Annotated in this window: 50 protein-coding genes, 2 pseudogenes and 2 riboswitches (1 of these 54 running past the window's edge); of the genes and pseudogenes, 25 read left to right on the forward strand and 27 right to left on the reverse strand. The window is 73.2% G+C overall.

Going from position 1 to position 56,498, the window contains the following annotated elements:
- A protein-coding gene (locus C2142_RS27565; RefSeq protein WP_148645441.1) for an MFS transporter crosses the window boundary here: on the reverse strand, nt 1–169 show its beginning. It extends 1,211 nt beyond the left edge of the window; the window shows 169 of its 1,380 coding nt (coding positions 1–169); it begins with the start codon at nt 167–169; the stop codon falls past the left edge of the window.
- 40 nt (nt 170–209) lie between these two features.
- Nucleotides 210–971 carry a 3-hydroxybutyrate dehydrogenase gene (locus C2142_RS27570; protein WP_148645442.1) on the reverse strand — a complete coding sequence of 254 codons (762 nt, stop codon included), beginning with the start codon at nt 969–971 and terminating at the stop codon, nt 210–212.
- A 309-nt stretch (nt 972–1,280) separates the two neighbouring features.
- On the opposite strand from C2142_RS27570, the gene C2142_RS27575 reads away from it, so the two are divergent.
- Nucleotides 1,281–3,176: a regulator gene (locus tag C2142_RS27575; RefSeq protein ID WP_241002809.1), complete on the forward strand. Its 1,896-nt coding sequence runs from the start codon at nt 1,281–1,283 to the stop codon at nt 3,174–3,176.
- 26 nt (nt 3,177–3,202) lie between these two features.
- Here the strand turns inward: C2142_RS27575 and C2142_RS27580 are convergent, their stop codons facing one another.
- From C2142_RS27580 to C2142_RS27590, 3 genes are all read right to left on the reverse strand, one after another.
- Nucleotides 3,203–4,432 carry a cation:proton antiporter gene (locus tag C2142_RS27580; RefSeq protein WP_148645443.1) on the reverse strand — a complete coding sequence of 410 codons (1,230 nt, stop codon included), beginning with the start codon at nt 4,430–4,432 and terminating at the stop codon, nt 3,203–3,205.
- 231 nt (nt 4,433–4,663) lie between these two features.
- Nucleotides 4,664–5,995, reverse strand: coding sequence for an NAD(P)/FAD-dependent oxidoreductase (locus C2142_RS27585; protein WP_148645444.1), 1,332 nt, complete (start codon nt 5,993–5,995; stop codon nt 4,664–4,666).
- Between the two features lie 440 nt (nt 5,996–6,435).
- Nucleotides 6,436–7,341, reverse strand: a complete 906-nt coding sequence (locus C2142_RS27590) for a TIGR01777 family oxidoreductase (RefSeq protein WP_148645445.1) — start codon at nt 7,339–7,341, stop codon at nt 6,436–6,438.
- Nucleotides 7,342–7,414: 73 nt separating this feature from the next.
- On the opposite strand from C2142_RS27590, the gene C2142_RS27595 reads away from it, so the two are divergent.
- Nucleotides 7,415–7,912: a GNAT family N-acetyltransferase gene (locus C2142_RS27595; RefSeq protein WP_148645446.1), complete on the forward strand. Its 498-nt coding sequence runs from the start codon at nt 7,415–7,417 to the stop codon at nt 7,910–7,912.
- Nucleotides 7,913–8,125: 213 nt separating this feature from the next.
- A complete protein-coding gene (locus tag C2142_RS27600) occupies nt 8,126–9,160 on the forward strand; it encodes a DUF2510 domain-containing protein (protein ID WP_148645447.1) in 1,035 nt (344 codons plus the stop codon).
- A 26-nt stretch (nt 9,161–9,186) separates the two neighbouring features.
- Here C2142_RS27600 and C2142_RS27605 read toward each other — a convergent pair whose 3' ends face one another.
- The 7 genes from C2142_RS27605 to cobU form a co-directional block, all read right to left on the reverse strand.
- Nucleotides 9,187–9,702: a DUF4240 domain-containing protein gene (locus tag C2142_RS27605; protein ID WP_148645448.1), complete on the reverse strand. Its 516-nt coding sequence runs from the start codon at nt 9,700–9,702 to the stop codon at nt 9,187–9,189.
- Between the two features lie 213 nt (nt 9,703–9,915).
- A complete protein-coding gene (gene sucB, locus C2142_RS27610; RefSeq protein ID WP_148645449.1) occupies nt 9,916–11,730 on the reverse strand; it encodes a 2-oxoglutarate dehydrogenase, E2 component, dihydrolipoamide succinyltransferase in 1,815 nt (604 codons plus the stop codon).
- A 58-nt stretch (nt 11,731–11,788) separates the two neighbouring features.
- Complete coding sequence (gene lpdA, locus C2142_RS27615; protein WP_162002556.1) at nt 11,789–13,177, reverse strand: dihydrolipoyl dehydrogenase; 1,389 nt, start codon at nt 13,175–13,177, stop codon at nt 11,789–11,791.
- A 446-nt stretch (nt 13,178–13,623) separates the two neighbouring features.
- Entirely contained in the window at nt 13,624–15,129 is a 1,506-nt protein-coding gene (locus tag C2142_RS27620; protein ID WP_148645451.1) for a leucyl aminopeptidase, read from the reverse strand.
- A 297-nt stretch (nt 15,130–15,426) separates the two neighbouring features.
- On the reverse strand, nt 15,427–16,224 hold the full coding sequence (locus tag C2142_RS27625) for an adenosylcobinamide-GDP ribazoletransferase (RefSeq protein ID WP_148645452.1): 798 nt from the start codon (nt 16,222–16,224) through the stop codon (nt 15,427–15,429).
- A gap of 117 nt (nt 16,225–16,341) precedes the next feature.
- On the reverse strand, nt 16,342–17,457 hold the full coding sequence (gene cobT / locus C2142_RS27630; protein WP_148645453.1) for a nicotinate-nucleotide--dimethylbenzimidazole phosphoribosyltransferase: 1,116 nt from the start codon (nt 17,455–17,457) through the stop codon (nt 16,342–16,344).
- Nucleotides 17,458–17,607: 150 nt separating this feature from the next.
- Complete coding sequence (gene cobU, locus C2142_RS27635) at nt 17,608–18,180, reverse strand: bifunctional adenosylcobinamide kinase/adenosylcobinamide-phosphate guanylyltransferase (RefSeq protein WP_148645454.1); 573 nt, start codon at nt 18,178–18,180, stop codon at nt 17,608–17,610.
- A 107-nt stretch (nt 18,181–18,287) separates the two neighbouring features.
- On the opposite strand from cobU, the gene C2142_RS27640 reads away from it, so the two are divergent.
- Nucleotides 18,288–18,491 (forward strand): hypothetical protein, encoded by a 204-nt coding sequence (locus tag C2142_RS27640; RefSeq protein ID WP_148645455.1) that lies wholly within the window; start codon nt 18,288–18,290, stop codon nt 18,489–18,491.
- A gap of 40 nt (nt 18,492–18,531) precedes the next feature.
- Here the strand turns inward: C2142_RS27640 and C2142_RS27645 are convergent, their stop codons facing one another.
- Both C2142_RS27645 and C2142_RS27650 read right to left on the reverse strand, forming a co-directional pair.
- On the reverse strand, nt 18,532–19,230 hold the full coding sequence (locus tag C2142_RS27645; RefSeq protein ID WP_241003281.1) for a class I SAM-dependent methyltransferase: 699 nt from the start codon (nt 19,228–19,230) through the stop codon (nt 18,532–18,534).
- A gap of 200 nt (nt 19,231–19,430) precedes the next feature.
- Complete coding sequence (locus tag C2142_RS27650; protein WP_148645456.1) at nt 19,431–20,030, reverse strand: DUF3043 domain-containing protein; 600 nt, start codon at nt 20,028–20,030, stop codon at nt 19,431–19,433.
- Between the two features lie 300 nt (nt 20,031–20,330).
- On the opposite strand from C2142_RS27650, the gene C2142_RS27655 reads away from it, so the two are divergent.
- Entirely contained in the window at nt 20,331–21,137 is an 807-nt protein-coding gene (locus C2142_RS27655) for a PspA/IM30 family protein (RefSeq protein WP_148645457.1), read from the forward strand.
- A 37-nt stretch (nt 21,138–21,174) separates the two neighbouring features.
- Nucleotides 21,175–21,468 carry a hypothetical protein gene (locus C2142_RS27660; RefSeq protein WP_148645458.1) on the forward strand — a complete coding sequence of 98 codons (294 nt, stop codon included), beginning with the start codon at nt 21,175–21,177 and terminating at the stop codon, nt 21,466–21,468.
- 91 nt (nt 21,469–21,559) lie between these two features.
- Here C2142_RS27660 and nadA read toward each other — a convergent pair whose 3' ends face one another.
- The gene (nadA, locus tag C2142_RS27665; RefSeq protein WP_148645957.1) at nt 21,560–22,732 is read right to left on the reverse strand and encodes a quinolinate synthase NadA; all 1,173 of its coding nucleotides are present in this window, start codon (nt 22,730–22,732) and stop codon (nt 21,560–21,562) included.
- A 203-nt stretch (nt 22,733–22,935) separates the two neighbouring features.
- On the opposite strand from nadA, the gene C2142_RS27670 reads away from it, so the two are divergent.
- From C2142_RS27670 to C2142_RS27680, 3 genes are all read left to right on the forward strand, one after another.
- Entirely contained in the window at nt 22,936–23,859 is a 924-nt protein-coding gene (locus C2142_RS27670; protein WP_148645459.1) for an NADP-dependent oxidoreductase, read from the forward strand.
- Between the two features lie 182 nt (nt 23,860–24,041).
- The gene (locus C2142_RS27675; protein ID WP_148645460.1) at nt 24,042–24,506 is read left to right on the forward strand and encodes an Lrp/AsnC family transcriptional regulator; all 465 of its coding nucleotides are present in this window, start codon (nt 24,042–24,044) and stop codon (nt 24,504–24,506) included.
- A 239-nt stretch (nt 24,507–24,745) separates the two neighbouring features.
- Nucleotides 24,746–26,113, forward strand: coding sequence for a pyridoxal-dependent decarboxylase (locus tag C2142_RS27680; RefSeq protein WP_148645461.1), 1,368 nt, complete (start codon nt 24,746–24,748; stop codon nt 26,111–26,113).
- A gap of 55 nt (nt 26,114–26,168) precedes the next feature.
- Here the strand turns inward: C2142_RS27680 and C2142_RS27685 are convergent, their stop codons facing one another.
- Nucleotides 26,169–27,038: a GNAT family N-acetyltransferase gene (locus C2142_RS27685; protein WP_148645462.1), complete on the reverse strand. Its 870-nt coding sequence runs from the start codon at nt 27,036–27,038 to the stop codon at nt 26,169–26,171.
- 244 nt (nt 27,039–27,282) lie between these two features.
- Here C2142_RS27685 and erpA point away from each other — a divergent pair, with 244 nt between their 5' ends.
- Nucleotides 27,283–27,636, forward strand: a complete 354-nt coding sequence (erpA, locus tag C2142_RS27690) for an iron-sulfur cluster insertion protein ErpA (RefSeq protein WP_148645463.1) — start codon at nt 27,283–27,285, stop codon at nt 27,634–27,636.
- A gap of 75 nt (nt 27,637–27,711) precedes the next feature.
- On the opposite strand, the gene C2142_RS27695 is transcribed toward erpA, so the two are convergent.
- Nucleotides 27,712–28,434: a hypothetical protein gene (locus C2142_RS27695; RefSeq protein WP_148645464.1), complete on the reverse strand. Its 723-nt coding sequence runs from the start codon at nt 28,432–28,434 to the stop codon at nt 27,712–27,714.
- A gap of 151 nt (nt 28,435–28,585) precedes the next feature.
- Nucleotides 28,586–28,822, reverse strand: a complete 237-nt coding sequence (locus C2142_RS27700) for a hypothetical protein (protein ID WP_148645465.1) — start codon at nt 28,820–28,822, stop codon at nt 28,586–28,588.
- 248 nt (nt 28,823–29,070) lie between these two features.
- Between C2142_RS27700 and C2142_RS27705 the strand changes: the two genes are divergently transcribed.
- Nucleotides 29,071–30,048: a carbohydrate kinase family protein gene (locus C2142_RS27705; protein WP_148645466.1), complete on the forward strand. Its 978-nt coding sequence runs from the start codon at nt 29,071–29,073 to the stop codon at nt 30,046–30,048.
- Nucleotides 30,049–30,082: 34 nt separating this feature from the next.
- Here C2142_RS27705 and C2142_RS27710 read toward each other — a convergent pair whose 3' ends face one another.
- Nucleotides 30,083–31,501 (reverse strand): aminotransferase class V-fold PLP-dependent enzyme, encoded by a 1,419-nt coding sequence (locus C2142_RS27710; protein WP_241002810.1) that lies wholly within the window; start codon nt 31,499–31,501, stop codon nt 30,083–30,085.
- Nucleotides 31,502–31,869: 368 nt separating this feature from the next.
- Here C2142_RS27710 and coxB point away from each other — a divergent pair.
- From coxB to C2142_RS27730, 4 genes and pseudogenes are all read left to right on the forward strand, one after another.
- Nucleotides 31,870–32,719: pseudogene (gene coxB, locus C2142_RS27715) on the forward strand (cytochrome c oxidase subunit II).
- A gap of 86 nt (nt 32,720–32,805) precedes the next feature.
- Nucleotides 32,806–34,486 (forward strand): annotated as a pseudogene (gene ctaD / locus C2142_RS27720) (cytochrome c oxidase subunit I).
- On the forward strand, nt 34,486–34,902 hold the full coding sequence (locus C2142_RS27725; protein WP_148645468.1) for a cytochrome c oxidase subunit 4: 417 nt from the start codon (nt 34,486–34,488) through the stop codon (nt 34,900–34,902). The pseudogene ctaD and the gene C2142_RS27725 overlap by 1 nt, the downstream one beginning before the upstream one ends.
- A 170-nt stretch (nt 34,903–35,072) precedes the next feature.
- Nucleotides 35,073–36,332, forward strand: coding sequence for an Ig-like domain-containing protein (locus tag C2142_RS27730; RefSeq protein ID WP_148645469.1), 1,260 nt, complete (start codon nt 35,073–35,075; stop codon nt 36,330–36,332).
- 18 nt (nt 36,333–36,350) lie between these two features.
- Here the strand turns inward: C2142_RS27730 and C2142_RS27735 are convergent, their stop codons facing one another.
- The 5 genes from C2142_RS27735 to C2142_RS27755 form a co-directional block, all read right to left on the reverse strand.
- A complete protein-coding gene (locus C2142_RS27735) occupies nt 36,351–36,752 on the reverse strand; it encodes a GntR family transcriptional regulator (protein WP_148645470.1) in 402 nt (133 codons plus the stop codon).
- A 114-nt stretch (nt 36,753–36,866) separates the two neighbouring features.
- Nucleotides 36,867–38,528, reverse strand: a complete 1,662-nt coding sequence (locus C2142_RS27740; protein WP_148645471.1) for a ubiquinol-cytochrome c reductase cytochrome b subunit — start codon at nt 38,526–38,528, stop codon at nt 36,867–36,869.
- A complete protein-coding gene (locus tag C2142_RS27745) occupies nt 38,525–39,583 on the reverse strand; it encodes a Rieske 2Fe-2S domain-containing protein (RefSeq protein WP_241002811.1) in 1,059 nt (352 codons plus the stop codon). Before C2142_RS27745 ends, C2142_RS27740 begins: the two co-directional genes overlap by 4 nt.
- An 8-nt stretch (nt 39,584–39,591) precedes the next feature.
- Entirely contained in the window at nt 39,592–40,401 is an 810-nt protein-coding gene (locus C2142_RS27750) for a cytochrome c (protein ID WP_148645473.1), read from the reverse strand.
- A gap of 185 nt (nt 40,402–40,586) precedes the next feature.
- Complete coding sequence (locus tag C2142_RS27755) at nt 40,587–41,207, reverse strand: heme-copper oxidase subunit III (RefSeq protein WP_073923280.1); 621 nt, start codon at nt 41,205–41,207, stop codon at nt 40,587–40,589.
- Nucleotides 41,208–41,612: 405 nt separating this feature from the next.
- Between C2142_RS27755 and C2142_RS27760 the strand changes: the two genes are divergently transcribed.
- The 3 genes from C2142_RS27760 (at nt 41,613) to C2142_RS27770 (ending at nt 44,964) form a co-directional block, all read left to right on the forward strand.
- Nucleotides 41,613–42,038 (forward strand): hypothetical protein, encoded by a 426-nt coding sequence (locus C2142_RS27760; RefSeq protein WP_148645474.1) that lies wholly within the window; start codon nt 41,613–41,615, stop codon nt 42,036–42,038.
- Nucleotides 42,039–42,210: 172 nt separating this feature from the next.
- The gene (gene trpD / locus C2142_RS27765; RefSeq protein ID WP_148645475.1) at nt 42,211–43,287 is read left to right on the forward strand and encodes an anthranilate phosphoribosyltransferase; all 1,077 of its coding nucleotides are present in this window, start codon (nt 42,211–42,213) and stop codon (nt 43,285–43,287) included.
- Between the two features lie 132 nt (nt 43,288–43,419).
- Nucleotides 43,420–43,537, forward strand: a riboswitch (SAM riboswitch).
- A gap of 50 nt (nt 43,538–43,587) precedes the next feature.
- Entirely contained in the window at nt 43,588–44,964 is a 1,377-nt protein-coding gene (locus C2142_RS27770; RefSeq protein WP_148645476.1) for an aminotransferase class V-fold PLP-dependent enzyme, read from the forward strand.
- 41 nt (nt 44,965–45,005) lie between these two features.
- Here the strand turns inward: C2142_RS27770 and C2142_RS27775 are convergent, their stop codons facing one another.
- Together C2142_RS27775 and C2142_RS27780 are read right to left on the reverse strand one after the other, a co-directional pair.
- The gene (locus C2142_RS27775; RefSeq protein ID WP_030240061.1) at nt 45,006–45,287 is read right to left on the reverse strand and encodes an Lrp/AsnC ligand binding domain-containing protein; all 282 of its coding nucleotides are present in this window, start codon (nt 45,285–45,287) and stop codon (nt 45,006–45,008) included.
- Nucleotides 45,288–45,328: 41 nt separating this feature from the next.
- On the reverse strand, nt 45,329–46,111 hold the full coding sequence (locus C2142_RS27780; RefSeq protein WP_148645477.1) for a rhomboid family intramembrane serine protease: 783 nt from the start codon (nt 46,109–46,111) through the stop codon (nt 45,329–45,331).
- Between the two features lie 247 nt (nt 46,112–46,358).
- Here C2142_RS27780 and C2142_RS27785 point away from each other — a divergent pair, with 247 nt between their 5' ends.
- From C2142_RS27785 to C2142_RS27810, 6 genes are all read left to right on the forward strand, one after another.
- On the forward strand, nt 46,359–46,619 hold the full coding sequence (locus tag C2142_RS27785) for a hypothetical protein (protein ID WP_148645478.1): 261 nt from the start codon (nt 46,359–46,361) through the stop codon (nt 46,617–46,619).
- Nucleotides 46,620–46,757: 138 nt separating this feature from the next.
- The gene (locus tag C2142_RS27790; protein WP_241002812.1) at nt 46,758–48,257 is read left to right on the forward strand and encodes an NYN domain-containing protein; all 1,500 of its coding nucleotides are present in this window, start codon (nt 46,758–46,760) and stop codon (nt 48,255–48,257) included.
- Between the two features lie 210 nt (nt 48,258–48,467).
- A complete protein-coding gene (locus C2142_RS27795) occupies nt 48,468–49,511 on the forward strand; it encodes a C40 family peptidase (protein ID WP_148645479.1) in 1,044 nt (347 codons plus the stop codon).
- A 326-nt stretch (nt 49,512–49,837) separates the two neighbouring features.
- Nucleotides 49,838–49,992, forward strand: a riboswitch (cyclic di-AMP (ydaO/yuaA leader).
- 10 nt (nt 49,993–50,002) lie between these two features.
- Nucleotides 50,003–51,154, forward strand: a complete 1,152-nt coding sequence (locus C2142_RS27800; protein ID WP_148645480.1) for a C40 family peptidase — start codon at nt 50,003–50,005, stop codon at nt 51,152–51,154.
- Nucleotides 51,155–51,379: 225 nt separating this feature from the next.
- Nucleotides 51,380–52,444 carry an NlpC/P60 family protein gene (locus C2142_RS27805; RefSeq protein ID WP_148645481.1) on the forward strand — a complete coding sequence of 355 codons (1,065 nt, stop codon included), beginning with the start codon at nt 51,380–51,382 and terminating at the stop codon, nt 52,442–52,444.
- A 161-nt stretch (nt 52,445–52,605) separates the two neighbouring features.
- Nucleotides 52,606–53,637: a hypothetical protein gene (locus tag C2142_RS27810; RefSeq protein ID WP_241002813.1), complete on the forward strand. Its 1,032-nt coding sequence runs from the start codon at nt 52,606–52,608 to the stop codon at nt 53,635–53,637.
- A gap of 56 nt (nt 53,638–53,693) precedes the next feature.
- Here the strand turns inward: C2142_RS27810 and C2142_RS27815 are convergent, their stop codons facing one another.
- Nucleotides 53,694–55,106 (reverse strand): glycosyltransferase family 87 protein, encoded by a 1,413-nt coding sequence (locus tag C2142_RS27815; protein WP_241002814.1) that lies wholly within the window; start codon nt 55,104–55,106, stop codon nt 53,694–53,696.
- Between the two features lie 245 nt (nt 55,107–55,351).
- Between C2142_RS27815 and C2142_RS27820 the strand changes: the two genes are divergently transcribed.
- Nucleotides 55,352–56,488, forward strand: a complete 1,137-nt coding sequence (locus C2142_RS27820) for a glycosyltransferase family 4 protein (protein ID WP_148645482.1) — start codon at nt 55,352–55,354, stop codon at nt 56,486–56,488.
- Nucleotides 56,489–56,498: the final 10 nt, after the last annotated feature.

Raw genomic sequence — 56,498 nt, forward strand, 5'->3', positions numbered from 1 at the left:
TCCCGGTCAGCGGATCGCTCGCCGGGAAGAACACCTTGCCGAAGACCAGTGCGGCGGCCGTGCCGTACAGGAAGTAGTCGTACCACTCGATGGTGGTGCCGATCAGGCTGGCACCGACCACCTTCCACAGTGGTGAGCCCGGTCTGGCGGCGGTGGGAGAACTGGCCATGGGGGTCGAGCCTCTCGGACGGGGGACGGGAGGGGGAGGGTCAGTGCGCGGTCCAGCCGCCGTCGACGGGGAGGCTGGCGCCGGTGATGTAGGAGGCGTGCGGGGAGCAGAGCCAGACGGCGAGCTGGGCCACCTCGTCGGGCTCGATCAGCCGCTTGACGGCGGTGCGGTCGAGCATGATCTGCTCCACCACCTCGTCCTCGCGGATGCCGTGCGCCAGTGCCTGGCTGGCGATCTGCCGCTCGACGAGCGGGGTGCGGACGTAGCCGGGGTTGATGCAGTTGCTGGTGACGCCGTACGGCGCGCCCTCCAGGGCGACCGTCTTGCTCAGCCCCTCCAGCGCGTGCTTGGCGGTCACGTAGGCCGACTTGAACGCGCTGGCGCGCAGGCCGTGGACGGAGGAGATGTTGACCACCCGCCCCCAGTCCTGCTCGTACATGTGCGGCAGGGTGCGGCGCAGGATGCGGAACGGGGCCTCGACCATGACCCGCTGGATCAGGGTGAAGCGTTCGAGCGGGAACTCGTGCACGGGCGCGACGTGCTGGAGGCCGGCGTTGTTGACCACGATGTCGGCGTCGTCCGGCAGGCCCTCGACCGCCTCCGGGTCCGAGAGGTCGGCGACGTGGGCGACGCCGCCGATCCGCTCGGCGACCTCCCGGGCTGGGTCGGCCGCGAGGTCGACGACGTAGACCCGGGCGCCGGCCTCGGCGAAGGCCTCCGCGCAGGCCCGGCCGATGCCCGAGGCGGCCCCGGTGACCAGGGCCGTACGGCCGTCGAGCGGGCGGGCTGAAGTGGTGTCCATGGCCGAGAACGGTAGGAATCCCGCGGCCCGGCTCCTATGTGGTGGTGGCCTACAGCAATCCGGTGAACTGTGGCGGTCACCACTACGACGGTCGATCGGCGGTTCGGCCACCCGGAGCCAAACCCATTCTGTCCGGGCTTCCCCACAATGGGCGCCGATGCTTCACCCGTTCGGAGGATTGCTCGGCCAGAACCACCCATAGCGCCCGAATGCTCGCTACATTCGCGCCGATTCCCGACAGGGGGCGCCGCCACGGGCAGCCGAAGTGCTGGTGGAGCCGGTGCGGCGTCCGAGAGGTGTTGACTGACTATGCCCCAACGGCCTGCAACCGACAGCCCGGCGTACGGACCGCTCGACCCGCTCGACCAGCACAGGGGTCCGGTCGACCGGGCCCTTCCGGACGCCCCCGACGCCCCGACCGCCGACGAGTTGCGAGTGCCCGTGCAGATCACGTCCGTCACGCCCGAACGGCACCAGAGCCCCGCCGCCCCGGACGACTCCGTCCCGGACGGCTCCGCGGCGCCGGCTCCGCCCGCACCCGCCGCACCCGCCGCACCCGCCGCGCCCGCCGCGCCCGCACCGCCCCCGCCGACGGCCGGCCACTCCGGCCCGGGCCCGCAGAACGGCCAGCTGGCCGCGCTGATCGAGGAGGCCGGCTTCTCGCACGCCGGCCTCGCCCGCCGGGTCGACCAGCTCGGCCTGGAGCACGGCCTCGACCTGCGGTACGACAAGACCTCCGTCACCCGCTGGCTCCGCGGCCAGCAGCCGCGCGGCGCCACCCCGGCGCTGATCGCCGAGGTCTTCACCCGCCGGCTCGGCCGCCGCCTCACCGCCCAGGACCTCGGCCTGGACGCCTGCGCGCCGGTCTACGCCGGCCTGGAGTTCGCCGAGACGCCGCAGGAGGCGGTGGACATCGTGGCGAGCATGTGGCGCAAGGACAACGGCCCGCAGTCCGAGCTGCGCCGGATCGCCTTCACCCCGGCCGGGCTGGTCGTCCCCAGCCGGGACTGGCTGATCGGCCGGACCGACGAGCGCGTCGCCCGGGACGGCTCCACCCTGCCCCGGCCGGACGCGCCCGGCGCGCCGCCCGCCGCCGCGCCGGGCGCGTCCGCCGCACCCCCGGCGCGCGGATCGGCGTCCGGGCCCTCCGGTGCGCCCTCGCCCCGGCCACCGGCTCCGGCCGCGGCCGCCGGCCAGGCGTCGACCGCGCTCGGCCGGGTGCCGACCCAGAGCCGCCGCCCGCCCGTCGCCGTCGAGCCGCCGTACACCGACCCGGCCCGCGAACAGCGCCCGGCGCTGCGGGTCGGCCGCGGCGACATCGCCGCCATCCGCGCCGTCGGGGACCTCTTCCGCGCACTGGACCACGCCTACGGCGGCGGCCACGCCCGCCAGGCGCTGGTCCGCTACCTGGAGAGCGAGGCCGAGCCGATGCTGCGCGGCCGCTACGGCGAGCAGATCGGACGGGCGCTGTTCGGCGCCGTCGCCGACCTGACCAGGCTGGCCGGCTGGACGTCCTTCGACATCGCCGCGCACGGCCTGGCGCAGCGCTACTTCGTCCAGGCGCTGCGGCTCTCCCAGGCCGCGGGGGACCGCCCGCTCGGCGGCTACGTCCTGGTGACGATGAGCCAGCAGGCGGTGCACCTCGGCCACGGCCGGGAGGCCGTCCAGCTGGCCCGGGTCGCCCAGCAGGGCGTCGGCACCGCGGTGCCGGCCACCGTGCAGGCGCTGCTGCACGCCGCCGAGGCGCGCGGGCACGGCCTGCTCGGCGACGTCCGGGCCTGCACCACCGCGCTGGTCCGCTCCGAACGGTCGCTGGCCGCGGCCCGGGCCGGTGACGAACTGCCCTCCTGGGCGCGCTACTTCGACGAGGCGCAGCTCTCCGACGAGTTCGCCCACTGCTACCGGGACCTCCAGCAGTGGCGGACGTCCGCCCAGCACGCCGAGAAGTCGCTGCGGCTGCGCTCGCCCGCCTACGCCCGGAGCCGGATCTTCTGCCGGCTGGTCCTGGCCACCGCCCGGCTCGGCATGGGCGACCTCGACGAGGCGTGCACCATGGCCACCGACGCCCTGCGGGCGGCCGGCGAGATGCGCTCGGCCCGCTCGCTGGAGTACGTGCGGGACTTCCACCGCCGGCTGACCCCGTACCGGGGCAGCCCGGTGGCCCGCGCCTTCGAGGAGACGGCCCGCCAGGCGGGGGTGATCTGAGGCGGGCGCAGCGGTCCGGCGGACGACTACCAGCTCTCGGCGTTCACCCGCGGCCGGTCGCCCTCGGCGGCCGGCGGGCGGACGTCGCCGCGCAGCCGCTGCGCCAGCAGCGGGAAGAACAGCACCGAGAGCATGCCCGCACCGACCAGCGCCGCCGCGGTGGACGAGGGCAGGTGTCCGGCGTCCACCTCGATCGTGGTGATCACCACGACCAGCGGCAGCGCCGTCGCGGCGTAGAGGCCGAGCGCGCCCCGGTCGCGCCGGCCGAGCCCGGCCGGGGCGAGGAACGCGGCGGGCGCCCCGCGCACCGCGAGGAACAGCAGCAGGAAGCCCGGGACGAGCAGCAGGGTGCCGGGGTCGCCCAGCAGCGCGTCCAGGTCGAACTTCATCCCGCTGACCACGAAGAACACCGGGACGAGGAAGCCGAAGCCGATGGCCTCCAGCTTGGCCTCGATCACCTCCTCCTCGGCCTCGGGCACACCGGAGAGCAGCAGGTGGGCGACGATCCCCGCGGTGAACGCGCCGAGCAGCATGTCGAGGTCGAGCCAGAGCGCGGCGGCCACCATCGTGCCCAGCACCAGGATCACGGTCCGGACGGCGAACTGGCCGGAGGTGCGCAGGGTCCGGCGGATCAGCCGGGTCACCCAGCCGGGCCGGGGCCGCCGGGCGAAGGCCACGGCGACCGCCGTGATCACCGCGAACACGCCGAGGATCAGCGCACTCCTGGCCGGGGTGTTGCCGCTGAGCAGGACGGCGATCGCGATGATCGGTGCGAACTCGCCGACTGCGCCGGTGGCCATCACCAGCGAGCCGAAGGGGGTCGGCAGTTCCCCCGCGTCCCGCAGGATCGGCAGGATGGTGCCGAGCGCGGTGGTGGTGAGCGCGAGCCCGGCGAAGGCGCCGTCGAGCGGGACGTGGTTGGCCAGCGAGCCGATGCCCAGTGCCACCACCAGGGTCACCAGCCACGCGGCGCCCGCCCGTTTGAGCGGGCCGCCGCGCAGCCTGGCGAAGTCGATCTCGTACCCGGCCAGGAACATCAGCATGGCCAGGCCGAACTGGGAGATCGCGTCGACCAGGCCGTCGACGTGCACCCAGGCCAGGCCGTCCGGGCCGATCAGTACGCCGAGCAGGATCTCGAACACCACGGTGGGGACGGCGATCCACCGCAGCAGCCGGTCGGCGATCAGCGGTGCGGCCACCGCGGCGGCCGGGACGAGGATCAGGGAGAGCGGCTCGGCCTGGAAGTCGGCGCTCACCGGGCGGCCGGCCCCTGGCAGGGGACGGAAACCCTCCGAATAGCGGTCATATCGGCATACTGGCACGGGCCCGGCTGCCGCCACGGCAGCCGGTCCGCGTGTTCACGCCCTCACGGGCCGCGCCCCGGGTGCCCCTGGAACGAGCCTGCGGGCCGGTCCGACGGCGACCTCGCGGCGCCCCGGGAGGAGCCCGCACGCCCGCCCCCAGGAGGGGCCCGCGAGCGTCCGGCGTCAGGCGGCCGCCTCGGCCTCCCGGGCGCCGGACGGCAGTCCGAGGTCGCGCACCACGGCTTGCGCCGCCCGCCGGCCCGAGACCAGCGCGCCCTGGGCGGTGCTGGTGTCCCGGTGGTCCCCGCAGACGTACAGCCCGGCCAGCAGCCGCACCGGGCGCCGGCTGTTGTGCGGCGGCGGCATGGCCGGCACCGCGTCGGGGACGTGGCGTACGCTCAGGAACTGCCAGCCCCGGGTCGGCGCGCCGTACAGCTCCGCCAGCCGCGCACGCACCGCCGGTTCGAGCGCGGCCGGCCCGCCGGCGTCGAAGGAGCGCCGCCCGAGCACCGTGGTGGCGACCAGTGCCTGGCCGGCCGGGGCGTACGAGGGGTGCAGCTCGCTGAGCACCACCGAGTGCGAGACCAGCGGTGGCTGCCCGCCCGGCAGGTCGCCGTCCAGCAGCAGGACGGGCTCGCCGATCGGTGCCCGGTCGGCCGCGTGGTAGAAGGTCGTGACGGGGTGGAACCCGGGCAGCCGCAGGCCCGGCAGCAGTCCGGCGGCGGACCGCGCACCCGTCGCCACCACCACGGCCTGGGCGCCGATCCGGCCGTGCCCGACGGTCTCCACACCGTCGGCCGCGATCGAGGTGACCTGCACCCCGGTGCGGACGGTCCCGGCGGGCAGGCCGGCCGCCAGCTGGGCCGGCACGGCTGCGATCCCGCCGGCGGGCAGACAGAGCCGGCCGCGCGCGTAGCTGCGCAGCACCAGGTCGGCGATCCGGCTGGAGGTGCCCAGGGCCGGGTCGCTGAGCAGGGCGGCGAGCAGCGGCCGCAGGAAGCCGTCGACGGTGCGCGGGGCGAGGCCGCGTTCGGCGAGCGCACGGGCGGCGGTGGTCTCCGGCCGGGCCTGGAGCCGGCCGGCCGGGGTGGCGGCCAGCCGGCTGAGCCAGCTGCCCAGCCGGGCCTTGTCCAGCGGACTGCCCAGTGGTGCGCGGGTGGTGGCCTGCCGGGCGGTGGTCAGTTGCGGGTCCCCGGCGCGGTACCGGCGGCCGCCGCTGTGCACGAGTACGCCGGGCGCGAGCGGGCGCAGTTCGAGGCGGTCCAGGTCGAGGACGCGGCGCAGTTCGGGGTAGGCGGTGTTGAGCAGCTGGCTGCCGTGGTCGAGCCGGAAGCCGTCCAGTTCGCGGGTGGCCATCCGGCCGCCGACGCGGTCCGTGGCCTCCAGGACGTGGACGGTCAGTCCGTGGCCGGTCAGCACGCGGGCGGCGGTCAGGCCCGCGAGTCCGGCGCCGACCACGACGACGTCCGGGTCGGACTGACGGCGGGCGCGGCGAGTGAAGTCGTACGTGGGCACTGGCGTGCTCCCTCCCTGGTCCCGGAGCTTCGGCCGACGTAGGCAGCGGGGTGCCGGGACACGGTCCGACGATGTGATGCCCAGTCAGTAAGAGCATCAGACAAGTGCATCGGGCCGTATCCGGGGCCCGGGGAGGGTGTGGCCGCACGGGGTGGGGCGCCGTCACGGACTGTGTGCCCCAGCGGCCGGGATCGGGGGTCGGCGGGCGCGTACGGTCACCGGGGGCGTGCGACGCGCCCGCTTCATGCTCCCGTGCGCCCCCTGTCGGAGCCCCGACCGCCCCCTGTTCGGCATATGCCCCTGGCCGGGGCCGCCGCCGGGGCGGGCGTACGCGGGCCCACAACGGCCCGCCGGCCCGCCGGCACACCAGGACCGGCAGGACCGGCAGAGCCCGCAGGGCCCGCGGACCCCGCAGGCCCAGCCCCCGCGCGCCCGTCCCGCTACAGCGCCGCCCGTACCGCCGAGTCCACGTCCGGGTGCTCGAAACGGAAGCCCGCCTCCAGCAGCCGCTTCGGCACCACCCGGTGGCTGCCCACCACCTCGATCGCCAGCTCGCCCAGCACCGCCTTCAGCACGGCCGTCGGCACCGGGAAGGGCGTCGGCCGCTTCAGCACCCGCCCGAGCGCCTCCGTCAGCTCGGCGTTGGTCACCGGGTCCGGCGCGCTGAGGTTGAACGCGCCGCTCAGGTCGTCACGGTCGATCAGGAACCGCAGCGCCGCGACCTCGTCCGCCAGCGAGATGAAGCTCCAGTACTGCCGGCCGTCGCCGAGCCGCCCGCCGAGGCCCAGCCTGAAGAGGGGGAACAGCCGCTCGCCGGCCCCGCCCTCGGCGGAGAGCACCAGCCCGGTGCGCGGGTGGACCACCCGGATCCCGGCCCGCTCGGCCGGCCGGGCGGCGGCCTCCCACTCGACGCAGACCTCGGCCAGGAAGTCGTCCCCGGCGGGGGAGGCCTCGTCGATCACCGCGTCCCCGGTCTGCCCGTACAGGCCGACGGCCGAGCCGCTGACGAGGACCCGCGGCGGCTCCTTCAGCCCGGCCAGTGCGACGGCCAGCGTCTCGGTGCCGAGCACCCGGCTCTCCCGGATCTCCCGCTTGTACGCGTCCGTCCACCGGTGGTCGCCGACCCCGGCGCCCGCCAGGTGCACCACCGCCTCGACCCCGGCCAGCCCGTCCCGGTCGACCTGCCCGAGCAGCGGGTTCCAGCCGATCGCCGTCGTCCCGTCCGGCTGCGGGCCGGTCCGGGAGCGGTGCCGGACCAGCCGGACCACCTTGTGGCCGTCCGCCAGCAGTGAGCGGACGAGTGCCGAGCCGATCAATCCCGTGGAGCCTGTGACCGCGATTCGCATGGGGTCATCCTCGCAGTTCCCGGTGGCTGTAACTCCGTGTACAGCCCGGAGGTCGCTGATTAGCATGACGCGCATGCCCGACGAAGATCTGATCATCCGCCCCGCGCAGCCCGAGGACGAGAAGGAGCTCTCCGAGCTCAACCGCGCGGCCTGGTCCTGGCTGAGCGAGGTCGCCCCGCAGCCGCCGGAGGGTGACGGGGTGTTCGACGAGCGCCACACCCCGGACCAGTTCACGCTCGCCCTGCTCGACGGCCGGATCGTCGGCTACATCCGGGTGGTCCGGCCCACCCCGCTGGTCAGCAACCAGCACGTGCGCCAGATCCAGGGCCTGGCGGTCGACGCCTCGGTCCGCGGCCGGGGCCTCGGCCGGGCGCTGGTGGAGGCGGCCTGCACGGCCGCCCGGGAGCAGGGCGCCCGCCGGATCACCCTGCGCGTGCTCGGGCACAACGCCCCGGCCCGCCGCCTCTACGAGGCCTGCGGCTTCGTCGTCGAGGGCTCGCTGACCGAGGAGTTCCTGATCGACGGCCAGTACGTGGACGACATCTGGATGGCCCGCTCGCTGACGGCCTGAACCGCCCGGCCCCGGGCCACCCGCCGGGCCGGGGCGCCGCGCCGCCGGTCACGCGCAGGCCCGCCCCCGGACGGCCCGCACGGGGCGGCCCGCACCGTGCGCACCACCCGTGCCACGGCCCTGACGACCCGCCGGAACCCGGGCACGGGTGGTAGCAGAGTCGTGACACACCCAACCTGTCTGGAGTAGCGCCACGCCGGGTACCGTACGGCCGTGAGCAACTCGACGCCTCCCGGGTGGTACCCGGTACCGGGTGCGGACGGCACGGCCGGTCATGAGCGCTGGTGGGACGGCGCCGCCTGGACCAGCGACGTCCGCCCCGTCCAGGCGGGCGGCGGCGGGCTCGCCGACGCCCCGACGCAGGTCTCCTGGCAGACCCCGCAGCAGTCGGCCCCCGCGCAGCCGCCCGCGTACGGCTACGGCGCCCCGCAGCAGGGCACGCCCGGGTACGGCTACCCGGTGCAGAACCAGCCCGGCTACGGCTATCCGCAGGGTGGCTACCCGCCGCCCCCGACTCCCGGGGGGACCAAACCCGGCGTGGTCATCGGCATCGTGGCCGGGGTGCTGGCCGTGGTCGGCATCGTGGTCGCGATCGTGGCCGGCAGCGGCGACGACACCCCGCGGGCGGACCCGACGCCGACGCCGACGGTCACCGTCACGGACACCCCGACCCCGACCCCGACCAAGCGCCCGTCCACCCCGACGCCGACCCCGACGCCCCCGCCGAGCCTGCCTCCGGTGCCGGTGATCAAGGACACCGCCGCCGACACCCAGCACTCCATCACCGTGCCGATATTCCAGGGCTGGGACGCGCAGACCGACACCTCGCACTCGACGGTGTCCCTGGGCAGCGGCCGGTACACCTGCCCGACCGGCGGCTCCTGCATCCGCGGCCAGTTCTCGGTCGAGAAGGACACCATCCCCGGGAGCACGGCCCGGGCCGCCGCCGAGGCGGCGATGCCCACCTACGCGGGTGCGATCTTCGCGGGGATCACCTCGCACACCGACGCCGGCTCCTCCAGCACCACGGTGGCGGGCGTCTCCGGGTACGCGGTCCGCTGGCACATCACCACCTCGGACGGCACCAAGGGCTACGTGCTGATGGTGGCCGTCCCGGCCAAGGGCGGCGGCTACGTGGCCTTCGAGGGCGGCGTGGACGACGCCGCGGGCGCGCCGGACCCGGGCGTCCTCGACCAGATCCTCAAGGGCATCAAGCAGGACGGCAGCGCCTCCGGCTCCGGCACCTGAGGCACGGCCGACCCGGTCCGGGGGGTTCAGTCCCCGTAGCGCTCCCAGAGCTTGGGGAAGCGTTTCGCCATCGCGTCCGGGTCGTCGAAGTCCAGGGCCGCACCGGACGGCCGCGCGGACTGCCGCCCGCCCACCTCGGGCAGCGGCAGCCCGGTCAGCTGCTCGTACGCCTCGTCGGCGGCGTAGCCGAGGTCCTCCGCCTCGCCGTCCTCCTCCTCGTCGAAGTCGGGGAGCAGGTCGGCGAGGTCGTCCGGCTCGTGGAGCCCGCCCTCGAAGACCTCCCGGCCCTGGCCGATCAGCCAGCAGCGGAAGTAGTCGAAGCTGTCCTCGGAGGCGCCGTCCAGCAGCAGGTACGCCGCGGCCCAGAGGTCGGTGCGGTACGCGCGCTGGAACCGCGCCTCGAAGAGCCGGGCGAAGTCGATGACGTCGTCCGGGGTCAGTTGGACGAGCCGCTCCACCAGCCGTTCCGCCTGCTCGTCCGGGTCGCCGTCGGCGGCCTCCCGGGTGTCGTCGATGATCTGCCAGAAGTCGGTCTCGTCCATCACGGCTCCAGCATCCCCGTTCGCCCGCGCCCGCGCATGCGATGGGCCCGCGAAACGCCCGTTCTTCCGATGCCCGGACCGCCGGGCGGTGACCGCACCACCCCGTCCGCCCGCTGTCCGGGCCCGCCGGCCCCGCGCCGGGAAGCGCGGAACCCCGCGTCGTCCGGGGACGACGCGGGGTTCCGGGGTGCTGCCGGGGTGTTGCCGGGAGCCCTACAGGCCGAGCTCGACCTCGAACTCGCCGGCCTCCAGGATCTCCTTCACGGCCACCAGGTAGCGGGCGGCGTCGGCGCCGTCCACCAGGCGGTGGTCGTAGGAGAGCGACAGGTAGGTCATGTCGCGGATGCCGATGGCGGTGCCGCCGTCGGACTCGATGACCACCGGGCGCTTGACGGTCGCGCCGATGCCCAGGATGGCGACCTGGTTCGGCGGCACGATCACGGTGTCGAACAGCGCACCGCGCGAACCGGTGTTGCTGATGGTGAAGGTGGCGCCGGACAGCTCGTCCGGGGTGATCTTGTTGCCGCGCACCTTGCTGGCCAGCTCCGCGGTCTTCTTGGAGATGCCGGCGATGTTGAGGTCGCCCGCACCCTTGATGACCGGGGTCATCAGACCCTTCTCGGAGTCCACCGCGATACCGATGTTCTCGGTGTCGAAGTAGGTGATGGTGCCCTCGGCCTCGTTGATCCGGGCGTTGACGACCGGGTTGGTCTTCAGCGCCTGGGCCGCGGCCTTGACGAAGAACGGCATCGGGGACAGCTTGACGCCCTCGCGGGCGAGGAAGGCGTCCTTGGCCTTGCCGCGCAGCGACATGATCTTGGTGACGTCCACCTCGACCACGCTGGTCAGCTGGGCCTGCTCGTGCAGGGCCTTCAGCATGTTGTCGCCGATGACCTTGCGCATGCGGGTCATCTTGACCGTCTCGCCACGCAGCGGCGACGGCGCGGCGGCGGCCTTCGGCGCGGCGGCCGGGGCGGCGGCGACGGGGGCCGGCGCGGCCTTGGCGGCCTCGGCGGCGGCGATGACGTCCTGCTTGCGGATCCGGCCGCCGACACCGGTGCCGGTGACGGAGGCCAGGGCGACGCCCTGCTCGGCGGCGAGCTTGCGCACCAGCGGGGTGACGTAGGCGTCCCCGCTGTCGGCCACCGGGGCGGCGGGCGCGACCGGAGCCGGGGAGGCCACCGGGGCCGGGGCCGCGACGGGGGCCGGGGCGGCGGCCGGGGCCGGGGCGGCGACCGGAGCCGGAGCAGCCGGAGCAGCCGGGGCGACCGGAGCGGCCGGGGCGACCGGAGCCGGAGCGGCCACCGGGGCGGCCGGGGCGACGGGGGCCGGAGCCGGGGCGGGAGCGGCCGGGGCGGCCGGAGCCGGGGCGGCGACGGGGGCCGGAGCGGCCACAGCGGCGCCCGCGGCGCCGATCAGCGCGAGCTGGGCGCCGACCTCGGCGGTCTCGTCCTCGCCGACCAGGATCTTCACCACGGTGCCCGCGACCGGCGACGGGATCTCGGTGTCGACCTTGTCGGTGGAGACCTCGAGCAGCGGCTCGTCGACCTCGACGGTGTCACCCTCGGCCTTCAGCCAGCGGGTGACGGTGCCCTCGGTGACGGACTCGCCGAGCGCGGGCAGCAGCACCGGGGTGGCGTCGCCGGCCGGGGCGGCCGGGGCGGCCGGAGCAGCCGGGGCCTCGGCGACCGGGGCGGCGGCGACGGGCGCCTCCACGACCGGGGCCGGGGCGGCGACCGGGGCCGGGGCGGCCTCGGCGGCCGGGGCCGGAGCGGCGACCGGGGCGCCCGAGCCGTCGTCGATGACCGCCAGCTCGGCGCCCACCTCGACGGTCTCGTCCTCGCCGACCTTGATCGAGGCCAGGATGCCCGAGGCCGGGGCCGGGATCTCGGTGTCGACCTTGTCGGTCGAGACCTCGAGCAGCGGCTCGTCGACCTCCACGCGCTCACCCTCGGCCTTCAGCCAACGGGTGACGGTGCCCTCGGAAACGCTCTCGCCCAGCGCGGGCAGTGTTACTGAGACCGCCATGGTTTCAGCGACTCCTATCAAGTCTTGCGTACTGGAATGGGGGGAAGGTGGGGCGCGATCAGTCGTGCGCGTGCAGCGGCTTGCCGGCCAGCGCCAGGTGCGCCTCGCCCAGGGCCTCGGACTGGGTCGGGTGCGCGTGGATGAGCTGCGCGACCTCGGCGGGCAGCGCCTCCCAGTTGTAGATCAGCTGGGCTTCGCCGACCTGCTCGCCCATGCGGGCGCCGACCATGTGGACGCCGACCACGGCGCCGTCCTTGACCTGGACGAGCTTGATCTCGCCGGCGGTCTTCAGGATCTTGCTCTTGCCGTTGCCGGCCAGGTTGTACTTGAGGGTGACGACCTTCTCCTTGCCGTACAGCTCGACGGCCTTCGCCTCGGAGATGCCGACGGAGGCGACCTCGGGGTTGGAGTAGGTCACGCGCGGGACGCCGTCGTAGTCGATCGGCACCGGCTTGAGGCCGGCCAGGCGCTCGGCGACCAGGATGCCCTCGGCGAAGCCGACGTGGGCCAGCTGCAGGGTCGGGGCGAGGTCGCCGACGGCGGAGATGGTGGGCACGTTGGTGCGCATGTACTCGTCGACGAGGACGTAGCCGCGGTCCATCGCGACGCCGTTCTCCTCGTAGCCGAGGCCGGCCGAGACCGGGCCGCGGCCGATGGCGACGAGCAGCAGGTCGGCGTCGATCTGCTTGCCGTTCTCGGTGGAGACGCGGACACCGGTCTCGGTGTACTCGACGCCCGAGAAGCGGGCCTTCAGCTCGAACTTGATGCCGCGCTTGCGGAACGCGCGCTCCAGCAGCTTGGAGGAGTTCTCGTCCTCCAGCGGGACGAGGTGCGGCAGCGCCTCGACGATGGTGACCTCGACGCCGAAGGACTTCCAGACCGAGGCGAACTCGACGCCGATCACGCCGCCGCCGAGGATGACGGCCGACTTCGGGATGCGGTCGAGCTTGAGGGCGTGGTCCGAGGAGATCACGCGGTCGCCGTCGATCTCCAGGCCCGGGATCGAGCGCGGCACCGAGCCGGTCGCCAGGACGATGTGGCGGCCCTCGATGCGCTGGCCGTTGACGTCCACCGAGGTCTGCGAGGAGAGCTTGCCCTCGCCCTGGATGAAGGTCACCTTGCGGGAGGCCACCAGGCCCTGCAGGCCCTTGTACAGGCCGGCGATGACGTCGTCCTTGTACTTGTGGACGCCGTTGATGTCGATGCCCTGGAAGGTGGCCAGAACGCCGAACTCGGCGGCCTCCTTCGTCTCGTCCGCGATCTCGGCGGCGTGCAGCAGCGCCTTGGTCGGGATGCAGCCGCGGTGGAGGCAGGTGCCGCCCAGCTCACCCTTCTCGATCAGGACGACGCTCAGGCCCAGCTGAGCGGCGCGGAGCGCCGCGGCGTAACCGCCGCTTCCGCCTCCGAGAATGACTACGTCGAAAACGGTGCTGGCGTCGTTCGCCACGTCACGTCCTCCATGCAATGGGGTGGGTCGCCGGGCCGGTCGCGGTCCGGTGGGTCGGAAGCCTTTGTGGGGCGCCCAGTCGTGCCGGAAATACATCTTCGCACTTGTTCAAGGCGGCTGATGTCCGGGTCCGCCCCGGGGGTGTCCCACAGGGTGGTCACCGGGGCGGGGACACCCCCGACCGAAGGGCATCGTCGCAGCTCAGGGCGGGGTTGACAGCGGCGTCAAGGGTGCTCGCGACGGGCTTCGGGCGGGCCGGTTCCGCACAGTGGAACAAAGTTTCGCCCGTAGCGAACAAGGGTGCGGGGCGGGGCTCCGTTCCCTACTCGCAGGTAACGGCGCCGCGGGTGTCCGGTGGCGTCCGGCACCGGCCGGGCACCCGGGAACGAGGACGGGGCCCGGCGCACACACGCGCCGGACCCCGTCCGTCCGTTCCGGGCCCCGGATCAGGCCTTGCCGCCCGCAGCGGTCTGCTCGGCGAAGCGGACCAGGGTGCGCACCGCGCTCGCGGTGCCGCCCTTGGGGGTGTAGCCGAACGGCGCGCCCTCGTGGAAGGCCGGGCCGGCGATGTCCAGGTGGGCCCAGTCGATGCCCTCGGCCACGAACTCCTTCAGGAACAGGCCGGCCACCAGGCCGCCGCCCATCCGGTCGCCCATGTTGGCCAGGTCGGCGATGGTCGACTCGGTCATGCCCTTGCGCAGCTCGGCCGGCAGCGGCATCGGCCAGGACTGCTCGCCGGTCTCGCCCGCGACTGTGTGCAGCGTCTCGCGCAGCTCGTCGTTGTTGGCCATCACACCGAAGGTGCGGCTGCCCAGCGCCATCATCATCGCGCCGGTCAGCGTCGCGACGTCGACGATCACGTCCGGGTTCTCCTCGCCGGCCCGCACGATGGCGTCGGCCAGCACCAGACGGCCCTCGGCGTCGGTGTTCAGCACCTCGACGGTCTTGCCGCCGTACATCCGCAGCACGTCACCCGGGCGGGTGGCCGAGCCGGACGGCATGTTCTCCGCCAGCGCCAGCCAGGCGGTGACGTTGACGACCAGGCCGAGCCGCTTCGCGGCGACCACGGCGGCGAACACGGCGGCGGCGCCGGCCATGTCGCACTTCATGGTCTCGTTGTGGCCGGCCGGCTTCAGCGAGATGCCGCCCGAGTCGTAGGTGATGCCCTTGCCGACGAACGCCAGGCTGGCCTTGGCCTTAGGGTGGGTGTACGCCACCTTCACCAGCCGCGGCGGGTTCGCCGAGCCGTTGCCGACGCCCAGCAGGCCGCCGAAGCCGCCCTTGAGGAGCGCCTTCTCGTCCAGCACCTCGACCTTGAGGCCGTGCTCCTTGCCGGCCGCCTGGGCGATCGCGGCGAAGCCCTTCGGGTTCAGGTCGTTCGGGGCGGTGTTGACCAGGTCGCGGGCCCGGTTCATCTCCTCGCCGACGACCAGGGCGCGCTCGACGGCGGCCTTGGCCTCCTTGCTGCCCTTGCGGGCGGCCAGCAGGACCAGCTCGCCGACCGGCTCCTTGCCGTTGCCGTTGCCCTTGTAGGTGCCGAAGGCGTACGAGCCGAGCAGACCGCCCAGCGCGACCGCCTCGATCTCGTCGGCGGACTCGGCCGGCAGTGCCAGCGCGGCCTTCTTGCTGCCGGCCAGGGCGCGGGCGGCGACACCGGCGGCGCGGCGCAGCGCCTCCAGCCCGTAGCCGGCGTCGGCGGCCTCGCCGAGGCCGACCGCGAGGACGAGCGCGGCCTTCAGGCCGGCGGCGGAGGGCACCTTGACGGTCTCGCCCTCGGCGCCGGTCGCGCCCAGGGTGGTGAGGACCTCGGCCAGCTTGCCGTCGAACGCCTCGCTCACGGCCTCGGCGCCGGGGGCCAGCACAATGCCCTTGGGGCCCTTCGCGACACCGATCACCAGGGCGTCCGCGCGCAGCGAGGCGGCGGAGGAGGTGCTCACAGACAATGCAGTCACGTAATGCGTCCTGTTCTTTCGCGGTCACGACCGGTCGCGGCGTGGCTGCCGCACCGGTGCAGCCGACGCCGGCGCGGCGGGCCGCCCGGCCGGGCGGGCCGGGTCCGGGGCCCCTGGCGCGTGCGCCCGCCGGTCGCGGCGGTCGCACACATCAGAAGCCCCGGCTCCTCGACGCGCGTCGGCCGGGCAGGACCTGCGACGGTGCAGGGCTGCGGTGCTCCACGCATGGTAGTCCGCATGCTGGGATCACGCGCCGCCCGGTGTCCCACCGTTTGGTACGGGTACCGCCGGTGCGCGTCAGCCCAGCAGGGCGAGCGTCACCAGAGTGCCGGTCGCGGCGGTCTCCGCCATCGCGCCGAGGACGTCCCCGGTGATCCCGTCCAGCCGCCGGACGCAGCGCCGGAGCAGGAGCCAGGCGCACCCGAGTCCGGCCGCAACGGCCAGCGGGAGACGCAGTGCTGACCATCCGTCCGCCCAGCCGAGGGCGGCCGTCAGCAGCATCGACCCGGCCGTGGCCGCGACCGCCGCGGCGGGCGGCACCGTGCCCGCGACCACCGCCCCGAGCCCGCCCGGCCGGGCGGCCGGCACCGACCGCAGGCACCCCCAGGCGAGCGCGCACCGCGCGGCCGTCGCCGAGGCCAGCACCGCGAGCGCGCCGCGCAGCACCGAGGCGTCGAACTGTCCGGCCAGCGCGGCGATCTGGGCCAGCAGCACCAGGACCAGGGTCAGTACGCCGAACGGCCCGATGTCCGACTGCTTCATGATGCGCAGCGCGTCCTCGGCCGGCTTGCCGCTGCCCAGGCCGTCGGCGACGTCGGCCAGTCCGTCCAGGTGCAGCCCCCGGGTCAGCGCGGCCAGTGCCCCGGCCGCCGCCACCGCGCCGAGCAGTCCGCCCGCACGCCACGCGACCAGCGCCCCCGCGCCCGCCGCCACCGCGCCGAGCACCAGCCCGACCACCGGTGCGGCCGTCATCGCCCGCCCCGCCGCCGCCCGGTCCCACCGCTCGACCCGCACCCGCAGCACCGACAGCGTCCCGAACCCGAAGCGCAGCCCGTCCCCCCAGGACGCGGGCACGGTCGAAGGCCCCTCCTGCACCCGCCGCTCCTTCGTCCTGATCACCGAGGTGCCCGTCGGGGCACGGGCACCGTGTACTGCCGGGTCGCCGCCGCTGCCTGGCCCGGGGGCCCGTCCGGGCACCCCGTCAGGCCTCCGCTACACCCGGCCCAGCAGCTCCGCCGCGGACGGCAGCTTCGGCTGCTCCTTCGGCACCGGCGCCGCGGTCGCCGCGGGCTTGTGCTCGGCCAGGGAGTCCGCCGCGGCCTGGAGCAGCGGCAGCGCCATCAGCGCGCCGACGCCCTCGCCCATGGTGATCCCCTGCTCCTGGAGCGGCGTCAGGGTGAGCCGGTCGTACGCCTTCGCCTGGGCCGGCTCGCCGCTGGACTGCCCGGCCCGCCACCACTCGGGCGCCCGGAACGCGATGCGCTGGGCGACCAGCGCGCAGGCCGACGAGACCACTCCGTCCAGGACGACCGGCAGCCTCCGGACCGCGGCCTGGAGCAGGAAGCCGGTGATCGCCGCGAAGTCGGCCCCGCCGGTGGCGCCGAGCAGTGCCAGCTGGTCGCCGAGCACCGGCCGGGCCCGCCGCAGCGAGTCCCTGATGGCCGCGCACTTGACCATCCACACCTTGTCGTCGATGCCCGAGCCGCGCCCGGTCACCGCGGCCGCGTCCGTTCCGCAGAGCGCGCCGACCAGCACCGCGGCCACCGTGGTCGAGCCGACCCCGAGGTCGCCCAGCACCACCAGGTCGGTACCGGCGTCGGCCTCCTCATCGGCGACGGCCATCCCGGCGCGGAAGGCCTTGACGGTCTCCTCCGGGGTCAGCGCGTCCTCGCGGTCGATCCGGCCGGAGCCGCGCCGCACCCGGTGCGCGACCACCTCGTCGGGGAAGTCGGACGGGTCCGCGTCCACCGCGACGTCCACCACCCGCACCCCGGCGCCGAAGCGCCGGGCGAGCAGCGCGACCGGCGCGGTGCCGTCCAGGACCGCCCGGACCCGGGCGGCCGTGCCGCCCCGGGCGGGCAGCCGGGACACGCCGAGGGCCGCCACCCCGTGGTCGGCGGCGAACAGCAGCACCTTGGGCGCCGACAGCGGCTGCACCGGGGAACGCCCCTGAACGGACGACAGCCAGCTGCCGAGCTCCTCCAGCCGGCCGAGCCCGCCGCGCGGCCGGTCCAGTGTCCGCCAGCGCTCCTCGGCGGCCCGCCGGGCGCTCTCGTCGGGGCGCTCGACGAGCGAGGAGAACGTGTCGAGATCCACGGTCGTGTCCATTAATCCGTTTCTCGCTCACACCGCGGGGCGCGCGGCGTACATTCGAGGTCTGCCCCAGGCAGGGTCAGGGCTTGGCCGTCATGGGACTGCGCAAGTGGTCGAGTGAGAAGCCGCCTCGTCACCGAGGCGGGGGACTCACCGCTCGGAAGGCTACACGCCAACCGATTTGATGGTCAGGGCTTGCCCCGCCACGACCAGCAGCACACGCTCCGAGGCGTCCGCCACGGCCATGTTCAGCCGTCCGAGCGTGTCCCGGAAGCGACGGCCGGCGGCGGTCGCCGGGACGACGCCCATGCCGACCTCGTTGCTGACCGCGATCACCTGACGGCCCGTCCCGGCCCACGCGGCGGCGAGCGCCTCGCAGCGGGCCTGCACCGCCGCCTCGCCGCCGTCCGTCCACACCGCGTCGTCCCAGGCGCCGCACTCGTCCATCACGGCGGTCAGCCAGAGCGCCAGGCAGTCGATCAGCACCGGTGCCGGGTCGGCGTCGTCGGCCAGGACGGCCTCCAGCGCGCAGGTCTCGGCGGTGCGCCAGCCCGCCGGGCGCCGGTCGCGGTGCAGGGCGACCCGCTGCGCCCAGTCGGTGTCGTCGTCCCGGGTGCCGCTGGTGGCCACGTACAGCACGTCCTCGTACCGGGCGAGCAGCCGCTCGGCCGTGGTGGACTTGCCGGAGCGCGCACCGCCGAGGACCAGCGTGCGGGGGAGTGCGGGATCGGTTGCCATGCCGCTCATCCTGCCGGACGAGGCATACGGAAGATCCCACCGGGCAGGCTAAGGTGCGCAGCACACAGGGTCTTACCGGGCAGGGCAGCACACAGGAGGAGCCGGGCATGGTGTGGACGTGGCGGTACGAGAAGGCGGACGGCACCGTGGTGGCCCCGGCCGGCGGCCAGGAGGAGGAGTTCGCCGGCCAGGGGGACGCCGAGACCTGGATCGGGGAGTCCTGGAAGGAGCTGGCCGAGGGCGGGGTGGACACCGCGGTCCTGCTCGACGACGGCCGGGAGGTCTACTCGATGAGCCTGCACGAGGCCTGAGTCCGCGCGGTCCCGTCCGTGACGGGGCTGCGTGACGGGGCTACTTGGCCCCGAACACGTGCAGCAGCGCGGCGACCTGCCGGTACGGGTCGGTGCGGCCGGCCCGTTCCTCGGCCTCCAGCAGCTGGGCCAGCTGCCGCCCGTCCACCGGCGGCGCCGCGTCGTCGGGCGCGTTGTCGGTGAAGACCCGGACGCCGTACCAGTGCCGCAGCGGCACGGACACCTCGGAGAGGGTGACGGCGAGGTCGGCGATCCGGTCGGCGCGGGCGGCCAGCCCCAGCCGGTTGTAGTAGCGGTCGCTCTCGAAGGCGTGCAGGGCGGCCCGCCAGTCGCCGGCGGCGGCGGGCCGCAGGGCCAGCGAGTCGCGGTTGCGGACGAGCAGGGAGAGCAGTCCGCCGGGGGCCAGCAGCCGGGCCAGCGAGGCGATCATGGGATCCGGGTCCGGCAGGTACATCAGGACGCCGTGGCAGAGCACGACATCGAAGCTGCGGGGCCCGAACCAGCGCCCGCACTGGTGGCCGTCGCCGCTGAGCAGCTGGAGCCGGCCGCGGACCTCGGGCGGCTCCTCGGCCAGTGCCCCCTGGGCGACGCCGAGCGCCACCGGGTCGGAGTCGATGCCGGTGACGTAGTGGCCGGCCCGGGCCAGGCGCAGTGCCTGGGTGCCCTGGCCGCAGCCGATGTCGAGGACGCGCTGGGCGCTGCGTCCGGTGAGCTGCTCGGCGAGCTGCCGGGCGACCAGCTCCTGCCGGACGAGGTTGCGCAGGCTGCCGAGGCGGTCGAGCCACGGGCCGGTGCCGCCAGCGAAGGAGCCGCTGCGCGAGGGCAGCCGGCGCTCCTGGGCGATCCGGTCGTGGCCGCCGTCGCCCTGGCCCGGCAGCGCGTACAGGCCGGGCCCCTCCCAGGACGGAGGGGCCCAGCCGGAGTCCACCGGTTCGGCGGTCAGGGCTTCTCTCCGCGCCGCACCTGCGGCTTGGGCAGCCGCAGCCGGCGCATCTGGAGGATGCGCATCAGGCCGTAGGCGACCGCGCCGCGGGTGTTCTGGCCGGCGAAGCGCTCGCCGAGCTGCTTGCGCAGACCGAGGCCGAGGCGGACGAAGTCCAGGATCACCAGCACGAAGAAGAGCAGGAACAGCACGGTGGAGAGCAGCTGGAGGGCCGGCACCTTCACGATGCTGAGCACCAGGATGACCACCGCGGCGGGCAGGAAGAACTCGGCGAGCGACCATCGGGCGTCCACGTAGTCGCGGGTGAACTTGCGCACCGGGCCCTTGTCACGGGCCGGGAGGTGGCGCTCGTCGCCCTCCAGCAGCGCGGTGCGCTGCTTCTCGCGCTCGGCCCGCATGCGCTCGCGCGCCTGCCGGGAGGCCTCCTTGCGGTCCTTGGGCACGGTCACCCGGGTACGCCGGTTGGCCTCGGCCTCACTGCGCTTGGGCGTGGGGCGGCCCTTCTTCGCCTGCGGGTCGCGGGCCTGGGTCGTCTCGTCCTGCTTCTCCAGCACAGCGGCGGAGGCGGCGGCATCATCTGAACGGCGTCGGAACACACCACCAGCGTACGGGGTGCACGACCGCTTCTTCGGGTGTCCTTGGACCCAAACGCATATCGATCGCGTGCGGCCGGGCCGGTGCCGGGCTTCCGGGGGTCTTCCCGTAGGGGATCACCGCGGGGAACGGTGGAGGGGATGAGGGCCGGATCCACCCCGGGGATGAGGCAGTCGGGGGTGTCGCTGTAGCAGTCTTGTTGCAGGCAGGTGCACTGCGGCGAAGGGCTCGCTGCACATACACTCGTCGTGTCTGGTAACGAGATAGAGACCGCAGGCCGGAGAAGGGGGCACCCGAGGCCCATGAGCGACGGAATCATGAAGCGTATGGGGCTGATCTTCCGCTCCAAGGCGAACAAGGCCTTGGACCGGGCGGAGGATCCGCGTGAGACGCTGGACTATTCGTACCAGAAGCAGCTCGAACTGCTGCAGAAGGTACGTCGCGGTGTCGCGGACGTGGCCACCTCGCGCAAGCGGCTGGAACTCCAGCTGACCCAGCTCCAGCAGCAGTCCGCGAAGTACGAGGACCAGGGCCGCAAGGCGCTCTCGCTCGGCCGGGAGGACCTCGCGCGCGAGGCGCTGACCCGCAAGGCGAACATGCAGTCCCAGATCACCGACCTGGAGACGCAGTACCAGCAGCTCCAGGCCGAGGAGGAGAAGCTCACGCTCGCCTCCCAGCGGCTGCAGGCCAAGGTGGACGCCTTCCGCACCAAGAAGGAGACCATCAAGGCCACCTACACCGCGGCCCAGGCGCAGACCCGGATCGCCGAGTCGTTCTCCGGCATCTCGGAGGAGATGGGCGACGTCGGTCTGGCGATCCAGCGGGCCGAGGACAAGACCGCGCAGATGCAGGCCCGGGCCGGTGCGATCGACGAGCTGCTGGCCTCCGGCGCGCTCGACGACGCCAGCGGTCTCGGCCGCAAGGACGACATCGAGGCCGAGCTGGAGCGCGTGGCCGGCGGTTCGGACGTCGAGCTGGAGCTGGCCCGGATGAAGGCCGAGCTGACGGGCGGTTCGCCGTCCTCCGGCCCGCAGGCGATCGAGCAGGGCAAGGCGCAGCCGCACGACGCCTCGCAGCAGGACACCCCGCGCATCAACTACAACAAGTGATCTGAGCTTCACCCCACCAACCAGGGAGACGCACGGCATGATCATGAGGGTCATGGGGGAGGGCCAGTTCGAGGTGGGCGAAGCTCATCTGAACCGGCTCAACGAGCTGGACGAGGAGCTCCTCGCCGCACTGGAGTCGGGGGACGACGAACACTTCAGGCGGGCGCTCGGTGAGCTGCTGGGCGCCGTCAAGAAGTTCGGGACCCCGCTGGCGGACGACTCGCTGGAGCCGTCCGACCTGATCCTCCCGGATGCCGACGCGACGATCGACGAGGTCCGGCAGCTGCTGCGGGCCGAGGGTGACGGCCTGATCCCCGGCATCCCGGAGTAGCCACCGTCTCGCGCCGGACGCCAGACGCGACAAGGGCGGGCCCCCTCCACTGCGGAGGGGGCCCGCCCTTTCGGCGTCCGTGCGGTGCCGGCTACGGCAGGGCGAGCATCCGGTCCAGCGCCGCCTTGGCGTACTTCTCGGTCTCCGGGTCGACGCTGATCACGTTCGGCACCCGGCCCTCGACCAGCGACTCCAGCGCCCAGACCAGGTGCGGCAGGTCGATCCGGTTCATGGTGGAGCAGAAGCAGACCGCCCGGTCCAGGAAGACGACCTCCTTGTCCGGGTGCGCCTTGGCGAGGCGGCGGACGAGGTTCAGCTCGGTGCCGATGGCCCACTTGGAGCCGGGCTCGGCGGCGTCCAGCGCCTTGATGATGTACTCGGTCGAGCCCACCATGTCGGCGGCCGCGACGACCTCGTGCCGGCACTCGGGGTGCACCAGCACGGTGACGCCGGGGATGCGCGCGCGGACGTCGTTCACCGAGTCCAGCGAGAACCGCCCGTGCACCGAGCAGTGGCCGCGCCAGAGGATCATCTTGGCGTTGCGCAGCTCCTCGGCGGTCAGCCCGCCGTTCGGCTTGTGCGGGTTGTAGAGCACGCAGTCGTCGAGCGAGAAGCCCATCTCGCGCACCGCGGTGTTGCGGCCCAGGTGCTGGTCCGGCAGGAAGAGCACCTTCTGGCCCTGCTCGAAGGCCCACTCCAGCGCCCGCTTGGCGTTGGACGAGGTGCAGATGGTGCCGCCGTGCCGGCCGGTGAAGGCCTTGATGTCGGCGGAGGAGTTCATGTACGAGACCGGGACGGTCACGTCGGCTATGCCGGCGTCGGTCAGTACGTCCCAGCACTCGGCGACCTGCTCGGCGGTGGCCATGTCGGCCATCGAACAGCCGGCCGCGAGGTCCGGGAGGACGACCTGCTGGGCGTCGGTGGTGAGGATGTCCGCGGACTCGGCCATGAAGTGCACGCCGCAGAAGACGATGTACTCGGCCTCCGGGCGGGCGGCCGCGTCGCGGGCGAGCTTGAAGGAGTCGCCGGTGACGTCGGCGAACTCGATCACCTCGTCGCGCTGGTAGTGGTGGCCGAGGATGAAGACGCGGTCGCCGAGTGCGGCCTTGGCCGCCCGTGCGCGCTCGACGAGGTCCGGGTCCGAGGCGGCCGGGAGGTCGCCGGGGCACTCGACGCCACGCTCGCTGTTCGGGTCGGCCTCACGGCCGAGCAGCAGCAGAGCGAGCGGCGTCGGGGTGGGGTCGACGCCGTAGGTCTCGGTGATGGTGGTGGTCACGGGCGGGTGCCCTTCTGTGCGGCCGATCAGTCGGTGCAGCCTTCTCGTCTATCTGACGCTATCTATGATAACCGGTTAGCGTCACAGTGACGATGGCCGTCCTGTCGATGTGACGAGAACCGCTCGCCGGTTCGGACGCTTCCTTGCGTGGCCGAATCGATATCCGGGGGCTTCCGGGTGAGGCTGGGCGCATGAAGGCAATCGCGATCCGCCGTTACGGCGGCCCCGAGGTGGTCGAGTACACCGAACTGCCGGACCCGAAGGTCGGGCCGGACTCCGTACTGGTGCGGGTCCGGGCGGCAGGGGTGAACCCGGTGGACCGGCACGTCCGGGAGGGGCACCTGGACGGGCTGCTGGACGCCCGCTTCCCGCTGGTGATGGGCTGGGACGTGGCCGGGGTGGTCCGTGCGGTCGGCGGCGGCGTCACCGAGTTCGCCCCAGGGGACGAGGTCTTCGGCTACGTCCGCAAGGACTGGGCCGAGCACGGCACCTACGCCGAACTGGTCGCCGCGCCCGTCCGCACGCTGGCCCGCAGGCCGGCCGCGCTGGACTGGACGCAGAGCGGCGGCCTGCCGCTGGCCGGGCTGACCGCGCTCCAGGGCCTGAAGGCGCTGCGGATCCGCCCGGGCGACACCGTGCTGGTGCACGCCGCGGCCGGCGGGGTCGGCCACCTGGCCGTCCAGCTCGCCAGGGCCTTCGGGGCCCGGGTGATCGGCACCGCGGGGGAGCACAACCACGACTACCTGCGAGGGCTGGGCGCCGAGCCGGTGCGGTACGGCGACGGCCTGGCCGAGCGGGTCCGCGCGCTGGCCCCCGACGGGGTGGACGCCGCCCTCGACCTGGCCGGCGGCGGCGCCGCCGAGCTCTCGGCCGCGCTGGTCGCGGACCCGGGCCGGATCGTCTCGGTCGCCGACTACCGGGTGAAGGAGCTCGGCGGCCGGTACCTCTGGGCCCGTCCGGACGCCGCCGGACTGGCCGAGCTGGCCGCCCTGGCCGACGCCGGCCGGCTCACCGTCACCGTCGCCTCCACCTTCCCGCTCGCCCAGGCCGCGTCCGCGCAGGAGCTGAGCGCCGAGGGCCGCACCCGCGGCAAGATCGTCCTGCTCGTGGAGTGACGCCGCAGCGCCCGGCGGGCGCCGGACGGCGGGCAGGTGACCGGCGCCGTACCCCGGGCCGTCATCCGCCAGCGGTGGACTCGGTCCTGTCATCCGCCAGAATGGAGCCGAACCGTTTCGGCGGCCGCCGCCTCCCCGCTGCCCGCCCGCCGATCCCGTACGACCCGTGGAGCCCCGCACCGATGAGCACCAGCCGAGCGCACGAGACGGTCGGGGCCGACCTGGACGAGACCGACCGTCTGCTGCTCGCCCGGCTGGCCAGCGACGGCCGCGCCTCCTACGCCGAGATCGGCCTCCAGGTGAACCTCTCCGCCACCGCCGTCCGCCGCCGGATCGACCGGCTGCGGGCGCGCGGGGTGGTGCGCGGCTTCACCGTCGTCCTCGACCCGTCCGTGCTCGGCTGGCAGACCGAGGCCTTCGTCGAGGTCTACTGCCGCGAGCGGACCGCCCCCGAGGAGATCCTGGCCAGCCTGCGGCAGTTCCCCGAGGTGGTGGCCGCCTGGACGGTCACCGGGGACCCGGACGCCCTGGTCCACCTGCGCGCCACCGACATGCACCACCTCCAGGCGGTGATCGAGCGGATCCGCAAGGAGCCCGGCGTCCAGCGCAGCCGCTCCTCCGTCGTCCTCTCCCAGCTCATCGGCTGATCCCCGGAGGGCCCAGCCCGGCCGACGGGCTCCACCGGGCCCGATCACGGGCCCGGCCGGGGCAGGCGCAGGATTCCTGCGCGGACCGGGCCGAAGACGCCCGAATCCTGCCTCGCCGGCCGCGTTCCGACGCGCGGCGCCGGCCCCCCGCTGCCTAGGCTGATGAGGTCCGGCAACGCGGTGAGACGCCCCGCGCCGCCGGTCCTCCCCCCGACACCCCACAGCCGAGAGGGACCCCCGTGTCCGCAGCCCCCGACCGCATGCACCGGCCCGACAACGAGCTGGTCGACCTGGTATTCGACTACATGCGGGAGCGGCTGCAGTACGACCCCGTCCCGCTCGACCACCCCGGTGACGGCGAGCACCTGCGCGCCCAGCTGGCCGGCCTGCTCAACCCGGACGGCAACAACCCGGCCGACGTGCTCAAGCTCTACGACCACGAGCTGTCCCGCGCGGTGATCTCCGCCGACAGCCCGCGCTACCTGTCGTTCATCCCGTGCGCCCCCACCAAGGCCGCGCTCCTCTTCGACATGGTCGTCTCCTGCGCCTCGCTCCAGGGCATCTCCTGGCTGGAGGCGGCCGGCGCCATCGCCGCCGAGAACCAGGTGCTGCGCCTGATCGCGGACCGCGCCGGCCTGCCCGCCTCGGCCGGCGGCACCTTCGTCTCCGGCGGCTCGGCCGGCAACCTCTCCGCGCTCGTCGTCGCCCGCGACACCGCCCGCCGCAGGCTCGGCGTCGGCCCGGAGGCCCGGCTGCGGATAGCCGTCGCCGACCAGGTGCACTCCTCGGTCAAGAACACCTTCAACATCATCGGCGTCGAGGCCTTCAAGGTCCCGACCGTCGACCGCCGCTTCACCGGCGAGGCGCTGCGCGCCGCCCTGGCCGCCGATCCCCACCCGGAGACGGTGATCGCCGTCGTCGGCACCGCCGGCACCACCAACGAGGGCATCGTCGACGACCTCCAGGGCCTCTCCGAGGTCGCCCGCGAGCGCGACATGTGGTTCCACGTGGACGGCGCCTACGGCGGCGCCGGCCTCTTCGCCCCCTCGGTGCGCGAGCGCTACAACGGCATCGAGCACGCCGACTCGTTCGTGGTGGACCCGCACAAGTGGCTGTTCGCCCCGTTCGACTGCGCCGCGCTGATCTACCGCAACCCCCAGCTGGCCCGCGCCGTGCACACCCAGGACGCCTCCTACCTGGACGTGCTGCACACCGAGGGCGACGAGTGGAACCCCACCGACTACGCCTACCACCTGACCCGGCGCGCCCGCGGCCTGCCGCTCTGGTTCTCGCTGGCCGTGCACGGCACCCAGGCGTACACCGACGCCATCGAGACCGGCCTCCAGCTGGCCCGCGACACCGCGCAGCTGATCCGCGACACCGAGCACCTGGAGCTGCTGTTCGACCCGCAGCTCTCCGCGGTCTGCTTCAAGCGCACCGGCTGGACCAACGAGGACTACTACCGCTGGTCGCAGCAGCTGCTCGCGGACCAGATCGGCTTCGTCACCCCGACCGGCTGGGACGGCGAGACGGTCGCCCGCTTCGCCTTCCTGCACCCGGGCACCACCATGGAGATGGTCAGGGAGATCCTCGACACCATGGCGTGAGCGGAACGCGGAGGACCCCCGCCGGGATCGCCCGGCGGGGGTCCTCCGCCGTTTCCTACAGCAGCCCGCCGTTCGGCACGTACGGCGCGGGCGGGCGCATCCCGCGCAGTCCCAGGTAGCCGCGGGTCTCCACGGTCAGGCCGACCTCCAGCCCGACGTCCAGCGCCCACTCCTGCTCGGCGGTCAGGGCCTCCACCCGTGCCTCCGTGCCCTCCGGGACCCGGGCCAGCGCCTCGCGCAGCAGCCGGGCGGCGATCCGCTTGGAGGTGGCCGCCAGCAGCTTCACCTCCCCGCCGTCCCGGTAGCAGTAGCCGCTGCCGGCCAGCGCGTCCGCGATCAGCAGCTCCTCGCAGTGGGCGAGCATCAGCTCGTGGTCCGGCCCGTGCGCGGCGCCGCGCAGCCGCCGGTCCACCGAGTCCAGCAGGTGCCGGTGGGTGGCGTTGCCCGGGTGGACCGGGATGTCCCCCGGATCGACCAGCCCGGCCCGGACCACCTGCCCGGTCAGCTGCATCGCCGGGTACAGGGTGAACCCGGCCAGCCGGTAGCGGCGGACGGCCGCGGGCGACGGCGAGGCGCAGAGCATCCCGCGCAGGCACCCGCGCCCGTACGCGGTGGCCCGCTCCAGCAGCAGCCGCCCGACGCCCTTGCCCTGCACCTGTGGCAGCACCACGAGCAGCGCCAGCACCCAGGTGCCCTCACGGCGCAGCGAGAGCACCGCGCCGACCGGCTCACCGTCCAGTTCGGCCAGCCAGCAGCCCTGCGGGTCGGTGCGCGCCAGGTGCCTCGTCCGGGCCAGTTGGTAGACGGGCGGCCGGGGCGGACCGGCGGGGGGCCGGGCGTCGGGGAGCGAGGCGAACGCGTCGCGGGCGATGAGCTGGACGGCCTCCGCGTCGGTGGCGGAGTCCCTGACCTGTCGCAGGATCATGCCCTCCATCCTGGCCGCCGAGGCGTCCGCGCGAGGCCGGTTCGTCCGGATCGGCGGGCCGGGGCGGTCCCCGACCCGCGCCGGTTGTGCGAGCATGGGGAGCGTAGGGGAGCGGGTGGTACACCCGGCCCACGGAAATTCCGCCGCAGAAGACCTCCGAAAACACACCGCCGTCCGGAAATGAAACCGGACGGCCGTCGGTTGGCACTGGCGGCAGACCGTCGTCAAGACCGGGAGAAAGCAGATGACCGTCCAGGACGAGACCACCGTCGAGAGTGGCATCCTCCTTACCGATGCCGCCGCGGCCAAGGTCAAGGGCCTGCTGGAGCAGGAGGGCCGCGACGACCTCGCTCTGCGCGTCGCCGTCCAGCCCGGTGGCTGCTCGGGCCTGCGTTACCAGCTGTTCTTCGACGAGCGTTCGCTCGACGGCGACGTGATCAAGGACTTCGACGGTGTGAAGGTCGTCACCGACCGGATGAGCGCCCCGTACCTCGGCGGCGCCACCGTCGACTTCGTGGACACCATCGAGAAGCAGGGCTTCACGATCGACAACCCGAACGCCACCGGCTCCTGCGCCTGCGGCGACTCGTTCAGCTAGTCGGCAGACGGCGAAGGCGGCCCCGGGAGCTCCCGGGGCCGCCTTCGCCGTTTCCGCGGACGCGCCCGCCGGCCGCTACCGGCCGCTGACGTCCGGGGTCGCCGGGTCGGGCCCGACGTGCGGGTCAGCCTCCAGCGGCACCTCCTGGCCGGTCGCGAGGTCGGTCACCCCCCGGCCCGCCAGCGGCTGCTTCAGCTCCACGGACACCGTCTGCCGCTTGGCCAGCTCGGCGCAGGCCTGCCCGGCCGGAACCGGCGCCGCCAGCGTGACCCGGACGTCCACCCGGCCCGGCTTGGACTCGTCGGCCTTCAGCGCGTACCGCTCGCAGACCCCGCCGTAGAACCAGACCGTCAGCTTGTTGCCGTCCGCCCGGTAGGAGATCGCGGGGCGGACCGCCTTCCCGGCCCCCTGCCCGTTCGGGTCCGGCTCACCGACCGCGATGCCGTTGCCCTGGGGACTGGCCGAGGGCGGCTGCGGGTCGGCCGGTTGCGCCGTCGACGAGGGCCCGGGGCCGGGCGTGAACGTCGACGGGCCGGACGACGGGGGCGTGGCCGGCGTGGTGGTGGCGGCGGAGGGCGCCGGGGAGGACGGCGAGGACGGCGTCACAGCCGCCGCCGCGGGCTGCGCCGACCCGGTGGCCGCGTCGGAGGCCGACTTGCCGCTCCCGTCGCACCCGGCCACCGTGACCGCCGCCGCCAGCACCAGACCCGCCAGGGCCGCCGCCCGCCGCCCGCGCGACCGGACCGCGGGTGCACCACCGGTGCGCCGGGGCGTCGGCTCCAGATCCAACAGATCCATCTGAACATCCTCCCGAGGGCTCAGCGGCACCGCCTCCTCGGCCGTACCGCGCGGATGTGACGTGCCCCGGACCAATCCGGTTCCCGTCCGTCCGCCGGTCCGTCCGGGACCCTCGCACCGGCCCGTCCGCGGGGCCGCCCCCGGGGCGGGTTCAGATACCGTATTCGGCCATCCCGGCGACCAGCCGCTGCGCCCCGGAGGAGACCCGGAAGCCGGCCCGGGCGGGGGCGATCGGCTCGGGGCCGGTGGCCAGCAGCGGCCAGAACCGCCGGAGCTGCCGGGAGGAGTCCACCAGCGCGTCCAGGGTCTCGCCGTCCGCGTCGCCCCTCAGGGCAGGCGGAACGCGCAGGTGGGAGTGGCCGGGCTGCAAGTGGTCACTGGGCATCATCGGCGATCGCTCCGATCCACGGTGCCGCGGCCGCACTGCCACGGCTCGGACGGGGCCGGACCCGGCCCCTGGCAGCGACCCTAGGCCGACCACCCGGCCCCCACCAGAGCTACCCGGGGGTAGTACACGTTCGACGGTGGCCGGTGCCAATCCCGCCGGTCTTGCCGCCGCCCGCCCCCCGCCGGGTACCGTGAGTGGGTTCACCCCCTGTTTTTCGTGGCCACGCCGCCATCCTGAGGAGACCTTCCGTGCGTATCGCCGTCGCCGGCTCGATCGCCACCGACCACCTGATGACGTTCCCCGGCCGGTTCGCCGAGCAGCTCGTCGCCGAGCAGCTGCACACCGTGTCGCTGTCCTTCCTGGTCGACACCCTCGACATCCGCCGGGGCGGTGTCGCACCGAACATCGCCTTCGGCATGGGCGTGCTCGGGCTGCGTCCGATCCTGGTCGGCGCCGCCGGTGCGGACTTCGCCGAGTACCGCAGCTGGCTGGAGCGCAACAACGTCGACTGCCAGTCGGTCCACATCTCCGAGACGCGGCACACCGCCCGTTTCATGTGCACCACGGACGAGGACCACAACCAGATCGCCTCGTTCTACACCGGGGCGATGGCCGAGGCCCGCAACATCGAGCTGAAGCCGATCGTCGACCGCGTCGGCGGCCTGGACCTCGTGTTGATCGGTGCCGACGACCCGCAGGGCATGGTCCGCCACACCCAGGAGTGCCGCACCCGCGGCTACGCCTTCGCGGCCGACCCCTCCCAGCAGCTGGCCCGCCTGGACGGCGAGGACATCCGGGAGATCGTCGACGGCGCCGCCTACCTCTTCACCAACGAGTACGAGGCCGCGCTGATCGAGAGCAAGACCGGCTGGGACGCCGACGAGCTCCTCACCCGGGTCGGCACCCGGGTCACCACCCTCGGCAGCAAGGGCGTGCGGATCGACCGCAAGGGCGAGCCCCCGGTGATCGTCGGCTGCGCCCCCGAGGACTCCAAGGTCGACCCGACCGGTGTCGGCGACGCCTTCCGCGCCGGCTTCCTGGCGGGCCTCTCCTGGGAGCTGGACCTGGAGCGCTCGGCCCAGCTCGGCTGCATGCTGGCCACCCTGGTGATCGAGACCGTCGGCACCCAGGAGTACGAGCTGCGCCCCGCCACCTTCCTGGAGCGCTTCGAGGGCGCCTACGGCGCCGAGGCCGCCGCCGAGATCCGCGCACACCTGGTCAAGTAGCCCGCGGGCCCGTGCGGCAGGCCGGCCGGCAGGCTCAGGCCGTGCGCCGCACCAGGTAGGCCGAGCCCCGGTCGCCGCCGTACCCGGCGGCCGGGGCCTCGCCCAGGTACTCCTGCCCGCGCATCCCGCACCAGGCCGGGATGTCCAGCCGGGCGGCCTCGTCGTCCGCCAGCACGGCGACCGTCCCGCCCGGCGGCACCTCGCCGATCCGCCTGGCCAGCTCGATGACGGGCAGCGGGCACCGCTTGCCGAGCGCGTCGACGACGAGCGCCGGCGTCTCCTCCTCCGGCCGCGTCTCCTCCTCGGGCCGCGCGGCCGCCGCCGGCGCGGGCAGGTCCAGCCCGAGCGGGGCACGGACCCGGGCCACCACGTCCGGCAGGACGGTGAGGAACCGCTCGACGTCCGCCTCGGCCGCCCCGAACGGCAGCGAGACCCGGACGTTGCCCTCGGTGAGCACGCCCATCGCCGCCAGCACATGGCTCGGCGTCAGGGTGGAGGAGGTGCAGGACGAGCCCGAGGAGACCGCGAAGCCGGCCCGGTCCAGCTCGGTCAGCAGCACCTCGCCGTCCACGTACAGGCAGGAGAAGGTGACGAGGTGCGGCAGCCGCCGTACCGGGTCGCCGACCACCTCCACCTCCGGCACCAACCCGGGCACCCGGGCCCGGATCCGTTCGACCAGGGCGTGCAGCCGGGCGTTCTCCCGGTCGGCCTCGGCCCGGACGGCCCGCAGCGAGGCGGCCGCGGCCACGATCGCCGGGACGTTGACGTACCCCGGCACCCGGCCGCCCTCGCGCTCGTCGGCCGGCAGCGGCGAGGCGTACCGGACGCCCTTGCGCACCGCCAGCACCCCGACCCCGGCGGGCCCGCCCCACTTGTGGGCACTGGCCGTCAGCAGGGACCAGCCCGCCGGGACGTCCAGCCGCCCGGCGCTCTGCGCGGCGTCCACCAGCAGCGGCACGTCGCCGCAGAGCCCGGCCGTCTCGGCCACCGGCTGCACCGTACCCACCTCGTGGTTGGCCGACTGCAGCACGGCGAGCGCGGTGTCCGGCCGCAGCGCCGCCGCGAACTCCTCGGGGGCGACCCGCCCGTGGCGGTCCACCGGGACCACCGAGACGCTGCCGCCGGCGGCCTCGTGCCGCTCGGCGGTGTGCAGCACGCTGGAGTGCTCGACGGCGGAGTGCACCAGGTGCCCGCCCCGCCGCCGGTGCCCGGCCAGCGCGCCGAGCACGCCCAGCTGCACCGCCTGCGTGCCGCTCGCCGTGAACGCGATCTCGTCCGGCCGGGCGCCGAGCACCCCGGCGACCGTCTCGCGGGCGGCGTCCAGCAGCATCCGGGCCTGCCGGCCGGAGCGGTAGAGCCGTGCGGGGTCGGCCCAGCCCTCGTCCAGGGCGGCGGTCAGCGCCTGCCGTGCGACGGGGTGGAGCGGTGCGGTGGAGGCCACATCGAAGTACACGGTCACATTTAACGACACACCCGGGCGTATTCCAGCCGCCTTCCCGCGCTCACCAGCCGTCAGTCGATCAACCCGAATGTCCGATTCGTCCGCACCCGACGGACCGTCACCCACGTTGCCCGAGGTCATCCCCCGGTCGGGTGTACGGACCTCGAATGCCTACGATGACCTGCGGCGCAGCCCTTGCCGGGCCTGATCGGGCGACCGGGCGGCGCGTTACCGGGACCTGCCCGTCAGCAGCGCATAAGGCTGGAGTAGGGTTTGGCCCGCATAAGCATTCAAACCGTGCCCGTGGACGGGTCGCCGGGGAGGTTCACAATCCTCCGCGGGGCGACGCGAAGGCGGGCGAGACTTCGGGAAGGCGCTACGTGAGTCCCAACGGCTCCGACCGCTCGCCGCGGCGCACGATGCGGCGGAAGCTGCCTCAGGCGCTGGCACTGGGCCTCGTCATCGCGACCCGGCTGCTCGGCCAACGACCTCCCCAGGCTTGGCATGCCAAGCCCCGTCACCGTGGAAGGGCCCCTGGTCCTCCACATGTGGCAGGGGTCCTGGATCGCGGCACTGGTGGTCGGCGCACTGATGTGGGGTCTGATCATCTGGAGCGTGATCTTCCACCGGCGCAGCCGCACCGGTGTGCAGATCCCCCCGCAGACCCGGTACAACGTGCCCATCGAGGCGCTTTACACCGCGGTCCCCATCATCATCGTCTCGGTTCTCTTCTACTTCGTCGCCCGCGACGAGTCGAGGCTGACCTCCGTCTCCGAGAAGCCCCAGCACACGGTCAACGTGGTGGGCTTCCAGTGGAGCTGGGCGTTCAACTACGAGAACACCGAGAACCCCGACCCGGCCAACAAGGACGCCGCGTACGACGTGGGCACTCCCGCGGAGATGCCGACGCTGTGGCTGCCGGTCAACGAGTCGGTGCAGTTCCGGCTGACCTCGCGTGATGTCATCCACGACTTCTGGCCCATCAACTTCCTGATGAAGATGGACGTCGTGCCGGGCGTGGTGAACACGTTCGAGGTCACCCCGAACGTCAAGGGCGAGTACGACGGCAAGTGCGCCGAGCTCTGCGGCGTCGACCACTCGCGCATGCTGTTCAAGGTCAAGGTCGTCGACCGCGCCGACTACGACAAGCACCTGGCGGACCTGCGGGCCAAGGGCCAGACCGGCGCGTTGCCCTCCGGCATCACGACCATGGGAAGTGAAGAGAAGTGACCATCCTCAACGAGCCCGCCGCGGCCGGCGGGGGCGCCGGGGCCGTCACGGTCGGGGCGCAGCGGACCCGGAAGCCGGGTTCGACCATCATCAAGTGGCTGACCACCACGGACCACAAGACGATCGGCACGCTCTACCTGGGCACGTCGTTCGCCTTCTTCCTGATCGGCGGCATCCTCGCGCTGGTCATGCGCGCCGAGCTCGCTCGTCCCGGGACCCAGATCCTGTCGAACGAGCAGTTCAACCAGGCGTTCACGATGCACGGCACGATCATGCTGCTGATGTTCGCGACGCCGCTGTTCGCCGGCTTCGCGAACTGGATCATGCCGCTTCAGATCGGCGCCCCGGACGTGGCGTTCCCGCGTCTGAACATGTTCGCGTACTGGCTGTACCTCTTCGGTTCGACCATCGCGGTGGCCGGCTTCGTCACCCCGCAGGGTGCGGCCGACTTCGGCTGGTTCGCCTACTCCCCGCTGTCGGACGCCGTCCGTTCGCCGGGTGTCGGCGCCGACATGTGGATCATGGGCCTGGCCTTCTCCGGCTTCGGCACGATCCTCGGTGCGGTCAACTTCATCACCACGATCATCTGCATGCGCGCCCCCGGCATGACGATGTTCCGGATGTCGATCTTCGTCTGGAACGTCCTGCTGACCGCCGTGCTGGTCCTGCTGGCCTTCCCGGTGCTGGCCGCCGCGCTGTTCGCCCTGGAGGCGGACCGCAAATTCGGGGCACACGTCTTCGACCCGGCCAACGGAGGGGCGCTGCTCTGGCAGCACCTGTTCTGGTTCTTCGGCCACCCCGAGGTGTACATCATCGCGCTGCCGTTCTTCGGCATCGTGTCGGAGATCATCCCGGTCTTCAGCCGCAAGCCGATGTTCGGCTACTCCGGCCTGATCGCGGCCACCATCGCGATCGCCGGTCTGTCCGTGACCGTGTGGGCCCACCACATGTACGTGACCGGACAGGTGCTGCTGCCGTTCTTCTCCTTCATGACCTTCCTGATCGCGGTCCCGACCGGTGTGAAGTTCTTCAACTGGGTCGGCACCATGTGGAAGGGCTCGCTGAGCTTCGAGACGCCGATGCTCTGGACGGTCCCTGGTCACCTTCCTCTTCGGTGGTCTGACGGGTGTTCTGCTCGCCTCCCCGCCGATCGACTTCCACGTCTCGGACTCGTACTTCGTCGTCGCCCACTTCCACTACGTGGTCTTCGGCACCGTCGTCTTCGCGATGTTCGCCGGCTTCCACTTCTGGTGGCCGAAGATGACCGGCAAGCTGCTGGACGAGCGCCTCGGCAAGATCACCTTCTGGACGCTGTTCATCGGCTTCCACACCACCTTCCTGGTGCAGCACTGGCTCGGCGCGGAGGGCATGCCCCGCCGCTACGCCGACTACCTGGCCGCCGACGGTTTCACCACCCTGAACACCGTCTCGACCATCGGCTCGTTCCTGCTCGGCCTGTCGATCCTGCCGTTCCTCTACAACGTCTGGAAGACCGCCAAGTACGGCGAGAAGGTCGAGGTCGACGACCCGTGGGGCTACGGCCGCTCGCTGGAGTGGGCGACCTCCTGCCCGCCGCCGCGGCACAACTTCCTCACGCTGCCCCGGATCCGCTCCGAATCCCCGGCCTTCGACCTCCACTACCCGGAGATCGCCGCGCTGGACTACCTGGAGAACCACGGTGAGCCGGCCAAGCACCTCGCCGGCGTGACCCCGGCCAAGTACGACGCCCCGCAGCTGGGCAAGGGCAAGAAGGAAGGCGACGCCTGATGAAGGAACAGGGCAAGATCTTCCTCGGCTTCGCGGTCTTCATCCTCGTGATGGCGATCACCTACGGCCTGTGGACGAACCACTCCGAGCACGGGATCGAGGCCGCCGGTACCACCGCGCTGTTCCTCGCCTTCGCGCTGTGCGCCTTCATCGGGTACTACCTCGCCTTCACCGCCCGCCGGGTGGACAGCGGCGCCGGTGACAACCCCGAGGCCGAGGTCGCGGACGACTCCGGCGAGCTGGGCTTCTTCGCCCCGCACAGCTGGCAGCCGCTCTCGCTGGCCATCGGTGGCGCGCTCGCCTTCATGGGCGTGATCTTCGGCTGGTGGCTGCTGTACTGGTCGATCCCGGTCATCCTGATCGGCCTCTTCGGCTGGGTCTTCGAGTTCTACCGGGGCGAGAACCAGAACCAGTAGGTCCTCCCCCTCTCGCACAGGGCCGGGCATCCCGCACGGGGTGCCCGGCCCTGTTGCGTCCCCGGAGTGAGGCCCTCACTCCGGTGGGTCAACTGCGGGTCCCCCGGATGTCGCTCTTCCACCTCTCGTTCCTACGATCTGATCAATCGTGCGAACCCTCGGAGGCGGTCATGGCCGACAGGCACGGAATCGCAGGTATCGGCAGCATCTCGCTGGCCCTCGCAGTGCTGGCCCCGCTGGCCGCCTGCACATCCGGCGGGGACGGCGCCGTGGGCACCGTCCACAAGGTCGACGCGGCACCGCTGGTGCACCTCTCCGCCGAGGGCAAGGTGGACCCGTCCCAGCCCGTCACGGTGACCGCCGTGCCCGGCAGCCGGCTCACCGACGTCACGGTGCTCGGCCCGGACGGCCGGGTGGTGGCCGGGAAGCTCTCGGAGGACCAGCGCAGCTGGCAGACCACCGGGCGCCTCAAGGCGGCCACCGACTACACCGTCAGGATCGCCGCCGACGACGGCAACGGCGGCCGCGGCGAGACCACCGCGGGCTTCTCCACCCTCGCCGCGCAGCGGCTGCTCACGGCCAAGCTCGGCCCGGACTCCTCCGGCAGCGGCCTCTACGGTGTCGGCCAGCCGCTCACCGTGCAGCTCTCCGAGGCGGTGAAGGACCCGCAGGCCCGCCAGGAGGTCGAGCGCGGGCTGACCGTCACCTCGCAGCCCGCCGTCACCGGCGGCTGGTACTGGGTGGACGACAAGAACCTGCACTTCCGCCCCGAGGAGTACTGGCCGGCCGGGACGACGGTCAGCCTGGCCTTCGACACCACCGGCAGCCGGATATCCGACGGCCTGTACGGCGGCGACCGTGCCGCCCTGGCCCTGCGGATCGGTGAGCGGGTCGAGTCGGTGGTGGACGCCGCCGCCCACGAGCTCACCCTCAAGCGCGCCGGCGAGGTCGTCCGGACGATCCCGGTGACCACCGGCAAGCCCGGCTTCGACACCCGCAACGGCGTCAAGGTGGTGCTCGGCCAGGAGCGCCAGGTGCGGATGAGCGGCGAGACGATCGGCATAGCCGCCGGCAGCTCGGAGTCCTACGACCTCAACGTGGAGTGGGCCACCCGGGTGACCTGGAGCGGCGAGTACGTGCACGCCGCACCCTGGTCGGTGGGTTCGCAGGGCGTCGCGAACGTCAGCCACGGTTGTACCGGCATGAGCACCGAGAACGCCAAGTGGTTCTACGACAACACCCGGGTCGGCGACCTGGTGACGGTGGTCAACAGCCAGGGCGCCGGCATGGAGCCGTTCGGCAACGGCTTCGGGGACTGGAACGTCACCTGGACCGACTGGGTCAAGCACAGCGCCCTCGGACAGCCCGTCAGCACGACCCCGCCGGCCTCCCGGGCCCCCGCCAGCGGGATCATCCGCCCGGAGATCTGACGGCCCCCGCGGGGGCGTTCAGCCCTCCCGGCCCGGCACCTCCCGGCCCCGCTCCTCCTGGTAGGCCAGCCGCAGCGCGGTCTCCACGGCCGCCAGGGCGTCCGCGAACGGCACCCCGAGGCGCCGGGCCCTCCCGGCGTACTCGGCGGCGGCCGCGGCGGCCAGCCGGTGGCCCGTGTCGCCGACGGCGGCGATCAGGGTGCCGCGCCGGCCGTGGGTCTCCACCACCCCGTCGCCCTCCAGCTCCCGGTAGGCCTTGGCGACCGTCCCCGCCGCCAGCCCGAGCTGCTCGGCCAGGGCCCGGACGGTGGGCAGCCGCAGCCCGGTCGGCAGCTCACCACTGCGGGCCTGCTCGGCGATCTGGGACCGGATCTGCTCGAACGGGGGAGTGGCGGAGGCGGGGTCGACGAACAGCTCCACGGGGGCTCCAGACGGTGGGGTGAGGGACGGGACGGATACGGCAAAGCCCGAGGGCCGCCGACCAGAACGGATTCTGGTCGGCGGCCCTCGGGGTGACGCGGGGTGCGTACGGGATCAGTGGTGGCCGTGGCCGCTGGTGATCTCGTGGTGCTCCTCGGCGGTCGGCTTGGGGATCTGGCTGCCCTCGCCGAAGTAGCCGCGGGAGAGCTTCGCCCGGGTGCGGGTGAGGACGCCGGCCTTGCGGGCCACGCCGTTCTCGTCCGTCTCGGACGGCAGCTCGAACGGCTGCTGCTGCTCGTGCGAGGTGAGCTTGTGCAGGTCGCCCTGCGGCAGCTGCGCGTGCACCTCGACGAACTCGCCGTGCGGCAGGCGCTTGATGACGCCGGTCTCGCGGCCGTGCAGCACCTTCTCCTTGTCACGGCGCTGGAGGCCGAGGCACCAGCGCTTGGTGATGATGAAGGTGAGAACCGGCACCACGAAGAAGCCGACCCGGACGAAGTACGTGACGTCGTTGAGCGACAGGTGCAGGTGGGTCGCGAAGAGGTCGTTGCCACCGGCGACCAGCAGCACCAGGTACAGGCTGATCCAGGCGGCACCCAGCCCGGTGCGGACCGGGGCGTTGCGCGGGCGGTCCAGGATGTGGTGCTCGCGCTTGTCGCCGGTGATCCAGCCCTCGATGAAGGGGTAGGCGGCGATCGAGACCAGGATCAGCGGGAAGACCACCATCAGCGGGATGAAGACACCCAGGTTCAGGGTGTGGCCCCAGAGGCTGATCTCCCAGCCCGGCATGATGCGGATCAGGCCCTCGGAGAAGCCCATGTACCAGTCCGGCTGGGCGTCCGTGGACACCTGGTCGGGGCGGTACGGGCCGTACGCCCAGATCGGGTTGATCGAGCAGACGGCCGAGATGACCGCGATCAGACCGAAGACCAGGAAGAAGAAGCCACCGGCCTTGGCCATGTAGACCGGCATCAGCGGCATGCCGACGACGTTCTTCTCGGTCTTGCCCGGGCCCGCCCACTGGGTGTGCTTGTGGTAGAAGACCAGGATCAGGTGCGCGACCAGCAGGCCGAGCATGATGCCCGGGATCAGCAGGACGTGGATGGTGAAGAACCGCGGCACGATGTCGTGGCCGGGGAACTCACCCCCGAACAGGAACATCTGGATGTAGGTGCCGATCAGCGGGGTCGCCAGGACGGCGCCCTCCATGAACCGGATGCCGGTGCCGGAGAGCAGGTCGTCGGGCAGCGAGTAGCCGAAGAAGCCGTCGAACATGCCCAGGACCAGCAGCAGGAAGCCGAAGACCCAGTTGATCTCACGCGGCTTGCGGAACGCGCCGGTGAAGAAGACGCGCAGCATGTGCACGAGCATCGCGGCCACGAAGACCAGCGCGGCCCAGTGGTGGATCTGACGGACCAGCAGACCGCCGCGGACCTCGAAGCTGATGTCCATCGTCGACGCGTACGCCTCGGACATCGGGATGCCCTTGAGCGGGACGTACGAGCCGTCGTAGATGACCTCGCCCATCGAGGGCTTGAAGAAGAGCGTCAGGTAGACGCCCGTCAGGATGATGATGACGAACGTGTAGAGGCAGATCTCGCCCAGCATGAAGGACCAGTGGTCCGGGAAGATCTTCCGCAGGTTGGCCTTGGCGAGGGAGTAGATCCCCAGCCGGCCGTCCGTCCAGTCAGCTGCCTGCTCCCACTTGTTGGCGGGCTTGGCGCGCGTGCTGGCCGGCTTGGAGGCACCGGAGGTGGTGCTGCTCGCGCTACTCATCGAGCACGCTCCCAGTAGCTCGGGCCGACGGGCTCGTCGAAGTCGCCGTCGGCGACCAGGAAGCCCTTCTCGTCAGTGGTGATCTTCAGCTGCGGCAGCGGGTGGCCGGCCGGGCCGAAGATGACGCGCGCGCCGTCCGCCAGGTCGAAGGTCGACTGGTGGCAGGGGCAGAGCGCGTGGTGGGTCTGCTGCTCGTAGAGGCTGATCGGGCAGCCGACGTGGGTGCAGATCTTCGAGTAGGCGAGGATGCCCTCGAAGCCCAGCTCCGCGGACTTCTCGTCCTTGATGTCCTCCGGCGCGATGCGCACCAGCATCAGGGCGTCCTTGGCGATGCGCTGCTGGAAGTCCTCGTCGTGGGTGTGCAGGCCCTCCGGCATCGCGAAGGTCAGCGACCCCTGGATGATGTCCTCGGCCTTCATCGGCAGGTTGGTGTTCATGTTGATCAGCTGCAGCGGCTTGGCCGGGGTGGCCTCGATCCAGCCGGTGTGCTCCAGCTTGTCCTCGGGCAGCGGGCCCAGGTCGCGCAGCAGCACGACGCCGGAGAGCGGCACCAGGGCCATCGAGCCGATCAGCGTGTTGCGGATCATCTTGCGGCGGCCGAAGCCGGACTCGGCGGCACCGGTCTTGAACTGCTCGATGACGTCGTTGCGGACCTCGTCGTCGGCCTCGATCGGGTGGCGCTCGGCCGGGATCTCGTGGTCCGACATCAGGGTGCGGGCCCAGTGGACCGCGCCCGCGCCGATCATGAACAGCGCCACGCCCAGGGTCAGGCCCAGCGCGAAGTTCATCGCGCTGATGTGACCGAGCGGGAAGACGTAGATGATCTTGTCCGGGTCGATGGCCACGTAGGAGGCGATGAAGCCGACCGTGGCGAGCATCGAGACCACGAACATCAGCGAGACCTGGCGCTCCGCGCGCTTGGCGGCCCGCTCGTCGATGTCGGTGCGACGCGGTTCGTGGGCCGGCAGGCCCGGGTCGGCGAACGGATCGCCGTGGGCGGCCACCTCGTGGTGCCCGGCGGAGCCGTGCGACTCCGGGAGCTTCTCTTCTGACATGTCGTGGCTCATGACTTCTTGGCCTTGGTGGTGTGGGCGGCGACCCAGATCGCGACCGCGATGAGCACGCCGAGACCGAAGATCCAGCCGAACAGGCCCTCGGTCACCGGACCGAGGCTGCCGAGCGTGAGACCACCGGGGTTCGGCTCATCGTTGGTGGTGTGGCGGACGAAGGCCACGATCTGCTTCTTCTGCTCCTCGGGCATGGTGGTGTCCGGGAACGACGGCATGTTCTGCGGGCCGGTCTGCATGGCCTCGTAGATGTGCTTGGCGTCCACACCCTCCAGCGACGGGGCGTACTTGCCCTTGGTCAGGGCACCGCCCTGGCCGGCGAAGTTGTGGCACTGGGCGCAGTTGGTGCGGAACAGCTCGCCACCCTTGGACAGGTCCTCGGGGTTGGTCGAGGTGTACTGCTCCTCCCTCGGAGTCACCGGGCCGGGGCCGAGCGAGGCCACGAAGGCGGCGAGCTGGTCGATCTCCGCCTGCGAGTAGATGTTCTTCTTGCGCGGCACCTGGGCGCCGGGCTGCTGGGCCGGCATGCGGCCGGTGCCGACCTGGAAGTCGACCGCGGCGGAGCCGACGCCGACCAGGCTGGGGCCGTCGCTGCTGCCCTGGCCGTTCAGGCCGTGGCAGGAGGAGCAGCCCACGGCGAAGAGCTTCTTGCCCTCATCGATCGCGAGCGACTGCGCGGCGACGTCGGCCTGCGCCTTGTCGGCGGGCGCGAACGCGGCGTACAGCCCCCCGGTTGCCGCCAGGGCGAGAAGTAGGACGACCAGCGCCGCCAATGGGTGGCGCCGTCGTGCGGAGAGCTTTTTCACGGAATAACCCCGGTGTCAGGATCTGGTCGACTGGTGGGTGCACCCGGCGGCCGGTCTGGCCGGCACGAGGCTGCCTGTCTAGGGCTGCGCGCGCGGTCGGTCGGTGGGAGCGTCGGCACCGGCAAAGAGGCCCGTCGCCGGTGAGGGCGGGGGCCAAGCCGGTGGCCAGCGACCTGATCAGCTGGTTACTTGATCAGGTAGATGGTCGCGAACAGGCCGATCCACACGACGTCGACGAAGTGCCAGTAGTACGACACCACGATCGCGGCGGTGGCCTGCTCGTGAGTGAAGCGCTTGGCTGCGTACGTCCGTCCCAGGACCAGCAGGAAGGCGATCAGACCACCCGTCACGTGCATACCGTGGAAACCGGTGGTGAGGTAGAACACCGTGCCGTACGGGTCGGAGGACAGCGAGAGGCCGTCCTTCTTGACCAGCTCGGTGTACTCGAAGATCTGGCCGCCGATGAAGATCGCGCCCATCACGAACGTGATGACGAACCACGAGCGGAGCTTCTTCACGTCCCCGCGCTCGGCGGCGAAGACGCCGAGCTGGCAGGTGAGCGAGGAGAGCACCAGGATCGTGGTGTTGACCGAGGAGAAGGGCACGTTGAGGGCGTGCGCCTTCTCGCTCCAGAACTCGGCTCCCTTGACGGAGCGGAGCGTGAAGTACATCGCGAAGAGGGCCGCGAAGAACATCAACTCGGAACTGAGCCAGACGATCGTTCCGACGCTGACCATGTTCGGCCGGTTGACCGATCCGTGCGCGTGCCCGGTTTCTACTGCTGTTGCTGTCGCCACGACGGACATTATGTCGGTCCCTTATTCCGTCTTCACGCCGGGGGGTGTCCCTCGGAGTGTCCGGTGCGTGCGGTATGCCCCAGTGGGACCCGACGGGGCGTCCGGACGGGGGCTGAGCAGCGGCGTGTCCCTTTTCTGACGGTTCCTCGAAGGCCCCTCCGACCCCCTTGCCCAGCGTGTCGCTGCACGGCCGCCGGGGCCGCCGGGGCCGCGGGGGGTAAGGGGACCGGCTGTTCCGTCGGCCGTACGGGTGGACTGCACCGTCGGGGGTGACGCGACGTCCTCCGGGCGGGTGAGTCCTGGGCGCGGCGGCTTGAGAACGATCGCGCGGGAGGGCCTCGGCGGCCGGTGATCGGGAGTAGCATCCGGTGCAGGCGAACGTGGTCCGGATCACACTTTGAGGGAGCAGGGCCCATGGCGTACACGACCGACGAGACGCTGACCGTTCTCGTTTACAGCCACGACCGCAACACGCGCGAGCAGGTGCAGACGGCGCTCGGCCGCCGGCCCGCCGCAGATCTGCCGGAACTGACCTACCTGGAGTGCGCGACGACCCCCGCGGTGCTGAAGGCACTGGAGAAGGGGGGCGTGGACCTCTGCGTGCTGGACGGTGAGGCGGTGCCGGCCGGCGGGCTGGGACTCGGACGGCAGCTGAAGGACGAGATCTACGGCTGCCCGCCGGTGCTGGTGCTGATCGGCCGGCCGCAGGACTCCTGGCTGGCCGCCTGGAGCCGGGCCGATGCGGCGATCTCCCGCCCGGTGGACCCGGTGGCGCTGGCCGAGGCCGCCGCCACCCTGCTCCGGGCCCGGCTGGCGAAGCGGGCGCCGGCCACGCGGTAGCAACGGCCGCCCCGCCGGCTCCGGCCACCCGTAAGAGGGGGCGCGGCACGGCGCGCATCTCACCAGGAGAGAAGAAGGGTCGCGGCGGGACGGCGGTGTCCCGCCGCTCGATAGGCTGGCTCCAACCCTACGGAGATCCCTTTCCGGGAAGCGACGAGAGCTGGAGTCAGCCATGGTGAACGTGAACCCTGCGAACGGCGGCAAGGACCCCGTGCAGGTGGTCCGCACCTGGCCGGACATCCTGTCCGCACTGCTGCGGGGCGAGGACCTGGCCCAGGCGGACGCCGCCTGGGCGATGGACCGGATCATGAGCGGTGAGGCCTCCCCGGCCCAGGTGGCCGGCTTCATGGTCGCGCTGCGGGCCAAGGGCGAGACGGTCGGCGAGATCGCCGGTCTGGTGGACGCGATGTACGCCCACGCCGAGCCGCTCTCCATCCCCGGCCCGGCGGTGGACGTCGTCGGCACCGGCGGCGACCGCGCCAAGACCGTCAACATCTCGACCATGTCGGCGATCGTCGCGGCGGCGGCCGGCGCCAAGGTGGTCAAGCACGGCAACCGGGCCGCCTCCTCGGCGAGCGGCTCCTCCGACGTGCTGGAGAAGCTGGGCATCGCCCTCGACCTGTCCGCCCGGCGGGTCGCCGAGGTGGCCGAGGAGATCGGGCTCACCTTCTGTTCCGCCGCCATGTTCCACCCGTCGATGCGGCACGCCGCGACGGCCCGGCGCGACCTCGGGGTGCCGACCGCGTTCAACATCCTCGGTCCGCTGACCAACCCCGCCAGGGTGACGGCCCACGCGATCGGCTGCTTCGACACCCGGCTGGCCGCTCTGATCGCCGGCGTGCTGGCCCGGCGCGGCTCCAGCGCGCTGGTCTTCCGCGGCGACGACGGCCTCGACGAGCTGACCATCACCACCACCTCGCGGGTCTGGATCGTGCGCGGCGGCGAGGTCACCGAGACCACCTTCGACCCGCGCGAGCTCGGCATCGAGCTGGTCGGCATCGAGGCGCTGCGCGGGGCGGACCCGGCGTACAACGCGGACGTCGCCCGCCGGCTGCTGGCCGGGGAGCGCGGGCCGGTGCGGGACGCCGTCCTGCTGAACACGGCGGCGGCGCTGGTGGCGCTGGAGCTCACCGACGCGCCGCTCACCGGGCAGCTGGCGGCGGGCATGGAGCGGGCCGCGGCGGCCGTCGACTCGGGCGCCGCGCTGGAGCTGCTCAAGCGCTGGTCGGAGGCGACCGGCAGGGCCTGAGGGATCGTCGGGTCCCGCGGGAGGCTGCTCCCGCGGGCCCCTTCGCGCGCTCCCGGCGCCCGGGGGGCGCCGGTGTCCGGATGGTGGAACCCTGTTTGACCACCCGACGGACGCGACCTAGAGTCATCGGCAGGTCATGAGTGACAGCGCCAAGCCCCAGCTTGCTGTCCGGCAACCCTCCGTCCGTGGCGGGGTGCCCTGGGTGAGGACCGGGTCCCGCGGCAATCCGTCCGCGTGACAAGCGCGGACGCCGGTTGACACGCACTCCCGGGGTCCTTTCCCCAGAAGGAGTGCATCCTCATGTCCCTCGCCACCGAGATCTGCGCCCCCCTCGCCGTCCTGGGCCACGACGTCCAGGTCCCGCTCGCCAGCGGCGAGAAGGTCGGCTACGCGGCCCTCGACTACGCCGCCAGCTCCCCGGCGCTCCAGCGGGTCTGGGACGACGTCGCCGCCTACGCCCCCTACTACGGCAGCGTGCACCGCGGCGCCGGCTACCTCTCGCAGCTCTCCACCGACCTGTTCGAGCAGAGCCGCCGCACCGTCGCCGACTTCCTCGACCTGCGCGAGGGCGACCAGGTGCTCTTCACCCGGGCCACCACCGACTCGCTGAACCTGCTGGCCGGCGCCGTCCCGGTCGGCACCCGGGTCTTCGCCTTCGAGACCGAGCACCACGCCTCGCTGCTGCCCTGGGCGCACGCCGGGCTGGACGTCACCTACCTGCGCGCCCCGCGCTCGCGGGCGGAGGCCGTCGCCGCCCTGGACGCCGCGCTCGCCGGAGCCCCCGAGGGCCCCAAGCTGCTCTGCGTCACCGGCGCCTCCAACGTCACCGGTGAGCTCTGGCCGGTCGCCGAGCTGACCGCGGCCGCCCACCGCCACGGCGCCCGGGTGGTGCTGGACGCCGCCCAGCTCGCCCCGCACCACCGGGTCTCGGTGCGCGAGCTGGACGTGGACTGGATCGCCTTCTCCGGGCACAAGATCTACGCGCCCTTCGGCGCCGGGGTGCTGGCCGGGCGCGCCGACTGGCTGGACGCGGCCGAGCCGTACCTGGCCGGTGGCGGCGCCACCCGTACGGTGGCCCGGGAGACCGACGGCTCGGTGGCCGTCCAGTGGCACACCGGCCCGGCGCGGCACGAGGCCGGCTCGCCGAACGTGATCGGGGCCTACGCCGTCGCCTCGGCCTGCCGGGCGCTGGCCGAGGCCGGCTTCGAAGCGCTGGAGGCCCGCGAGCAGCAGCTGATCGCGCGGCTGAAGGCCGGCCTGGCGGAGGTCCCGCAGGTCAAGGTGCTGAACCTGTTCGGCGCCGACTCCGCCCGGGTGGGCGTGCTCTCCTTCGTCGTCCAGGGCTGGAACAGCTCGCACTTCTCGGCCGCGCTCTCCGCCGAGTACGGCATCGGGGTGCGCGACGGCCTGTTCTGCGCGCACCCGCTGGTGCGGACCCTGCTCGGCGAGGAATCCGGCGTTGCTCCCGGTCCGGTCTCTGCGTGCGGTGCGCCCGAGCCGTCGCTGCCGGGCGAGCGGAGCCTGAACGCGATCCGGGTCAGCTTCGGCGCCGGCACCCCGGACGAGCACATCGAGCGCTTCCTGACCGCCGTCCGCGAGCTGGTCACCGACGGCGCGGCCTGGAACTACCGCAACGAGGGCGGCCGGTGCGTCGTGGACACCCGCCGGGAGGGCTGAGCACCCGCCGGGAGGGCCGGGCCCTGCCTGCCGGCCGGGTCCTACTCGTCGAGGCCGAGCGCGAAGGCGGCCTCCAGGTCGTGCTGGGAGTAGGTGCGGAAGGCGATCTGGGTCTCGGTGTGGGCCACGCCCGGGACCTTGTTCAGCCGGCCGGGGATCACCTCGGCCAGGTCGTCGTGCCGGCGCACCCGCACCATCGCCACCAGGTCGTAGCCGCCGGTGACCGAGTAGACCTCGCTGACGCCCTCGATGGCCGCGATCGCCTCGGCGATCTCCGGGATGCGGTCGACGCTGGTCTTGATGAGGACGATGGCGGTGATCACTGTTCGCGCTCCTTTGTGAGGTGCCGCCAGGGTATCGGGCGTCAGCCGGGCGGGCGCGGGGGGCGGGTGGCCAGCGTGCAGGCGTAGAGGAAGCCGGCCGAGAAGCCGATCACGTGGACCAGGTAGGCCACGCCCGGCCCGGCCGAGTGCACCGACCACCACTGCAGGGCGAACCAGAGGCCGAGCACCAGCCAGGCCGGGAACCGCAACGGGAGGAAGAGCAGGAGCGGGACGAGCGTGGTGACCCGGGCGCGCGGGTGCAGCCGCAGGTAGGCGCCGAGGACGGCCGAGATCGCCCCCGAGGCGCCGATCAGCACCCGGGTCGCGTCCGGCGAGTGCGCCTCGGCCAGCGCGAAGCCGTACGTCGCCAGCGAGCCGGCGGCCAGGTAGAAGAGGGCGAAGCGGACCCGGCCGAACCGCTCCTCGACGGTGGGGCCGAACACGTACAGGAAGAGCAGGTTGCCCAGCAGGTGCAGCCAGCCGGCGTGCAGGAAGAGCGCGCTGAGCACGGTGAGCGCCGGGTGCTTGCCGGGGGTCGGCCGGGCCGGGCAGCCGGGCACCGGGTCGGGGGCCTCGGCGAGCTGTCCGGCGGTCAGCGGGCGCCCGGCCAGCAGCTCGGCCGGGACGGCGCCCCAGCGTTGCTCGTACCGCTGCTCCGCGCAGACCCGGTCCTGGCCGCGCCCGTACAGCGGGTTGAGCCCGGCGGCCGGGCCGAGCAGGAACACCAGGGTGTTGAGCGCGATCAGCGCGTAGCAGACGGCCGGGACGGCGGCGGCCGGGCGGCCGCCCCGCGCACCGGTGTGGTCGAGGACCGGGATCGCCATGCGGCCAAGCATCCCTCCGCCCGGCCCGGGCGGCACCGGGCTTACGGCAGGTGGGCTAGGGGGTGTCCGGTACCCGCGGGCAGGGGGTTTGCGGTCGTTCCGCAGGGGTCCAATGGTCGAAACCGGTGGCCGGGACGGTTGCCCCAGGCAATAGGCTTGGGGCGGGCATTCCCGCCTCCCGCCGCCGATGCCGGGGCTCCGGGGGGAGCGCCTGAGCCCACCCAGGGACCACCCGAGAGGACCCCCGATGACCGTCCCCGCCCTGACCGCCGAGACGCGCTGGCGCTGCACCCTGTGTGGCAACCTGACCCGCTTCGACGTGACCCGTTCCGCCCGGCTGACCGAGTTCCTCCACTTCGACCTGGCCGGCGAGTCCAAGGTCGAGGAGACCGAGGTGCTCAGCGAGACCATCGAGTCGGTGCGCTGCCGCTGGTGCAACGCGGTGGACCAGGTCGAGCTGGTGGCCCGCCCGGGTGCCGAGGAGAACGAGGCCTCGGAGCAGGGTTGATGCCCGGCCCGTGCGGCGGGCGGCGGTGCGGGGCACGGCCGCCCGCCGCACGGGACAATACAGACAGAGCGCACGGAGCGTGACGACGAGGACGGCCGCCGTTGGCCGTGCCGATGGACCAGGATCGGAGCCGAGGACGTGGTGGACGCAGCGAAGGAGCCCGCCGGGCCGCAGGGGCGGCAGCCCGCTGTGGACGCGCAGGCGCCGGACGCGGCCGAGACAGCCCCGGCAGGCGCCCCGGTGTCGGACGGGACGGCCGGTACCGAGGAGTCAGGCGGCGACGAGCCGGCGGCAGAGCAGGCCGACGGGAGGGCCGCGGAGCGGGCGGCGGAGAAGCTCGACCGGCCGCTGCCCGAGGGCGTGCGCCGCCGGGTGGTCGGCCTCGCCGCGGACGCGCTCGGCGGGCTGCCGCCCGGCGAGCTGCCGCAGACGCTGCGCCAGTACGCCAAGTTCACCCCGGCCCGGCGGGCCAAGTACGCGGCCACCGCGCTGGCCGCCGCTCTGGAGTCCGAGCCGGCCTTCCGGGTGCGGATAGCGGAGCGGCTGCGGCTGGGCCAGCCCGATCTGGTCAAGGCGCTGGAGTCGGGCAGCGTGCCCGGGGCCGCAGATCCGCTGGACGTCGCCGCCGCCGCCTACCTGGTGCGCTCCGCGGGCTGGAGCCGGCTGGTCGCCGAGGCCGGCGAGGAGGCGGAACGAGCCGGTGCCGAGGGCGCCGCCGCCGAGGCGGCCCGGCTGGTGGAGAAGCTGCAGGCGGAGCTGGCCGAGGTGCGCTCCGCCGCCAGGGCCGATCTGGACCGGCAGCGGAGCGAGTCCGAGGACGTCCGCAAGGAGGCGGACTCGCTGCGCCGCAAGCTCCGCTCGCTGGAGAGCGACACCCGCCGGGCGCAGGCCGAGACCCGCCGGCTCGGCGCCGAACTGGAGGCGTTGAAGGCGCAGTCCGCCGCCGAGCGCAGCGCGGGCGAGAGCGAGGCGCGCCGGCTGCGGCACCGGATCTCCGAGCTGGAGAACGCCGTCGAGCAGGGCCGCCGGTCCGCCCGCGAGGGGCGCAGCGTCGAGGACATGCGGCTGCGGCTGCTGCTGGACACGGTGCTGCAGTCGGCGCAGGGCATCCAGCGCGAGCTGGCGCTGCCGGTGTCGCAGATCCGCCCGGCCGACCTGGTGGAGGCGGTGGTGCCGGGGTCGGCGTCACCGCACGACGTGGCCCGGCGCGGGCTGGCGGAGGACGATCCGGCGCTGCTGGACCAGCTGCTGGCGATCCCGCAGGTCCACCTGGTGGTGGACGGCTACAACGTGACCAAGACCGGCTATCCGGCGCTGCCGCTGGAGCAGCAGCGGATCCGGCTGCTGGGCGGGCTGGCGATGCTGGCCCAGCGCACCCAGGCGGAGGTCACCTGCGTGTTCGACGGGCAGGACCTGGACGTTCCGGTGATCATGGCGCCGCCGCGCGGGGTCCGGGTCCGCTTCAGCCGGACCGGGGAGACCGCGGACGAGCTGATCCGCCGCCTGGTGCGGGCCGAGCCGCAGGGCCGTCCGGTCGTGGTGGTCTCCACGGACCGGGAGGTCGCCGACGGCGTGCGGAAGGCGGGCGCGCGCCCCGTGGCCTCGATTCTGCTGCTGAACCGGCTGGCCCGGCCGTAGGCTGTTGCGGGCCCTTCGGGACGGCAGTGACGCCTGGTCAGCGCCCGGTTTGCGGTGGTGTGGGGATCTCGTGAAGCCAGGTCGGCGGGCCGGAGTTCACGCCACCGGGGGAGTGGCGCAAAGCCTGGATCTTCACTAGGGTCTGGCGTCAAACCTATTTTCCGGATTCTCACTCGATCGGGTGAGTCCGTTGGAAGAAGGAGCCGGTCCTTGGCCTCCCACCGCCGTCCCAAGCAGCCGAGCCGCGCGCGGGTCTCCGTGCTCACCGCTGCCGCGGCGACCGCGGTCGCCCTCTCCGCCCAGGTCGCCGCCCACGCGGCACCGAGCCCGTCCCCGAAGAAGGAGGACGTGAAGGCGCAGATCGACCAGCTCCAGGAAGAGGCGGAGCAGGCGACCGAGAAGTACAACGGCGCCAAGGAGCGGGCCGACCAGCTCCGCAAGCAGTCCGACCAGCTCCAGGACCAGGTGGCACGCGGCCAGGACCAGATGACCCAGCTTCAGGGCGGTCTGGCGGCGGTGGCCGGCGAGCAGTACCGCAACGGCGGCATCGACCCGTCCGTGCAGCTGATGCTCACCTCCGACCCGTCCGGCTACCTGGACAAGGCCTCCAGCGTGCAGCAGGCCAGCTCCAGCCAGGCCGACGCGCTCAAGGGCCTCCAGGACCAGCAGCGCCGGCTGGACCAGCAGAAGACCGAGGCGGCCGCGATCCTCGCCTCGCTGGACAGCACGACCAAGGACCTCAACCAGTCCAAGGCCGAGGTCAATCAGAAGCTCAAGGCCGCCCAGGACCTGCTGAACTCGCTCAGCGCGGCGGACCGGGCCGCCCTGAAGGCCGCCCAGCAGCAGGACGACCGGGCCTCGCGCGGCAGCGAGCGTGCCGACCTGGGCAGCCTGCCGCAGGGCAGCGGCATGGCCGGTGCGGCCGTCGCCAACGCGATGGGCAAGCAGGGTTCGCCGTATATCTGGGGTGCCACGGGGCCGAGCGGCTTCGACTGCTCCGGCCTGATGGTCTGGGCGTACGGGAAGGCCGGCGTCTCGCTGCCGCGCACCTCGCAGGCGCAGGCCGGCTACGGCAGCCCGGTGGCCTCGCTCGCCGACGCCCAGCCGGGCGACCTCATCATCTACCGTCCGGACCACAGCCACGTCGGGATGTACATCGGCAACGGCATGGTGGTGCACGCGCCGCACACCGGTGACGTGGTGAAGGTGATGAAGGCCGACGCGATGCCGATCAGCGTCATCCGCCGGGTCTGACGGACCGGCACGCCCGAGGGCCGGGACACGGCCCTGTGATCCGCGCCACCTCCGGACGGGGGTGGCGTCGGCATTCCCGGCCGCATGGTGACAAGCGATCAGCTCCGTGTGCGGCGCCGGTCACGCCCGGTCATATTCACAAATGAACTTGGGTATCCTTCCGTCTTTTTTCTGACAAGGATTTGAACGGATCACGGTTCTGTTACTAGGGTCGTGCCTTGAACCACCGCACAGTCGATCACCCAGCCTGGGTGGCGGCGGGGGTTTACCGCCGAGTTCGTCGAAGCAGCGGGACGGGTCGCACGACCCGTCCGACGGGGAGCCCAGTAGCAGGGGCGCTGTGGAGCGGAGCCGGGGAACCATGTTCCTCCGGGGTGAATCGGCGCCAGGTCGGCCGCTGGAGCGGCCGGTGAGGCGTCGTAGGGCACGCTTCCGGCCCGAACCCGTCAGCTCACCCGGTAGGCGGGCGTTGGAAGAAGGAGTCCGCCTTCGTGGCGTCCCATCGTCGTCCCAAGCCTGCCGGCCGCGCCCGGGTCTCGATCATGACCGGTGTCGCCGCGGCAGCCGTCGCCCTCTCCGCGCAGTCCGGCGCCCACGCCGACCCGACGCCGACCAAGGACCAGGTCAAGGAGCAGGTCGACCAGCTCAACGAGCAGGCCGAGCAGGCGACCGAGAAGTACAACGGCGCGCAGGCCAAGCAGCAGGAGCTGCAGAAGCAGGTCGGCGAGCTCCAGGACAAGGTGGCCCGTCAGCAGGCGTCGGTGATCGAGGCCCAGGGCGGCCTCGCCGAGATCGCCGGCGAGCAGTACCGCAACGGCGGCATATCGTCGACCGTCCAGCTGATGCTCTCGTCCAGCCCCGACAACTTCCTGAACCAGGCCGGCGCCCTGACCCAGGCCAGCAGCACCCAGTCCGGCGCGCTGAAGGACCTCCAGGAGCAGCAGCGCAAGCTCGACCAGGACCGCAACGAGGCCCAGGCGAAGCTCGGCGAGCTGGAGTCGACCACCCAGCAGCTGAAGGCGTCCAAGGAGGACGTCCAGGCCAAGCTGGCCAAGGCCCAGGACCTGCTCAACACGCTGACCGAGCAGGAGCGCCAGGCGCTGCGCGCGGCCGAGGAGAAGGCCGCCGCCGAGGCGAAGGCGAAGGCGGACGCCGCGAAGGCCGACGCCAAGGCCAAGGCCGACGCCGACCGCGCCTCCCGCGACACCGCCCGCACCGACCTCAGCGGTTCGTCGTCCTCGACGCCGGCGGCGAGCAAGCCCGCCGCGCCGTCCGCGCCCGCCGCCAACGGCTCGCGCGCCGCCGCCGCGATCGCCGCCGCCGAGAGCAAGCTCGGTGCGCCGTACGTCTACGGTGCCACCGGCCCGGGCTCCTTCGACTGCTCCGGCCTGACCGGCTGGGCCTACGCCCAGGCGGGCGTGTCGCTGCCGCGCACCTCGCAGCAGCAGGCCGGTGCCGGGACCAACATCGGCACCAACATCGCCAACGCCCAGCCCGGCGACCTGATCATCTACCGCGCGGACGCCAGCCACGTCGCCCTGTACGTGGGCGGCGGGCAGGTCATCCACGCGCCGAAGCCCGGCGCGGTGGTCCGGTACGAGACCGCCACCATGCTGCCGATCTCGGCCATCGTGCGCGTCTGATCCGCATCAGCCCCGGCAGGCCCGGTCTCCCCTCGCGGGAGGCCGGGCCTGCGGCTTTTCCGGCGGCTAGGCCAAATGTCCGATGAGGAGTCAAATATTCGGGTTGGGAGGGGTTTGGACTCGATCGCCCGGACTCGCTAACGTCTGCCATCGGACTCCCGCTCCAGAGCCGCCCGCCCCCGGTGCGGCCGCGGGGCCGGGCCGCAGGACAGGAGCCACCGTCGCATGGCCGTGCACCGCCGTTCCCCGCTGTCAGGTGCGCACGCGCTCGTCCGTGCGCTGGTGCTGACCGCGGCGGCCACCACCGTGCTGGGCGTGGCCACCGGCGGCACGGCCCAGGCCGCGCCGGGCTCACCGGACACACCGTCCGGCCTCAAGGACGTCAAGGCACAGGTCGAACAGCTCTACGACGAGGCCGAACAGGCCTCGGAGAGGTACAACGGGGCGCTCGACGCACAGCAGCGGCTCCAGCACCAGACCGGAGACCTCCAGCAGCAGGTCGCCGTCGCCCAGGACGAGCTCAACCAGCTGCGCGGCGACCTCGCCACGGTGGCCGGAGCCGAGTACCGCGGCGGCGGCATGGCGCGGACCGCTCAGCTGATGCTCTCCGCCGACCCCGAGGGCTACCTCTCCCAGGCCCGTACGCTGGACCAGGCGGCCGAGCGGCAGAACGAGACGATGCACGAGATGGTGACCCGTCAGCGCCGGCTCGACCAGCGCCGCGCCGAGACCTCCGCCAAGCTCGCCGAGCTGGACCAGACCAGCCGCTCCCTCGCCGAGAGCAAGCAGCAGATCCAGCAGCGGCTGGCCACGGCGCAGAAGCTGCTCAGCAGCCTGGGCGCCGGCGAACGGGCCCGGATGGCCGCCCAGGACGCCCGGGAGGCCGAGCAGCGTGCCACCCGGGGCACCGACCGGCTCGACCTGGGCACCACCCCGCCCGCGTCCGAACGCGGCGCCGCCGCGCTGGCCGCCGCCGTGAGGATGATCGGCTCGCCCTATGTCTACGGATCCACCGGGCCCCGCGCGTTCGACTGTTCCGGTCTGATGTACTGGAGCTGGCGGCAGGCCGGAGTGACCCTGCCGCGCACCTCGCAGGCCCAGGCGTACGCCGGCCGGCAGGTCGGCATCTCCGACGCACGACCGGGAGACCTGGTGATCTTCTACCGGGACATGCACCACGTCGGCATGTACGCCGGCGGCGGGGTGATCGTGCACGCCCCGTACCCGGGGGCCAAGGTCCGGTACGAGAGCGTCAACGCGATGCCCCTCGCGGGGGTGATCCGGCTCTGAGCCGGTCCGACCCGACCCCCTCCTGCGCCGACGCCGGGGCACGCCGCTGCGCGCTGTCCCGGCGCGGTGCGCTGCTGCTCGCCGCCGGCGGGCTGGCGCAGCTCTCGCTGCCCGGGGCCGCCCCGGCGGCACCCGCCCGGGCGGCGGACCACCGGGCCGAGGTGGAGGCGCTGCTGGCCGGACGGGCCCGGGCGCTGGCCGCCGGGCCGCCCGCGCTGCCGCTGGCCGAGGCGGGCTACCGGAACCTCGTGCTCGGCCCGGCCGGCGCGCCGGACCGGCTCACCGTCACCGCCGAGCTCGCCGTGCGGGTGGCCGGGTACGACGAGTACCCCGTGGTCCACCCGCGCCGGCTCACGCTGCTGCGCGCCGCCGACGGCTGGCGGGTCGAGCGGGAGGAGGGCGCGGGCGGACCGCCGCCGCTCTGGGACCTCGGCACCGTCACGGCGGTCCGCGGCGAGCGCGCCCTGGTGCTCGGCGTGGCCGGCGGGCCGGACCCGGCCGGCCCGGCCGCCGTCGCCGACCGGGCCGTCCTGGCCGTCGCCGAGCTCTGGGGCACCGGCTGGGCGAACCGGCTGCTGCTGGAGGTGCCCGCCACCGAGGCGCAGTTCGCCCGGCTGCTGGAGGCCGAACCGGCCGCCTGGAGCGCGATGGCGGCCGTCACCACCGCGGCGCCGGGCGCGCCCTGGCACACCCCGGCCGACCGGGTCGTGCTCAACCCGCAGGCGTACGGCGGGCTCAGCGACTTCGGCCGCCAGGTGGTGATCACCCACGAGGCCGTGCACGTGGCGACCCGGGCCGACACCCGCGCCTGGACGCCGCTCTGGCTCTCCGAGGGCGTCGCCGACTGGACCGGCTACCGGGGCTCCGGCCGCTCCCCGCGGCAGATCGCCCCCGAGCTGGCCCGCGACGTCGCCGCCGGGAGGCTGCCCTCGGCGCTGCCCGCCGACCAGGACTTCACGGCGGGGGCGGCCGGCATCGCCCAGGCCTACGAGCAGGCCTGGCTGGCCTGTGAGCTGATCGCCCGCCGTCACGGGCCCGAGCGGCTGGCCGCCCTCTACCGCGCGGTCGGGGCGGCGGGCCGGGGCTCCGGCCGGGAGCAGCTGCTGGACCGCGTGTTCCGGGCCGAACTGGGCCTCGGCCTGGCCGAGTTCACGGGCCTCTGGCTCGCCGAGGTCCGGCGGCTGGGGGAGTAGGGTCCGTCTTCAAACTCCCGCCCTCCGGGCGGACGACGGGAGTTTGAAGACGGACCCTAGCGGCGCTCGCCGGCCGTCGGCCGGTCGATGCCGTCGAGGAGGTCCTGCTCGTACGCGATCCCGGGCCGCACCGGGTAGGAGGAGGCCGGCTCGGGGCGGGCCAGCACCACGGTGGGCGGCAGCTGCTCGGAGCCGCGGGTGGAGCGCCAGAGCCGGGCGCAGGAGAGCGCGGTGGCCGCCACCAGCAGCAGGTTGCGCAGGGTCAGCCAGGTGATCGCCCACGGCTCGCTGCCGACCACCTCGCTGAACATCAGCGGGAACTCCACCAGGGTCAGCGGCGTCGCCGCCAGGATCAGCAGCGCCACCGGCCGCTGGCTGCTCCCGCGCACGGTCAGGCAGACCGCCGCCACGCCGACCAGCCAGACCAGGTACTGCGGGCTGATCACCCGGCTGGTCACGGTGAAGATCAGCAGCGCGGTCAGCGCCGCGTCGTACATGGTGGCGGCGTTGCGGCGCTTGGCGGTGAAGCGCCACAGCAGCAGCCAGCCGAAGCCCAGCAGGGTGCCGGCCATCATCACCTTGCCGGCCACGTCGACCCACGGCCCGAGCATCTCCACCGAGCCGTAGTTCATCATGACCTTGCCGTCCCAGGCCCCGGCGATCCGGGCGAAGTGCAGCGGCAGCGCGCCGACCGACTCCACCTCGACGCCGCGGTCCTTCTGGAAGGTCAGGAACTCGAAGGCGCCGTTCATCCCGGCCGCGAGCAGGAAGCCGACCGAGACGGCGGTGGCCGCCGCCGACGTCCAGGCGCGGCGGGTGCGCCGGCCGGACGGGGTGCCGATCAGGCCGAGCAGCGGCCAGATCTTGATGATCCCGCCCAGGCCCAGCAGCAGCCCGCCGATCGCCGGGCGGCGGATCAGCGCCAGCAGGCCCGCCACCGCGACCGCGGTGACGATGACGTCGTACCGGTTGTAGATCATCGGGCCGAGCAGCGGGACGCCGGCCACCCAGACCCAGGCGCCGGTCAGCGCCCGGCCCTTGCGCAGCCCGGTCCGCACCAGCAGGGCCATCGCGGCGGCGTCCGCGATCCCGCAGATCACCCAGAAGGAGACCAGGTACGACCAGGGCAGCAGCCCCGGCAGCATGATGACCAGGGCGGCGCCGGGCGGGTACTGCCAGGTGACGTCGTCCAGCGGGAAGGTGCCGGTCTGCAGGACGCCGTACCAGCCGTGGTAGATCAGCCAGACGTCGGTGGTGATGTCCCCGCCGGGCATCCGCAGCACGCCGGTCACCAGCAGCACCAGCAGGGCCCGGGTGGCCAGCCAGGTCCCGCCGAGGGCACAGAGCGCCCCGGTGCGCCCGGAGGGGCGGGCGGGGGCCTGGGCGGGCTCCTGGCGGACGGCCAGTGCCGTGCCGGGGCCGTCGGCGCCGACGGGATTACCGGACTCGGTGGCCGGGGCCAACTCCACTGCGCTCCCTCGTTCGTCTCGGACGTCCCACCGGAGGCGTCGCGGGACGGACGCCCGGGCGGTCGGTGTCGGCCACTGCGCCGTCGATCGGGCGGGCCCCACCGGCTGCCTAGGTACTAGGACAGACCCGGGGGTGAAACGGTTGCCGTGCACGGATCCGTTCCCTGCGGGTCATGGTGTTGACCTATCGTACGGATCACCCAGCGGTACACCGAGCACCCCCCGACCGAGCGAGCCGTGGCCTGATGCACAAGACCTTGATCGTCACCAACGACTTCCCGCCGCGCCCCGGCGGCATCCAGGCCTTCGTCCACAACATGGCTGTCCGTCAGCCCGCCGGGAGCATCGTGGTGTACGCCTCGACCTGGCGCGACGGCAGCGAGGTGGCCCGGTTCGACGCCGAGCAGCCGTTCCCGGTGATCCGGGACCGGACGAAGGTGATGGTTCCCACACCGCGGGTCACCCGGCGGGCCGCCGAGATCCTCCGCGCCGAGAAGTGCGACTCCGTCTGGTTCGGCGCGGCCGCCCCGCTCGGGCTGATGGCGCCCGCGCTGCGCCGCGCCGGGGCCGGCCGGCTGCTCGGCATGACGCACGGGCACGAGGCCGCCTGGGCCCAGCTCCCGGCGGCCCGGCAGCTGCTGCGCCGGATCGGCGCGGGCACCGACACCCTCACCTACCTGGGCGAGTACACCCGCTCCCGGATCGCGGACGCGGTCGGCCCGGAGGCGGCCGCGCGGATGGTGCAGCTGCCGCCGGGCGTGGACGAGCGGACCTTCCACCCGGAGTCGGGCGGGGCCGAGCTGCGCCGGCGGCTCGGCCTGGCGGACCGGCCGGTGGTGGTCTGCGTCTCCCGGCTGGTGCCGCGCAAGGGCCAGGACACCCTGATCGAGGCGATGCCGCAGATCCTCGCGGACGTGCCGGACGCCGTGCTGCTGATCGTCGGCGGCGGCCCGTACCGGGCGGACCTGGAGAAGCTCGCCGACGCCCGGGGCGTGCGCGCCTCGGTGCGCTTCACCGGCTCGGTGCCGTGGGAGGAGCTGCCCGCGCACTACGGCGCCGGGGACGTCTTCGCGATGCCCTGCCGCACCCGCCGGGGCGGGCTGGACGTCGAGGGCCTGGGCATCGTCTACCTGGAGGCCTCGGCGACCGGCCTGCCGGTGGTGGCCGGCGACTCCGGCGGTGCGCCGGACGCGGTACTGGAGGGCGAGACCGGGTACGTGGTGCCGGGCGGCTCGCCGGCCGCGGCGGCCGAGCGGATCGTCCGGCTGCTGAACGACGAGGAGCTGCGCCGGCGGATGGGCGAGGCCGGGCGGCGCTGGGTGGACCGCTCCTGGCGGTGGGACCTGCTGGCCGGCCGGCTCACCTCGCTGCTGGCCGGCTGAGGGCCCGCCC

The sequence above is a fragment of the Streptomyces sp. CB01881 genome, assembly GCF_002953255.1.
Taxonomy (GTDB): Bacteria; Actinomycetota; Actinomycetes; order Streptomycetales; family Streptomycetaceae; genus Kitasatospora.

Excerpts from the sequence above, each read along its gene's own strand:
- C2142_RS27570 (WP_148645442.1), bottom strand. The coding sequence starts at position 971 with ATGGACACCACTTCAGCCCGCCCGCTCGACGGCCGTACGGCCCTGGTC.
- C2142_RS27575 (WP_241002809.1), top strand. The coding sequence starts at position 1,281 with ATGCCCCAACGGCCTGCAACCGACAGCCCGGCGTACGGACCGCTCGAC.
- C2142_RS27590 (WP_148645445.1), bottom strand. The coding sequence starts at position 7,341 with ATGCGAATCGCGGTCACAGGCTCCACGGGATTGATCGGCTCGGCACTC.
- C2142_RS27595 (WP_148645446.1), top strand. The coding sequence starts at position 7,415 with ATGCCCGACGAAGATCTGATCATCCGCCCCGCGCAGCCCGAGGACGAG.
- C2142_RS27605 (WP_148645448.1), bottom strand. The coding sequence starts at position 9,702 with ATGGACGAGACCGACTTCTGGCAGATCATCGACGACACCCGGGAGGCC.
- sucB (WP_148645449.1), bottom strand. The coding sequence starts at position 11,730 with ATGGCGGTCTCAGTAACACTGCCCGCGCTGGGCGAGAGCGTTTCCGAG.
- cobT (WP_148645453.1), bottom strand. The coding sequence starts at position 17,457 with ATGGACACGACCGTGGATCTCGACACGTTCTCCTCGCTCGTCGAGCGC.
- cobU (WP_148645454.1), bottom strand. The coding sequence starts at position 18,180 with ATGGCAACCGATCCCGCACTCCCCCGCACGCTGGTCCTCGGCGGTGCG.
- C2142_RS27640 (WP_148645455.1), top strand. The coding sequence starts at position 18,288 with ATGGTGTGGACGTGGCGGTACGAGAAGGCGGACGGCACCGTGGTGGCC.
- C2142_RS27655 (WP_148645457.1), top strand. The coding sequence starts at position 20,331 with ATGAGCGACGGAATCATGAAGCGTATGGGGCTGATCTTCCGCTCCAAG.
- C2142_RS27660 (WP_148645458.1), top strand. The coding sequence starts at position 21,175 with ATGATCATGAGGGTCATGGGGGAGGGCCAGTTCGAGGTGGGCGAAGCT.
- C2142_RS27670 (WP_148645459.1), top strand. The coding sequence starts at position 22,936 with ATGAAGGCAATCGCGATCCGCCGTTACGGCGGCCCCGAGGTGGTCGAG.
- C2142_RS27675 (WP_148645460.1), top strand. The coding sequence starts at position 24,042 with ATGAGCACCAGCCGAGCGCACGAGACGGTCGGGGCCGACCTGGACGAG.
- C2142_RS27685 (WP_148645462.1), bottom strand. The coding sequence starts at position 27,038 with ATGATCCTGCGACAGGTCAGGGACTCCGCCACCGACGCGGAGGCCGTC.
- erpA (WP_148645463.1), top strand. The coding sequence starts at position 27,283 with ATGACCGTCCAGGACGAGACCACCGTCGAGAGTGGCATCCTCCTTACC.
- C2142_RS27695 (WP_148645464.1), bottom strand. The coding sequence starts at position 28,434 with ATGGATCTGTTGGATCTGGAGCCGACGCCCCGGCGCACCGGTGGTGCA.
- C2142_RS27700 (WP_148645465.1), bottom strand. The coding sequence starts at position 28,822 with ATGATGCCCAGTGACCACTTGCAGCCCGGCCACTCCCACCTGCGCGTT.
- C2142_RS27725 (WP_148645468.1), top strand. The coding sequence starts at position 34,486 with ATGAAGGAACAGGGCAAGATCTTCCTCGGCTTCGCGGTCTTCATCCTC.
- C2142_RS27730 (WP_148645469.1), top strand. The coding sequence starts at position 35,073 with ATGGCCGACAGGCACGGAATCGCAGGTATCGGCAGCATCTCGCTGGCC.
- C2142_RS27740 (WP_148645471.1), bottom strand. The coding sequence starts at position 38,528 with ATGAGTAGCGCGAGCAGCACCACCTCCGGTGCCTCCAAGCCGGCCAGC.
- C2142_RS27745 (WP_241002811.1), bottom strand. The coding sequence starts at position 39,583 with ATGTCAGAAGAGAAGCTCCCGGAGTCGCACGGCTCCGCCGGGCACCAC.
- C2142_RS27755 (WP_073923280.1), bottom strand. The coding sequence starts at position 41,207 with ATGTCCGTCGTGGCGACAGCAACAGCAGTAGAAACCGGGCACGCGCAC.
- C2142_RS27760 (WP_148645474.1), top strand. The coding sequence starts at position 41,613 with ATGGCGTACACGACCGACGAGACGCTGACCGTTCTCGTTTACAGCCAC.
- trpD (WP_148645475.1), top strand. The coding sequence starts at position 42,211 with ATGGTGAACGTGAACCCTGCGAACGGCGGCAAGGACCCCGTGCAGGTG.
- C2142_RS27770 (WP_148645476.1), top strand. The coding sequence starts at position 43,588 with ATGTCCCTCGCCACCGAGATCTGCGCCCCCCTCGCCGTCCTGGGCCAC.
- C2142_RS27780 (WP_148645477.1), bottom strand. The coding sequence starts at position 46,111 with ATGGCGATCCCGGTCCTCGACCACACCGGTGCGCGGGGCGGCCGCCCG.
- C2142_RS27785 (WP_148645478.1), top strand. The coding sequence starts at position 46,359 with ATGACCGTCCCCGCCCTGACCGCCGAGACGCGCTGGCGCTGCACCCTG.
- C2142_RS27805 (WP_148645481.1), top strand. The coding sequence starts at position 51,380 with ATGGCCGTGCACCGCCGTTCCCCGCTGTCAGGTGCGCACGCGCTCGTC.
- C2142_RS27820 (WP_148645482.1), top strand. The coding sequence starts at position 55,352 with ATGCACAAGACCTTGATCGTCACCAACGACTTCCCGCCGCGCCCCGGC.